General features: G+C 64.1%; 65 protein-coding genes (1 of these 65 cut by a window edge). 36 read left to right on the forward strand and 29 right to left on the reverse strand.

What is annotated here, in order from left to right; genetic code table 11:
* Positions 1–617, reverse strand: partial view of a tRNA (guanosine(37)-N1)-methyltransferase TrmD gene (gene trmD / locus ACXAED_RS09445; protein WP_475049121.1) — the 5' portion only. 187 nt of this gene lie to the left of the window's left edge; 617 of the gene's 804 nt are visible here — the first part of the coding sequence; its start codon is at positions 615–617; its stop codon lies beyond the left edge, outside the window.
* 56 nt (positions 618–673) lie between these two features.
* On the opposite strand from trmD, the gene ACXAED_RS09450 reads away from it, so the two are divergent.
* A complete protein-coding gene (locus tag ACXAED_RS09450; RefSeq protein WP_475049123.1) occupies positions 674–1717 on the forward strand; it encodes a phosphotransferase in 1044 nt (347 codons plus the stop codon).
* 9 nt (positions 1718–1726) lie between these two features.
* Here the strand turns inward: ACXAED_RS09450 and rimM are convergent, their stop codons facing one another.
* The 9 genes from rimM to ACXAED_RS09495 all read right to left on the reverse strand — a co-directional run bounded on the left by rimM (position 1727) and on the right by ACXAED_RS09495 (position 8118).
* Positions 1727–2230 (reverse strand): ribosome maturation factor RimM, encoded by a 504-nt coding sequence (gene rimM / locus ACXAED_RS09455; RefSeq protein WP_475049125.1) that lies wholly within the window; start codon positions 2228–2230, stop codon positions 1727–1729.
* 153 nt (positions 2231–2383) lie between these two features.
* Positions 2384–3022 carry a 5,6-dimethylbenzimidazole synthase gene (bluB, locus tag ACXAED_RS09460; protein ID WP_475049127.1) on the reverse strand — a complete coding sequence of 213 codons (639 nt, stop codon included), beginning with the start codon at positions 3020–3022 and terminating at the stop codon, positions 2384–2386.
* Between the two features lie 4 nt (positions 3023–3026).
* Entirely contained in the window at positions 3027–3395 is a 369-nt protein-coding gene (gene rpsP, locus ACXAED_RS09465; protein WP_039159062.1) for a 30S ribosomal protein S16, read from the reverse strand.
* Between the two features lie 60 nt (positions 3396–3455).
* Complete coding sequence (locus ACXAED_RS09470) at positions 3456–3764, reverse strand: chorismate mutase (protein WP_475049130.1); 309 nt, start codon at positions 3762–3764, stop codon at positions 3456–3458.
* A gap of 114 nt (positions 3765–3878) precedes the next feature.
* A complete protein-coding gene (locus ACXAED_RS09475; RefSeq protein ID WP_475049133.1) occupies positions 3879–4481 on the reverse strand; it encodes a GNAT family N-acetyltransferase in 603 nt (200 codons plus the stop codon).
* Positions 4482–4542: 61 nt separating this feature from the next.
* On the reverse strand, positions 4543–5109 hold the full coding sequence (locus tag ACXAED_RS09480; protein WP_475049134.1) for a GNAT family N-acetyltransferase: 567 nt from the start codon (positions 5107–5109) through the stop codon (positions 4543–4545).
* A 149-nt stretch (positions 5110–5258) separates the two neighbouring features.
* Positions 5259–5867, reverse strand: a complete 609-nt coding sequence (locus ACXAED_RS09485; RefSeq protein WP_475049137.1) for a GNAT family N-acetyltransferase — start codon at positions 5865–5867, stop codon at positions 5259–5261.
* Entirely contained in the window at positions 5864–7384 is a 1521-nt protein-coding gene (gene ffh, locus ACXAED_RS09490; RefSeq protein ID WP_475049138.1) for a signal recognition particle protein, read from the reverse strand. Before ffh ends, ACXAED_RS09485 begins: the two co-directional genes overlap by 4 nt.
* A gap of 209 nt (positions 7385–7593) precedes the next feature.
* Positions 7594–8118, reverse strand: coding sequence for a hypothetical protein (locus ACXAED_RS09495; protein ID WP_475049140.1), 525 nt, complete (start codon positions 8116–8118; stop codon positions 7594–7596).
* A 275-nt stretch (positions 8119–8393) separates the two neighbouring features.
* Here ACXAED_RS09495 and ACXAED_RS09500 point away from each other — a divergent pair, with 275 nt between their 5' ends.
* Both ACXAED_RS09500 and ACXAED_RS09505 read left to right on the forward strand, forming a co-directional pair.
* Positions 8394–10301: an elongation factor G gene (locus ACXAED_RS09500; protein ID WP_475049143.1), complete on the forward strand. Its 1908-nt coding sequence runs from the start codon at positions 8394–8396 to the stop codon at positions 10299–10301.
* A gap of 200 nt (positions 10302–10501) precedes the next feature.
* Positions 10502–11029 carry a prolyl-tRNA synthetase associated domain-containing protein gene (locus ACXAED_RS09505; protein ID WP_475049144.1) on the forward strand — a complete coding sequence of 176 codons (528 nt, stop codon included), beginning with the start codon at positions 10502–10504 and terminating at the stop codon, positions 11027–11029.
* On the opposite strand, the gene ACXAED_RS09510 is transcribed toward ACXAED_RS09505, so the two are convergent.
* Complete coding sequence (locus tag ACXAED_RS09510; RefSeq protein WP_475049146.1) at positions 11026–11778, reverse strand: aspartate/glutamate racemase family protein; 753 nt, start codon at positions 11776–11778, stop codon at positions 11026–11028. The two genes, ACXAED_RS09505 and ACXAED_RS09510, sit on opposite strands and share 4 nt — an antisense overlap.
* Before the next feature lie 124 nt (positions 11779–11902).
* The gene (locus ACXAED_RS09515) at positions 11903–12484 is read right to left on the reverse strand and encodes an FMN-dependent NADH-azoreductase (RefSeq protein ID WP_475049149.1); all 582 of its coding nucleotides are present in this window, start codon (positions 12482–12484) and stop codon (positions 11903–11905) included.
* 119 nt (positions 12485–12603) lie between these two features.
* Between ACXAED_RS09515 and ACXAED_RS09520 the strand changes: the two genes are divergently transcribed.
* The 3 genes from ACXAED_RS09520 to ACXAED_RS09530 all read left to right on the forward strand — a co-directional run bounded on the left by ACXAED_RS09520 (position 12604) and on the right by ACXAED_RS09530 (position 14908).
* Positions 12604–13482 carry a LysR family transcriptional regulator gene (locus ACXAED_RS09520; protein WP_475049151.1) on the forward strand — a complete coding sequence of 293 codons (879 nt, stop codon included), beginning with the start codon at positions 12604–12606 and terminating at the stop codon, positions 13480–13482.
* Positions 13479–14375, forward strand: a complete 897-nt coding sequence (locus ACXAED_RS09525) for a DMT family transporter (RefSeq protein WP_475053078.1) — start codon at positions 13479–13481, stop codon at positions 14373–14375. The genes ACXAED_RS09520 and ACXAED_RS09525 overlap by 4 nt, the downstream gene beginning before the upstream one ends.
* 107 nt (positions 14376–14482) lie before the next feature.
* Positions 14483–14908, forward strand: a complete 426-nt coding sequence (locus ACXAED_RS09530; RefSeq protein WP_475049153.1) for a universal stress protein — start codon at positions 14483–14485, stop codon at positions 14906–14908.
* Here the strand turns inward: ACXAED_RS09530 and ACXAED_RS09535 are convergent.
* Complete coding sequence (locus ACXAED_RS09535; RefSeq protein WP_421056301.1) at positions 14905–15249, reverse strand: ArsR/SmtB family transcription factor; 345 nt, start codon at positions 15247–15249, stop codon at positions 14905–14907. The two genes, ACXAED_RS09530 and ACXAED_RS09535, sit on opposite strands and share 4 nt — an antisense overlap.
* A gap of 86 nt (positions 15250–15335) precedes the next feature.
* Between ACXAED_RS09535 and ACXAED_RS09540 the strand changes: the two genes are divergently transcribed.
* The 6 genes from ACXAED_RS09540 to ACXAED_RS09565 all read left to right on the forward strand — a co-directional run bounded on the left by ACXAED_RS09540 (position 15336) and on the right by ACXAED_RS09565 (position 19144).
* Positions 15336–16232 (forward strand): DMT family transporter, encoded by an 897-nt coding sequence (locus ACXAED_RS09540; RefSeq protein ID WP_475049156.1) that lies wholly within the window; start codon positions 15336–15338, stop codon positions 16230–16232.
* A gap of 204 nt (positions 16233–16436) precedes the next feature.
* On the forward strand, positions 16437–16772 hold the full coding sequence (locus ACXAED_RS09545; RefSeq protein WP_475049159.1) for an AtpZ/AtpI family protein: 336 nt from the start codon (positions 16437–16439) through the stop codon (positions 16770–16772).
* A gap of 40 nt (positions 16773–16812) precedes the next feature.
* Positions 16813–17616 (forward strand): F0F1 ATP synthase subunit A, encoded by an 804-nt coding sequence (locus tag ACXAED_RS09550; protein WP_027235612.1) that lies wholly within the window; start codon positions 16813–16815, stop codon positions 17614–17616.
* A gap of 89 nt (positions 17617–17705) precedes the next feature.
* Entirely contained in the window at positions 17706–17942 is a 237-nt protein-coding gene (locus ACXAED_RS09555; protein ID WP_008553903.1) for a F0F1 ATP synthase subunit C, read from the forward strand.
* Positions 17943–18030: 88 nt separating this feature from the next.
* Positions 18031–18579, forward strand: a complete 549-nt coding sequence (locus ACXAED_RS09560; RefSeq protein ID WP_259958056.1) for a F0F1 ATP synthase subunit B' — start codon at positions 18031–18033, stop codon at positions 18577–18579.
* A 4-nt stretch (positions 18580–18583) separates the two neighbouring features.
* Complete coding sequence (locus ACXAED_RS09565) at positions 18584–19144, forward strand: F0F1 ATP synthase subunit B (protein WP_475049162.1); 561 nt, start codon at positions 18584–18586, stop codon at positions 19142–19144.
* A 196-nt stretch (positions 19145–19340) separates the two neighbouring features.
* Here the strand turns inward: ACXAED_RS09565 and ACXAED_RS09570 are convergent, their stop codons facing one another.
* Positions 19341–19721: a VOC family protein gene (locus ACXAED_RS09570; protein WP_475049165.1), complete on the reverse strand. Its 381-nt coding sequence runs from the start codon at positions 19719–19721 to the stop codon at positions 19341–19343.
* Between the two features lie 39 nt (positions 19722–19760).
* On the opposite strand from ACXAED_RS09570, the gene ACXAED_RS09575 reads away from it, so the two are divergent.
* Positions 19761–20303, forward strand: a complete 543-nt coding sequence (locus ACXAED_RS09575; protein ID WP_475049168.1) for a winged helix-turn-helix transcriptional regulator — start codon at positions 19761–19763, stop codon at positions 20301–20303.
* 70 nt (positions 20304–20373) lie between these two features.
* Here ACXAED_RS09575 and ACXAED_RS09580 read toward each other — a convergent pair whose 3' ends face one another.
* Complete coding sequence (locus tag ACXAED_RS09580) at positions 20374–21144, reverse strand: FadR/GntR family transcriptional regulator (RefSeq protein WP_475049170.1); 771 nt, start codon at positions 21142–21144, stop codon at positions 20374–20376.
* Positions 21145–21302: 158 nt separating this feature from the next.
* Here ACXAED_RS09580 and ACXAED_RS09585 point away from each other — a divergent pair, with 158 nt between their 5' ends.
* From ACXAED_RS09585 to ACXAED_RS09600, 4 genes are all read left to right on the forward strand, one after another.
* The gene (locus ACXAED_RS09585; RefSeq protein ID WP_475049171.1) at positions 21303–22511 is read left to right on the forward strand and encodes an aminotransferase-like domain-containing protein; all 1209 of its coding nucleotides are present in this window, start codon (positions 21303–21305) and stop codon (positions 22509–22511) included.
* A 165-nt stretch (positions 22512–22676) separates the two neighbouring features.
* Positions 22677–26132, forward strand: coding sequence for a chromosome segregation SMC family protein (locus ACXAED_RS09590; RefSeq protein WP_475049173.1), 3456 nt, complete (start codon positions 22677–22679; stop codon positions 26130–26132).
* A 56-nt stretch (positions 26133–26188) separates the two neighbouring features.
* A complete protein-coding gene (locus ACXAED_RS09595) occupies positions 26189–26656 on the forward strand; it encodes a YbjN domain-containing protein (protein ID WP_475049174.1) in 468 nt (155 codons plus the stop codon).
* A gap of 70 nt (positions 26657–26726) precedes the next feature.
* Positions 26727–27071, forward strand: a complete 345-nt coding sequence (locus ACXAED_RS09600; RefSeq protein ID WP_475049176.1) for a hypothetical protein — start codon at positions 26727–26729, stop codon at positions 27069–27071.
* Here ACXAED_RS09600 and ACXAED_RS09605 read toward each other — a convergent pair.
* The 4 genes from ACXAED_RS09605 to ACXAED_RS09620 form a co-directional block, all read right to left on the reverse strand.
* Complete coding sequence (locus ACXAED_RS09605; RefSeq protein ID WP_475049178.1) at positions 27068–28237, reverse strand: lytic murein transglycosylase; 1170 nt, start codon at positions 28235–28237, stop codon at positions 27068–27070. The two genes, ACXAED_RS09600 and ACXAED_RS09605, sit on opposite strands and share 4 nt — an antisense overlap.
* A 45-nt stretch (positions 28238–28282) precedes the next feature.
* Positions 28283–29194, reverse strand: a complete 912-nt coding sequence (gene cbiB, locus ACXAED_RS09610) for an adenosylcobinamide-phosphate synthase CbiB (RefSeq protein ID WP_475049179.1) — start codon at positions 29192–29194, stop codon at positions 28283–28285.
* The gene (gene cobD, locus ACXAED_RS09615; RefSeq protein ID WP_475053081.1) at positions 29191–30153 is read right to left on the reverse strand and encodes a threonine-phosphate decarboxylase CobD; all 963 of its coding nucleotides are present in this window, start codon (positions 30151–30153) and stop codon (positions 29191–29193) included. The genes cbiB and cobD overlap by 4 nt, the downstream gene beginning before the upstream one ends.
* A 149-nt stretch (positions 30154–30302) precedes the next feature.
* Positions 30303–31277 (reverse strand): glutathione S-transferase family protein, encoded by a 975-nt coding sequence (locus ACXAED_RS09620; RefSeq protein ID WP_475049180.1) that lies wholly within the window; start codon positions 31275–31277, stop codon positions 30303–30305.
* A gap of 215 nt (positions 31278–31492) precedes the next feature.
* Between ACXAED_RS09620 and ACXAED_RS09625 the strand changes: the two genes are divergently transcribed.
* The gene (locus tag ACXAED_RS09625) at positions 31493–31861 is read left to right on the forward strand and encodes a hypothetical protein (RefSeq protein ID WP_475049182.1); all 369 of its coding nucleotides are present in this window, start codon (positions 31493–31495) and stop codon (positions 31859–31861) included.
* 9 nt (positions 31862–31870) lie between these two features.
* Here ACXAED_RS09625 and ACXAED_RS09630 read toward each other — a convergent pair whose 3' ends face one another.
* Together ACXAED_RS09630 and ACXAED_RS09635 are read right to left on the reverse strand one after the other, a co-directional pair.
* Positions 31871–32407: a L,D-transpeptidase family protein gene (locus tag ACXAED_RS09630; protein ID WP_475049183.1), complete on the reverse strand. Its 537-nt coding sequence runs from the start codon at positions 32405–32407 to the stop codon at positions 31871–31873.
* Between the two features lie 2 nt (positions 32408–32409).
* A complete protein-coding gene (locus ACXAED_RS09635) occupies positions 32410–33582 on the reverse strand; it encodes a MalY/PatB family protein (protein WP_475049184.1) in 1173 nt (390 codons plus the stop codon).
* A 98-nt stretch (positions 33583–33680) separates the two neighbouring features.
* On the opposite strand from ACXAED_RS09635, the gene def (ACXAED_RS09640) reads away from it, so the two are divergent.
* The 5 genes from def (ACXAED_RS09640) to ACXAED_RS09660 all read left to right on the forward strand — a co-directional run bounded on the left by def (ACXAED_RS09640) (position 33681) and on the right by ACXAED_RS09660 (position 37158).
* On the forward strand, positions 33681–34199 hold the full coding sequence (gene def, locus ACXAED_RS09640; RefSeq protein ID WP_475049186.1) for a peptide deformylase: 519 nt from the start codon (positions 33681–33683) through the stop codon (positions 34197–34199).
* 13 nt (positions 34200–34212) lie between these two features.
* Positions 34213–34710, forward strand: a complete 498-nt coding sequence (def, locus tag ACXAED_RS09645; RefSeq protein ID WP_475049188.1) for a peptide deformylase — start codon at positions 34213–34215, stop codon at positions 34708–34710.
* A gap of 167 nt (positions 34711–34877) precedes the next feature.
* Positions 34878–35783, forward strand: coding sequence for a methionyl-tRNA formyltransferase (gene fmt, locus ACXAED_RS09650; protein ID WP_475049189.1), 906 nt, complete (start codon positions 34878–34880; stop codon positions 35781–35783).
* Between the two features lie 13 nt (positions 35784–35796).
* Positions 35797–36033: a GlsB/YeaQ/YmgE family stress response membrane protein gene (locus ACXAED_RS09655; RefSeq protein ID WP_475049191.1), complete on the forward strand. Its 237-nt coding sequence runs from the start codon at positions 35797–35799 to the stop codon at positions 36031–36033.
* Positions 36034–36165: 132 nt separating this feature from the next.
* On the forward strand, positions 36166–37158 hold the full coding sequence (locus ACXAED_RS09660; RefSeq protein ID WP_475049194.1) for a glycosyltransferase family 2 protein: 993 nt from the start codon (positions 36166–36168) through the stop codon (positions 37156–37158).
* A 6-nt stretch (positions 37159–37164) separates the two neighbouring features.
* Here the strand turns inward: ACXAED_RS09660 and ACXAED_RS09665 are convergent, their stop codons facing one another.
* The 5 genes from ACXAED_RS09665 to ispH all read right to left on the reverse strand — a co-directional run bounded on the left by ACXAED_RS09665 (position 37165) and on the right by ispH (position 40549).
* A complete protein-coding gene (locus ACXAED_RS09665; RefSeq protein ID WP_475049196.1) occupies positions 37165–37788 on the reverse strand; it encodes a trimeric intracellular cation channel family protein in 624 nt (207 codons plus the stop codon).
* Between the two features lie 16 nt (positions 37789–37804).
* Entirely contained in the window at positions 37805–38269 is a 465-nt protein-coding gene (gene rnhA / locus ACXAED_RS09670) for a ribonuclease HI (RefSeq protein ID WP_475049199.1), read from the reverse strand.
* Entirely contained in the window at positions 38262–38861 is a 600-nt protein-coding gene (locus ACXAED_RS09675) for a class I SAM-dependent DNA methyltransferase (protein WP_475049201.1), read from the reverse strand. The genes rnhA and ACXAED_RS09675 overlap by 8 nt, the downstream gene beginning before the upstream one ends.
* 23 nt (positions 38862–38884) lie before the next feature.
* The gene (locus ACXAED_RS09680; protein WP_475049202.1) at positions 38885–39499 is read right to left on the reverse strand and encodes a LysE family translocator; all 615 of its coding nucleotides are present in this window, start codon (positions 39497–39499) and stop codon (positions 38885–38887) included.
* Between the two features lie 99 nt (positions 39500–39598).
* The gene (ispH, locus tag ACXAED_RS09685; protein ID WP_475049204.1) at positions 39599–40549 is read right to left on the reverse strand and encodes a 4-hydroxy-3-methylbut-2-enyl diphosphate reductase; all 951 of its coding nucleotides are present in this window, start codon (positions 40547–40549) and stop codon (positions 39599–39601) included.
* Between the two features lie 154 nt (positions 40550–40703).
* Here ispH and ACXAED_RS09690 point away from each other — a divergent pair, with 154 nt between their 5' ends.
* Entirely contained in the window at positions 40704–41165 is a 462-nt protein-coding gene (locus tag ACXAED_RS09690) for a c-type cytochrome (protein WP_475049205.1), read from the forward strand.
* 65 nt (positions 41166–41230) lie between these two features.
* Here the strand turns inward: ACXAED_RS09690 and ACXAED_RS09695 are convergent, their stop codons facing one another.
* Entirely contained in the window at positions 41231–41800 is a 570-nt protein-coding gene (locus ACXAED_RS09695; protein WP_008555764.1) for a LabA-like NYN domain-containing protein, read from the reverse strand.
* Between the two features lie 136 nt (positions 41801–41936).
* On the opposite strand from ACXAED_RS09695, the gene folK reads away from it, so the two are divergent.
* From folK to rnc, 9 genes are all read left to right on the forward strand, one after another.
* On the forward strand, positions 41937–42506 hold the full coding sequence (folK, locus tag ACXAED_RS09700) for a 2-amino-4-hydroxy-6-hydroxymethyldihydropteridine diphosphokinase (protein ID WP_475049208.1): 570 nt from the start codon (positions 41937–41939) through the stop codon (positions 42504–42506).
* A 93-nt stretch (positions 42507–42599) separates the two neighbouring features.
* Positions 42600–42953: a DNA-directed RNA polymerase subunit omega gene (rpoZ, locus tag ACXAED_RS09705; RefSeq protein ID WP_475049209.1), complete on the forward strand. Its 354-nt coding sequence runs from the start codon at positions 42600–42602 to the stop codon at positions 42951–42953.
* A 35-nt stretch (positions 42954–42988) separates the two neighbouring features.
* Positions 42989–45124, forward strand: a complete 2136-nt coding sequence (locus ACXAED_RS09710; protein WP_475049211.1) for a RelA/SpoT family protein — start codon at positions 42989–42991, stop codon at positions 45122–45124.
* A 42-nt stretch (positions 45125–45166) separates the two neighbouring features.
* Entirely contained in the window at positions 45167–45808 is a 642-nt protein-coding gene (locus tag ACXAED_RS09715; RefSeq protein ID WP_475049212.1) for a DUF2062 domain-containing protein, read from the forward strand.
* Positions 45809–45914: 106 nt separating this feature from the next.
* Complete coding sequence (locus ACXAED_RS09720) at positions 45915–46661, forward strand: pyridoxine 5'-phosphate synthase (protein WP_475049213.1); 747 nt, start codon at positions 45915–45917, stop codon at positions 46659–46661.
* Positions 46662–46668: 7 nt separating this feature from the next.
* Positions 46669–47088, forward strand: coding sequence for an ABZJ_00895 family protein (locus ACXAED_RS09725; protein ID WP_475049214.1), 420 nt, complete (start codon positions 46669–46671; stop codon positions 47086–47088).
* Positions 47085–47516 (forward strand): holo-ACP synthase, encoded by a 432-nt coding sequence (acpS, locus tag ACXAED_RS09730; protein WP_421056268.1) that lies wholly within the window; start codon positions 47085–47087, stop codon positions 47514–47516. The genes ACXAED_RS09725 and acpS overlap by 4 nt, the downstream gene beginning before the upstream one ends.
* A gap of 58 nt (positions 47517–47574) precedes the next feature.
* A complete protein-coding gene (gene lepB / locus ACXAED_RS09735) occupies positions 47575–48411 on the forward strand; it encodes a signal peptidase I (RefSeq protein WP_475049215.1) in 837 nt (278 codons plus the stop codon).
* Positions 48408–49085 carry a ribonuclease III gene (rnc, locus tag ACXAED_RS09740; RefSeq protein ID WP_475049217.1) on the forward strand — a complete coding sequence of 226 codons (678 nt, stop codon included), beginning with the start codon at positions 48408–48410 and terminating at the stop codon, positions 49083–49085. The genes lepB and rnc overlap by 4 nt, the downstream gene beginning before the upstream one ends.
* 4 nt (positions 49086–49089) lie before the next feature.
* Here rnc and ACXAED_RS09745 read toward each other — a convergent pair whose 3' ends face one another.
* Positions 49090–50472, reverse strand: coding sequence for a multicopper oxidase family protein (locus tag ACXAED_RS09745; protein WP_475049218.1), 1383 nt, complete (start codon positions 50470–50472; stop codon positions 49090–49092).
* A 203-nt stretch (positions 50473–50675) separates the two neighbouring features.
* Here ACXAED_RS09745 and era point away from each other — a divergent pair, with 203 nt between their 5' ends.
* From era to recO, 3 genes are all read left to right on the forward strand, one after another.
* The gene (gene era, locus ACXAED_RS09750) at positions 50676–51581 is read left to right on the forward strand and encodes a GTPase Era (protein WP_475049221.1); all 906 of its coding nucleotides are present in this window, start codon (positions 50676–50678) and stop codon (positions 51579–51581) included.
* Positions 51582–51672: 91 nt separating this feature from the next.
* On the forward strand, positions 51673–52002 hold the full coding sequence (locus tag ACXAED_RS09755) for a DUF1491 family protein (RefSeq protein WP_475049222.1): 330 nt from the start codon (positions 51673–51675) through the stop codon (positions 52000–52002).
* Positions 52003–52071: 69 nt separating this feature from the next.
* Positions 52072–52797 carry a DNA repair protein RecO gene (gene recO, locus ACXAED_RS09760; protein WP_475049223.1) on the forward strand — a complete coding sequence of 242 codons (726 nt, stop codon included), beginning with the start codon at positions 52072–52074 and terminating at the stop codon, positions 52795–52797.
* On the opposite strand, the gene ACXAED_RS09765 is transcribed toward recO, so the two are convergent.
* Positions 52781–53173, reverse strand: coding sequence for an META domain-containing protein (locus ACXAED_RS09765; protein WP_475049226.1), 393 nt, complete (start codon positions 53171–53173; stop codon positions 52781–52783). The genes recO and ACXAED_RS09765 overlap by 17 nt on opposite strands.
* Between the last annotated feature and the right edge of the window lie 207 nt (positions 53174–53380).

The following is a 53380-nucleotide window of genomic DNA, read 5'->3' on the forward strand; positions in this document are numbered from 1 at the left end:
CCGGAAGAGAAGCTCTCCTCCTCGGTGGAGGCCTGGTTGCCGAGCACCCCGGGGATCAGCCGCACGGTGGCGTCGATCAACGCCTGCGCCGCCAGTTCGCCGCCGGTCATGACGAAGTCGCCCAAGGAGACTTCCTGGATGCCGTAATGCTCCAGCACCCGTTCATCGACGCCTTCGAAGCGTCCGCACAGCAGGGTGATGCCGTCGCATTGGGCAAAGCCCTGCATCATCTGCTGGTTCATCGGCCGGCCGCGCGGGGTCAGGTAGACCAGCGGCCAGTTGCCCCGGGTATCCGCCATCGTGTGCTCGATCGCCTCGCCCAGGACGTCGGCGCGCAGCACCATGCCCGCGCCGCCGCCCGCTGGGGTGTCATCCACGTTGCGGTGCTTGCCGATCCCGAATTCGCGCAGATCCACGGTTTCCAGCTGCCAAAGGCCTTCCTGCAGCGCCTTGCCGGTCAGGCTTTCGCCCAGCACGCCGGGAAAGGCCGAAGGGAACAGCGTGATGATCTTGGCCTTCCACACCCCTGCCAGATCCGGCGTTGGCGTCATCAGCTCGCGCGGCTTCAGCGTGGGGCGGATCGCCTTGCGGCCATGAGATTTGCTTGGTGCTGTCATAATGGTGCTGTTTAGTGCAGTCAGAATTACACGCAATAAAAAGCTTTGGTGTTTCGATGAATTCAGGACAGCCGCGTCCGGCTGACGGGGACGATCCGTTTGCTGCGATAGACGCGGTACAGGCCCGGACGCAGGCGCTTTGGCCCAGGGCAGCCGCGGCAGCCGGTCTTCCCGAAGCCGGGGCCATCTTTCGCAGGATGCAGGTCAGCAGCGGTGTTGAGCACCGCCGCCGTGTCTTGGAGGTGAGGACCTCCGGCGGCCAGAGCGTTGTCTTGCGCGCCGATTTTGGGACGTCCGATCCGGTTCGGAATACCAGATTTCTGGACCGGCATCAGGCCGCTGCAGACTGTCTGAAGGCTGAAACAGGCGTGGCGGTTCCAGCGCTGCTTTGGCGGGACACGTCAAGCCCTGCCGTTCTGATGGAATTTATTCAGGGGGATACCGCGCACCGTGAATTGGCGCTCACGGAATACGGGTTCGGGGACCGGGGCAGTATTCTGCGGCGGATTGGTCAAGCGGTGGCCGTCTTGCACAAGGTGTCTGGGGCCGGAGACCGGCAATTCTGGCCAAAGCCCTTTCTGACCCGTGTTTCAAGCCAGGCGCAGGCCGTGCGCGACGGGCAGCTGCCGGTGCCGAAACCCAACAAGTTCCTGGGGCTTTGCGCTTACCTGCACCGGGCAGCGCGGCGTGCGCGGGGGCAATCCTTTAGCGCTGCAGTCGAGCATGGCGATCTGCATTTTCGCAATATCCTCATGTCGGAGACCACCGTCTCCTTCATCGACTTTTCAAACCATGACGGCATCTTCCCGCAGCGCGACCTAGCCAATATCTGGCTGGCAAACTGCCCCGACCATCTGGTCGCGGGGGGCCTGTCGCCCGGGTTCGGGATGGTTGCGCAAGCAGATTGGGACGCTTTTCAGGAGGGGTATGGCGCAGATCTGGTAAATGATCCTGTGTTCCGTTTCTTTTATGCCCACCGCCTGCTTAAATGCTGGGTAGGATTGAGCCGCAAGCCGCGGGAGCAGCAGCTGAAAAGTGCGCAGGTTGCGACAAGGATCGTTCAGGTTCTTGAGTTGCTTCTGGCTGATGAAGCCGGCTGAGCAGCCGCCTCAGAACAGCCCCTCGGGCGGGTCAGCAATGATGCGGCCCTGGCTCAGATCAACGGTCGGCACCGCCTCCAGGGTGAAGGGCAGCAGCACTGTGGCCTTCAGTCCCGGACCGTGGATCTCCAGCAGATCGGACGCGCCGTGGTTCTGCACCGATTTCACCGTGCCCAGCAGGGTGCCGCCGGTGTCAAAGACCTCCAGCCCGATCAGATCGGCGTGGTAGAATTCGTCATCCGGCAGCTGCGGCAGCTGATCGCGGCGGGCAAACAGGCGCAGCCCCTTGATTGCGTCAGCGTCTTCCTTAGTTTCCACCCCGCCGATCCGCGCGGCAAAGCCGTTCTTGATTGGGCGTGTGATCATCAGGGAATAGTTTTGGCTGCCGTCCTCATTGCTGAGGGGGGAGTAATCTTCGATCTCTTCCGGAATGGCGCAGAAGCTCTTGAGCCGCACCTCGCCGCGCACGCCGAAGGCGCCGGCCACCGCTCCCACGCAGATCAGTTCGCTCATGGTGTTATTCCTTTGCACAGAACCCTGCGCGCAGCCATTGGCCGCCGGATTGTTCGCAGAGTTCCACTTGGTGGTTGCGTTCAAAGAAGATGCCCGCGGTAAAGGCTACTGCAACAAAAAATACAAGCCGTATCAACCGTCCCATCGGCGGCCTCAGCGGGTTTCAAGCGGCAGATCCGCCATCCGGCTTTCCCAGCCTTGTTCCTCCAGCTCCGGCGTGTCCGAGAGCCGCTCCGGGTAGCCGATGCAGAAATAGCCGATCAGCTGCCAGCCTTGCGGTGCGTTCAGGTCGCGGTTCAGCTGCTCCGGATCGAGCACCGAGACCCAGCCCAGACCCAGCCCTTCGGCGCGCAAGGCAAGCCAGAACAGGGTGATGGCGGTGACCACGGAATAGCGGCGCATCTCCGGCATGGTGGCGGCACCCAGGCCGTGACCCTGGGCGGTTTCGTCGTCGCAATAGATGGCCAGCTGCACCGGCGCGTCACGCATGCCGGAGAGCTTCAGCCCGGCATAGCGTCCGGCGCGCTCGCCGGAATAACCCGACAGCGCCTCGGCATTGGCTTTCTCGAAATTCTTCAGCGCAGCGGCGCGGGCGGTTTCGCTGTCCACCCGCAGGATGCGCCAGGGTTCGCTCAGGCCCACCGACGGGGCGAGCGGAATGGCGGATAGGCAGCGCATCAGCACTGCCTCCTCCACCGGATCTGAACGGAACCGGCGCACGTCGCGCCGGAGCCGCATCAGCAGATCAAGCTGGCTGCGGAACTCTTCGGGAAAAGCGCCCCGCAGCTCCACGGAATTATTCCGCGTCTGCAGCTGCTTCGGCGGCTTCAGCAGCCTTTGCAGCTTTCTCTTCTGCACGCTCCTGGGCTTTCTTGCCCGGGGTACCTTTTTTCGGGTTGCTGCGCTCGGCCTTCTCGCGGACGCCGGCTGCTTCCAGCATGCGGGCGATACGGTCGGTCGGCTGGGCGCCCTGGTCGAGCCAGTACTGCACGCGCTCCATGTCCATTTTCACGCGCTCTTCCGAATCTTTCGGCAGCAGCGGGTTGTAGGTGCCCAGCTTCTCGATGAAGCGGCCGTCGCGCGGCATGCGGCTGTCAGCAGCCACGATGCGGTAGAAGGGACGCTTTTTAGAGCCGCCGCGGGCCAAACGGATTTTCATTGCCATGGGTACATCTCCTTTGATGGCGTTGTCCGGGGTATGCCCCGGTTGTTCCTGTTGTCTTTGTTATTCTTGGTGTTTCTTGTGGTGGCGGATAACTTCATCAATGATGAAGTTCAAAAATGCCTTGGCGAATTCAGGGTCCAGATCGGCCTGTTTTGCCAAGTCTTCGAGCCGTGCGATCTGCGCCGCTTCGCGGGCCGGATCGGACGCGGGAAGGTCGTGTTCGGCCTTGAGCCGGCCCACCGCCTGGGTGTGCTTGAACCGCTCGCCCAAGGTATAGACGAGGATCGCATCCAGGCGGTCGATGCTTTCGCGGTGGCCCTTCAGCAGCTGAGCTGCGCGGGCAACGGGATCTTGGATATCTGTCGTCATCAGGGTCTCCGCAATGCAGCAGGCCGGGGGGCCGCCAAGGGGGTGCCGCGCGTGCAGCGGGTGTGCACCACCTGTGCACCGCCGCAGTGCAGCGACATGGTATCCGCGCGCTGATCAGTCAATGGCCCAGCCCTCCGGTTTGAAGAGCGGGTCGGCATAATGGGCGATTTCCATGTCGATGCCATGCGCGGTCTGGCTGTCCTTCAGGGCGTCCGGGGCGGGGTGGCGGTAGACCGCGTCGTTGCCGTCGATGGTGGCGGCCTCGTGGTCCTTCTTGGCGCCGAGCCGTTCCGCGAGCCGGATCGAGTCGAGATTCTTGGGGTCGATATAGCTGACCGCAGTCTCCCAGCCCAGATTTGAATAAAAATGGCGGCGTGCGGCGTGCGCAGCCTCCAGCGCATAGCCCTTGCCGGCCGCACCGGGCCAGATGATCCAGGCGATCTCGCGCTCGGGCCAGCCTGCGGGCTGCCAGCCGCCGGCCATGCCATAGGTCTCGCCGCTGTTCTTGTCGTGGATCATCCACATGCCAAAGCCGCGCACCTGCCAATGGCCGATCTCGGCGGCATAGAGCATCCAGGCCTCGTAAGGGTTCAGCGGCCCACCCATGAAGCGGGAGCGGTAGGAGCTGAAAGTGGCCTTGAAGTCCGGGTAGTCCTGCGGCTCGGGGCCGCGCAGGATCAGGCGGCGGGTTTCGATCACCGGGATGTCAAACGGCATCAGCGCGCTCCTTCCACGGGAAGGGCGCGGCCGGGCCGGGATATGGTCCGGAGCAGGCGCATCAGTGCAGCATACCCCGTGCAGCCTGCGGGCCGGACACGCGGGGCGGCGGCATATGGCGCCAGGCGCGGATGTTGGGCGCGGGCTGCAGGCGGAAGGAGACCGGTTTTTCCGGGCGGGCGCCGACACGGCGGGCCAGCGCGATGGAGGCGTCGTTTTCCTCCGGCACGTAGGAGACGATCGTGTCCCAGCCGGCCTCGGAGAACAGCCAGTCGAGCACGGCCTGCGCCGCTTCGCTCGCATAGCCCTTGCCGCGGCCCGGTTCCATCAGGTGCCAGGACAGTTCCGGTTCCGGCCAGCCTTTGGGGAACCAGGGGCCGACGAGGCCGACGGTCATCCCGGTGCTGCGTTCGACCACGGCAAACAGGCCGTAGCCGTGCAGGTGCCAATGGCCGATGATGGTGGCAATCGACCACCACAGCGAGTCGGGATCGTTTGCCGCATCAATGAAGCGCGGCGCCCCCGCGTCGAGGAAGGCGGTATTGGCGTCAAACTCCGGATCGGCCGGAGAAATCAGCATCAGCCGTTTGGAAACAAGCCGCGGATACGGCTTCTGCGCATCAGTCATCTTATACCCCTCTGCCCGGGCGGCGGGCCGCCCGGCAAAATTTTCACCCATCCGGCGAAAGAGTATCGGGGAGACTGCGTAATATTCTGTTAAACGGACCGCCGTTGCCGCCGCCGCGCCAGCCTGGTTCCTGCAAATTTGATGGAAGCTCATGCGTATGCCTCCATCCCGCCGTCGCCATTTTGCCGCAGATGGCGGTAGACCAGAACCTTTGTTTCAAAGGCGGCCTCGGCATCGGTGTCACGCTGCGCGCCGGATCGTTCGGCGGCTTTTGCGGACCGAAGGTTGTCCGGGTCGACGTAGCTCACCAGTGAGGGCAGCTCCAATGCGGTCAGCGCAAAGTCCCGCACGGCTGCAATGGCCTCGGCAGCCAGGCCCTGGCCCTCGAAACCGGCGGTGAGAAGGTAGCCGAGCTCGTGTTCGCGGTCGCCGTATTCCATTCCGGCAGAGAAGAAACCAGCGACAACGCCCGATGTCCGCTGCTCAGCCGTCCACATGCCGGCTCCGCGCAGCTGCCACCCTGCAGCATACTGGGTGAAATCCAGCCAGGCGCTTTGCCGGCTGAAGGGGCCGTTCATATAGCGGGCGCGGTCCGACATCAGGATGGCAGCATAATCCGGGAAGTCCTCCAGCCGGGGCGCCCGGAGCACCAAGCGCGCAGTTTCCAGCTGCGGCACGTGGCTGCTCAGCTGCTGCGCAAGTGCAGCAGCCGCGCCGGAGGCTGCGGCCTCCCAGGGATATGCTGCCCTGGTGGTCACTTCTTCTTGCCGAAGCCGCTGAGGCCTGCGGGCAGGCCCATGCCGCCACCCAGACCGGGGAGGCCGCCGGGCAGGCCGCCTTTGCCGCCCATCGCCTTGGCCGCCGCTTCCAGCGCCTTGGGGTCCATCTGGCTGGGGTCCATGCCGCCCATGTCCGGCATGCCGCCCTTGCCGAACATGCCCTTCATAGCCTGTTTCAGCATCTTGCCTTTGCCCATCTTGCCCATCTTCTTCATCACATCGGCCATCTGCCGGTGCATCTTCAGAAGCTTGTTAAGGTCAGACACTTCCATGCCGGAACCGGCCGCGATGCGTTTCTTGCGGCTGGCCTGCAGCAGAGCGGGGTTGGCGCGCTCCTTCTTGGTCATTGACTGGATCATAGCGATCTGGCGCTTCAGCACCTTATCGTCCATGCCGGCGTCCTGCACCTGCTTGGCCATTTTGCCCATGCCGGGCATCATCTGCATCATGCCCTCCATGCCGCCCATCTGGAGCATCTGTTCAAGCTGCATCTTCAGGTCGTTCATGTTGAACTGACCCTTCATCATGCGCTTCATCATCTTCTCGGCCTGTTCGGCCTCGATGGTTTCTTGGGCCTTCTCGACCAGCGCCACGATGTCGCCCATGCCGAGGATGCGGCCGGCGATCCGGTCTGCCTCGAAGGTTTCCAGCGCGTCCATCTTCTCGCCCAGGCCGACAAAGCGGATCGGCTTGCCGGTGACGGCGCGCATGGACAGGGCGGCGCCGCCGCGGCCGTCGCCGTCCATCCGGGTGAGGACCACGCCGGAGATGCCGATCTTGGCGTCGAATTCCTCGGCCACCTCGACGGCGACCTGGCCGGTCAGGCCGTCGACGACCAGAAGGGTCTCGCGCGGGGAGACAACATTGCGGACGTCCTCGACCTCCTGCATCAGGGTCTCATCGATGTGCAGGCGGCCGGCGGTGTCGAGCATGTAGACGTCGTAGCCGCCGAGCGTTGCCTGCTGCTTGGCGCGTTTGGCGATGTCGACGGGTTTCTGGCCGGGCACGATCGGCAGGGTGTCGACGCCGATCTGCGCGCCGAGCACCGCCAGCTGGTCCATCGCCGCCGGGCGGTAGACGTCGAGCGAGGCCATCAGGACCTTCTTGCCCTCTTTCTCCTTCAGCCGCTTGGCCAGCTTGCCGGTGGTGGTGGTCTTGCCGGAGCCCTGCAGGCCGACCATCAGTACGGGGGCGGGCGGGTTGTCGACCTTGAGCTTGCCGGGATCCTCGTCGCCGCGCAGCACATCGACCAGCGCGTCGTGCACGATCTTGACGACCTGCTGGCCCGGGGTCACCGATTTGGTGACGGCCTGGCCGGTGGCCTGCTCCTGCACCTTCTTGACGAAGTCGCGGGCAACTGGCAGCGAGACGTCGGCCTCCAGCAACGCCACGCGGACCTCGCGCAGGGCGGATTTGACGTCCTCTTCGCTGAGGGCGCCCTGCTTGGTGAGCCGGTCAAAGACGCCGGAAAGGCGTTCGGATAGATTTTCAAACATGCCTGCGGCCTCCTGATGCCGGTTTCAACTGTGGCGCCCCCGTATGTAGGGGACAAGCGATCCATGCGCAAATGCCCGCCGGTCCTCGTGTCCGTCATGAGGGCAAACCAAACGGGTTTGCCCCCACGGGCGTAACACGCTGGTGGGGGGCGATCCCTGGCACGGGCAGGGACCGGAAGACTCAGATCTCCCGGATGTATGGGCAGGCGTTACGCGGATTGGCCGCCGGAGTCAACCTTTGCAGGGCCGGCGGCAGGCAACCAGGCATTGATGGCCTCCGCCAGCCGATGCGGGCCGCGGCCGTTGGTGTAGGCCTCGGTCACCGGGTGGCGTCCGGCGCTCATGCCGCTGTCCAGCACCAGAACGGGGCGGTAGAGCGTGCGGCTGCGGCCCACGCTGCGGCTGGTGGTGCTTTCCACCTCGGCGTGGGAGAGGTCGGCGAGGCGGTGCTCCACCTGGCTGTGGCCGAACACCGACTGGCGGCGGATCATGATGCGGCCGCCGGGGCGGTCGAGGATCACCTGCACCCGGCGCACGAACAGGCAGAAGGCGGCAAACCCCATGCCGCCGCCCAGAGCGGCAAAGCCCAGTCCGAACCAGAGGTTTTCACCGCCGGTGGCGGCGCCTAGGCCCGCGCCAACGAAAGCCAGGATAAACAGGGCAAGCGCAATGCCGATGAACCACGGCGTGTCTGCCAGGATCAGCTGTCCGGGCGTGTTGCGGGTGATTTTCATGGCTTCAGCTTACCCTTGGGGAGGCTGCGGTTCAGGGGAAACTCGCGGCTTGGCCGTCAGATATGAGCGGCAAGCAGCGCAGCTGCGCCTTCTGCGCGCTTGACTCGGAGGGGGTGGCTTGGCCAACATCGGGAGGTTGGCCCACAGCCGCACTCACAGGCAGGGCCTGCCCGGAGGGGCATCGAGGCAGATCTTCAGAACAGGCATGATGCGCGAACCTTAGCGTCCGCGGCCGTTGGCGGGCAGCCGCATCAGCTATGGGAGGATCTGAGAACATGCGCGTTTTCACTATTCTGGGACCGTCGCAGTCCGGCAAATCAACGCTTGCAACGGCGCTGGCCAATCTGGACAGCGCCGCCGGTAAACGGCAGGAGGCTGCAGGCGTCGCCGCTTTGCAGCCTTTTTCATTTATGGGCGAGGACTGGGCCGCGATCGACATCGCGGGCGGGGCCGACAATCTGGCGCAGGCGGGCCCGGCACTGGCCGCCAGCGACGCTGCCGTCATCTGCGTGCCGGCTGACGCCGGCGCTGCGGTGCTGAGCGCGCCGTACCTGCGCAAGGTGGAAGAGGCGGGGATCCCCGCCTTTATTTTTGTCAACCGCATGGACCAGGCAACGGACCGTGTGGCGGAAATCGTGGCCGCGCTGCAGGCCTATTGCAGCCACAACATCATCCTGCGGCAGGTGCCGATCCGTGAGGATGGGCAGGTTGTGGGTGCTGTGGATCTGATTTCGGAACGCGCCTGGCAGTACCAGGAGGGCAAGCCCTCGGCGCTGATTGAGCTGCCGGTGGCGATGTATGCGCGCGAGCAGGAGGCGCGGACCGAGCTGCTGGAAGCGCTGGCGGATTTCGACGACACGCTGCTGGAGGAGCTGATCGAGGATCAGAAGGTGATGGCGGAGGAGGTTTACGACGTTGCCACCAAGGTGCTGCAGCATAACGATCTGATCCCGGCGCTGATGGGCTCGGCCGAGCACAAGAACGGCATCCTGCGGCTGATGAAGTCGCTGCGCCATGAGGCGCCGGATGTGGGCGCGGCGCTGGAGCGGCTGTCGCAGGATGGCAAGGTGGTTGCGGTCGGCTGCATGGCGGATCTCGTCAAGCATCTGGGCAAGACGGTGATGGTGCGGGCGCTGGACGGCAGTGTCGGCAACGGCGTGCCGGTGGGCGGCGCAACATTGGGATCGCTGACCGGTGTCGGCTCGGCGGCCGTCACCCGCCTGACGCCCGGGGATATGGGGCAGGCGGTGAAGTCGGACCATTTGAACCTGGGCTATGCCTATGGCCCGGACGGGACGGCGCCGCTGCCGGACTGGGCGCAGCCGCGGCCCTCGACCTTCCGGCGGGTGATCACCCCGGTGCATGAGAAGGACGATGCGCGGCTGTCGGGCGCGCTGGAGCGGCTGGCGGAGATCGACCCGGCGCTGGTGGTCGGGCAGGAGGAGGCCAGCGGCCATGTGCTGCTGAACCTGCAGGGGCCGCTGCACATGCGCCGCATCAAGCAGGCGTTGAAGGACGAGTTCGGGGTCGAAGTGGAGGAAGGGCCGGTGCCGCCGGCGCTGCGCGAGACCATCAGGAAATCCGTGCAGGTGCATCACCGCCACCGCAAGCAGTCCGGCGGCGCAGGCCAGTTTGCCGACGTGGTGATCGAGGTGAAGCCGCTGCCCCGCGGCAGCGGGTTTGTGTTCGAGGAAACGGTGAAGGGCGGCGCGGTGCCCAAGAACTATATCCCCTCGGTCGAGGCCGGTGCGCGCGAGGCGCTGGCGCAGGGGCTGAACGGCCACCCGGTGGTGGATGTCTGCGTGACGCTGAAAGATGGCAAGCATCACTCGGTGGACAGCTCCGACTATGCCTTCCGCACCGCCGGCAAGAACGCGGTGAAGGAGGCGCTGGCGGAGGCGGGCGCGGTGCTGCTGCAGCCGATTATGCGGGTGCATATCCATGTGCCGTCGGTGTTCACCGGCGGGCTGGTGCCGGTGGTGAGCGGCATGAAGGGCCAGATCCTGGGCTTTGAGGCCGAGGATGGCGTCGCGGGCTGGGATGTGTTCGAGACGCTGCTGCCGATGTCGGCGCAGGATGAGCTGTGCAACACGCTGGCCAGCGCCACCCGCGGCACCGGCTGGTTCAGCACCGATTTCGACCACTACGAGGAGGCGCGCCGGGCGGACTTTGCCGAGGCGTGAACCGGCGGGGCGGTGGGCGGAATCGCCCACCCTACGGCTGGTTTTGCGGGGTGGGCAATTTGCCCGCCGCCTGGCGCAGCGCCTTGCCCACCATCTGAATTGGCGCAAAACGGGGCGCAGGGGGCGGAACAGCTCTTGCGCCCCGCGGCCGTTTTTTGTGATCTGCGCAGCAACCCGACACGGACTTGCGGAGAAAGATCATGGATGCGTCATCGGCCTATCAGGACAGCCTGCCCATCTCCTCGGATGCGCTGCTGAAGCAGCTGGACGACTGGGGCATCGCCTACCGGCTGCACACCCATGTGCCGCTGCGCACGGTGGAGGATGCCAAGTCGGTCGAGGGGGAGTTCATGGTGCCGGGCGAAAACGCCCTGCGGCTGAAGAACCTGTACCTGCGGGACAAGAAGAAGCGGAACTATCTGGTGACGCTGCAGCAGGACCGGGAAATCGACCTGAAAAGCCTGGGCGCGGAGATCGGCGTGGGCAACCTGTCGTTCGGCTCAGCCGACCGGCTGCTGGAGAACCTCGGCATCCGCCCCGGCGCGGTCAGCCCGCTGGCGATGATCACCGGCGCGGGGAAGGGCGTCACCTTCTATATGGATGCGCAGGCGCAGGAGGCGGATGTGATTTACATGCATCCGCTGGTCAATGACCGCACGGTGGCGATGACGCGCGATGATGTGATGGCGTTCTTTGAAAAGACCGGCGTTGCGGTGAACTGGGTCTAACCGGCCTTTTCGTCCTCCAGCGCCAGATCCAGCGCCGCGGCGGCGTGGGCGGCGGAGGGGTTCACGAACAGGAAGCCGCCGGCCTCGAAGCTGACGTCGTCGGTATGATCGGGGAAGGCCAGCGGAAGCTCGGTGCAGGCCAGCAGGATGGCGGTGCCGGGCTGGGCGTGTTGCGTGCAGAAGCGCAGCAAGCGGTCCTGCGCAGTGGCTGAAGCGCCGCCGTAGAAATCCTCGTCGATCATCGCTTGCATTTCGGCGATCTCCGCCGCCGGGAGAGTGTCATTGGCGCTGACGCCGTGTTCGGCAAGGACATTGGCATAGTTGCGGGCCTGCATGGTGACGGCAGTGCCCAGCACCAGCGCCTGCGCGGCGCCGGTTTCGGCGGTGGCCTTGGCGGTGGCGCCGAAGATGCTGATGATTGGCATCATTACACCCTCTTGTATCGCATGCAGCCGGGCGTGCGGGGTGTTGGAGGCGATCAGGGCGAAGTCGCAGCCTGCGCGCTCCAGCGTCAGCATGGCCTCACGGAAGACGGCGTCGAAGGCGGCCCAGCTGGCCTCATCCCCCGGGCGGCCTCGCAGCGCGCGGGTCTGGGCCTGCACCACGGATTCGATGGTGATCGGCGGTGCCGGCAGCGGAGAACCTGCGCCGCGGTCTGCAAAGAACCTTCCGGCACCTTCGCAGATGGCGCGGTAGTAGTCGATGGTGGAGGCCCAGCCGACGCCGCCGAGAATGCCGATCTTCTTCATCAAATTGCCCGCCCTTGAAATGCCGATACGGGCAGACTGGCACGGCAGCATAGGCCTGCCAAACGCAAAAAACGCCGCCAGCTCTCCGCGGGGAGGGCTGGCGGCGTTGCCGGGATGCCGGGGATCAGGCAGCCAGGGCTTCGATCTGGCCTTTGGCCTTTGCCAGTGCACCGTCGGCGTCGATCGACATCGCGTCGGCGGCCACAATCTCAACATCGTTGATGCCGATGAAGCCCAGCACGTGGCGCAGGTAGGTGGTGGCAAAGTCGATGTCGGACCCGGCCTGGGTGCCGCCCGAAGCCATGACGATGACGGCGCGCTTGCCTTCCAGCAGGCCGATGGGGCCGTTTTCAGTGTATTGGAAGGTGAGGCCAACTCGGGCCACCAGATCGATCCAGGCTTTCAGGGTGGAGGGCACCGAGAAGTTGTAGACCGGCGAGCCGATGACGATGGTGTCGGCCTGCTTCAGCTCCTCGACCAGCGAGTCGGAGAGGGCGAGCAGCTGTTTCTGCTCGTCGCTGCGCTGGTCTGCCGGGGTAAAGTTGGCGCCCACCCAGGCGCCGTCCAGCAGCGGCAGCGGCGCGGCCAGGTCGCGGCGGATCACCTGCTCAGCGCCGAGGCGGCTGACGATCTGGGCCGAGAGGTCGCGGGTGACGGAGCCCTCGATGCGGGCGGAGGAGTCGATGTGGAGAACGGTGCGGGTCATTTTCATGTTCCTGTGCTTGTTGCTGACAGGAATTTGGGGTATTGCAAATTCGAACGCAACGACGATCAAATAACACCATTTGTGCACTGGCGCGCAGTTTGGCTGACAGGGAGACTGGCATGGAAAACTGGGATGAGGTCCGCACCGCATATCAAGTGGCCCGCATGGGCACGGTCAGCGGCGCGGCCGAAGTGCTGGGGGTGCATCATGCCACGGTGATCCGCCACATTGACGCGATCGAGGCGCGGCTGGGGGTGAAGCTGTTCCAGCGCCACGCCCGCGGGTATACGCCGACCGAGGCCGGGCAGGACCTGTTGCGGGTGGCGCAGGCCACGGATGACCAATTCAGCCAGCTGGTCGGGCGGCTGAAGGGGCAGGGCGATGATGTCTCCGGTGAGCTGGTGGTGACCTCGCTGGCGTCCTTTGCGCCGATGATGGTGCCGGCGCTCAAGGAATTTCAGGACATGCATCCGGGGCTGATCATCCGCTATCTGACCGGCGACCGGCTGTTCCGGCTGGAATATGGCGAGGCGCATGTGGCGGTCCGCGCGGGCAATGCGCCGGATCAGCCGGACAACGTGGTGCAGCCCTTCATGCAGCAGCAGATCGGGCTGTATGCCGCCAAGTCCTATGCCGAAAAATACGGACTGCTGAAGGGGGTGGAGGATATCCCCAATCACCGCTTTGTCGGCCAGGACGACGAGAGCAGCCGGGCACCGTTTTCGCGCTGGCTGCGGGCCAATGCGCCGGCTGAGGCGATTGCCTTTCGCTGCACGGATGGCTTTACCCTGAAGTCCGCGGTGCGCAGTGGTGCGGGGATCGGTTTCATGGCGGCCTGGGAGGCGCGGCAGGAACCGGATCTGGTGGAGATGATGGCACCGCAGGAAGAATGGGCAGGCACTCTGTGGCTGGTCACCCATGTGGACCTGCACCGGACCACCAAGGTGCAGGCCTTCCTGAAGTTTCTGAAGGAGCAGGTCAAGGATTGGCAGCTGTGAGCGAGGCGCTGCGCGGGCATCTGGCGATGCTGATGTTCTCGGCGCTGGTGGCGGGGTCGTTTTCGCTGGGCGTCATGGTGGCGAATGAAATCGCGCCGGCGGCACTGAACGCGGCACGGTTTGGCATTGCGGCAGTGGTCATTGGTGCAGCGGCGATGGCCACCACCGGACTGCGGCGCGCCCATTTCCGCGCGCCGTGGCGGTTTGCGGTGCTGGGCGGGCTGTTTGGCGGTTATTTCGTGCTGATGTTCTACGGGCTGCAGACGGCGGCGCCGGTCAGCGCGGCGGCGGTGTTCACGCTGGTGCCGGTGATGAGTGCGCTGTTCGGCTGGCTGCTGCTGCGCCAGATCACCACCCCCTGGATGGCCGTGGCGCTGGCGCTGGGCGCGGCCGGGGCGGTCTGGGTGATCGTGCGCGGCGATCTGGGCGCGCTGGCGGCGTTCGAGATCGGCCAGGGCGAGATCATCTATTTCTGGGGCTGTGTGCTGCATGCCATCTACACGCCGATGGTGCGCAAGCTGAACCGGGGCGAGCCGGCCGTGGTCTTTACCTTTGGAATGCTGCTGGCGGGCGGCGCGCTGCTGGCCGCCTTTGGCTGGCAGGACATCCTGGCCACCGACTGGATGCAGCTGCCCGGCATCGTGTGGATCGGTCTGTTCTACCTAGCGGTCTGTGCCAGCTCCGCCACCTTTGTGCTGCTGCAATACGCGACGCTGCGGCTGCCGTCGGCCAAGGTGATGGCCTATACCTACCTCACTCCCAGCTGGGTGATCCTGTGGGAGATCGCGCTGGGCCGCGGCACCCCGCCGGGCATGGTGCTGATCGGGGTGGCGATGTCGGTGGTGGCGCTGGTGATGCTGCTGGAGGGCGCGCGGGAGCAGCAGCCCGCGTGACCGCTGCGGCACCGGCCAGCGGCGCTTGATGGAGGTCAAGGCGTCTGCGGCTGGCCCGGCTACCATGACAGACACAGGAAACGCGCTCAGGAAACGAGGAGCGTGACATGTTCAAACACATCCTGGTCCCGGTGGACCTGCGGCTGCCCGATCCGGTGTCCAAGGCGCTGGACCTGGCGATGGAATTGGCCCGGATCGAAGGTGCGCGCCTGACCCTGGTCAATGTGTACGGCGGCACTCCCGAGGAGACTTACTCCCACGGCGCGGCTCAGGAAGTCATGACCTCGCTGGCCAGAAAGATCGAGAGCAAGATTGCCGGGAAGGCCGGCGGGGTCAAAGTGGAGGGCATCACGGTCCACTCCAACGACGTCGCGGCAGAGGTGGACGGCATCCTGGCCCGCACGGTGGACGAGACCGGCGCCGATTTGGTGATTGCCGGCAGCCATGCGCCGCGGCTTCTGGATTACATCACCACCTCCCATGCCGGGTATCTGGTGCGCCATTCCAAAGCGTCGGTGTTTGTCGTGCGCTAACTTTCGGGCTGGGTGTCTTCGGCGTTCAGCTCGGCTTCGAGGAAGCGCTCGAAGGCATCCAGGTTCACCGGCTCGAACTGGCCGAAGCCCTGCATCCAGACCGACGCCGCGCGCATGGCGTCGGGCTGAAGCTTGCACCATTTGACCCGGCCGCGCTTTTCCTGGGCGATCAGGCCCGCGCGGGTGAGGATCGTCAGGTGCTTGGAAATCGCCGCCAGCGACATCTCGAACGGTTCCGCCACATCGGTGACGGCCATGTCATCCTCCAGCAGCATGGTGAGGATCGCCCGGCGGGTCGGGTCGGCCAGGGCTGCAAAGACAATGTCGAGAGGATCGCTCATGCCTTCACTCCTATCCACAGCCCGGGGATTTGACAATCGGTCCTGAGCCGTCATGGTAGCGCCTTTCAGGCGCGGAGATTGATGGCATGGCATTGAAGTACTGGCTGGTGATTTTCATCCTCGGCATCGGCTGGGGCATGTCGTTCATGTTCAATGCGATCCTTTTGCGTGAGCTGGGGCCGCTGTCCGTCTCGATGGGGCGGGTGGGGTTCGGCGCGCTGGGCTGCTGGATCTATGTGCTGGCGGCGAGGAAGCCTGTGCCCTCGGCGCCGGGGCGCTGGCTGGCTTTGTTCGGCTTTGGCGTGCTCAGCTATGCCGGGCCTTTTGCATTCTATGCGCTGGGCCAGCAGCATATCGCCAGCGGCGTGGCCGGGATCGTCAATGCCACCACCCCGGCGATGGCCGTTGTCGTCTCGCATTTCTGGCCCGGCGGCGAGCGGGCGACGGTGGTGAAGTCGCTGGGGGTGCTGTGCGGCTTCCTCGGCATCGTGCTGCTGTCGCTGCCGCTGTTGCAGGGCGGCCAGTCGTCGGAGGCCTGGGCGGTGCTGATCACCCTGTGCGCGCCGTTGTGCTATGCCTTCTCGGTCAACATCGCGCGCAGCTTCAAGGATATGGAGCCGGTGGTGCTGGTTGCGATTGCGCTGACCGGTGCCACAGCCGCGATTGCGCCGCTGGCGATCTGGAGCGAAGGGCTGCCGCATGTCACGCGGATGGAGACCTGGGCCTCGCTGTTTGTGATCGGCTTTGTGCTGACCTCGGCGGCCTTCATCGCGTTTTACTGGGTGCTGCCCAAAGTGGGGCCGACCAACATCACCCTGCCGACACTGATCGCGCCGGTCTCGGCCCTGTTCCTGGGCACCTACATCCTGAAGGAGCAACTGCTGGCGGAACACCTGTGGGGCATGGCGGCAATCCTGCTGGGGCTGTTGCTGATCGACGGACGGATCGTGCGAATGCGGCTGCCGCGGCGGCCTGTCCGCTAAAATCAACCTTTCGGTTGAATATGGAATCCTGGGCGGTTTGGCGCTAACGGTGGCTGCGGCACGGCGGCGCGGCTTGTGTTGTTGCGGATTTGCTTGTTTGTTTTCAACAGCTTAAACCGAATTTGAATCTTCAATCCTTGTAATTGACTCCTTAGCCCCTTGGCCTTAGCACCCTTCACAGAAATTCGCGTGAGGATGGCGCCCGTGACCGACGACGACCAAAAGCAGCGCATGGCGCAGCTGGAGGAGAAGCTGGCGGCGGCGCGTAAGGCCCAGGAGCCCAAGCCGCGCGCGGATGAGCACTATTCGATGGCGAACCTCGCCTGGCGGATGGTGATCGAATTGGTGGCCGGTCTCGCGATCGGCTTTGGCATCGGATACGGGCTCGACCAGCTGTTTGGCACGCTCCCGATCTTCATGGTGCTGTTCATACTGCTGGGGCTTGCGGCCGGGGTGAAGACGATGCTTCGCAGCGCGCAGGAGATCCAGGACAAGAAACTGGCCGATGAGGCCGAAAAAAATGCGCAAGACCGGGACTGATCCGACGGGATCGGCTGCCGGCGACAGGAGAAGCGGACCGATGGGCAAAATTTTCTTTTTCGCAGTTCTGGCACTGGTCGTAGTGTCGGGCCTGATTTTCGCTCCGGCGGAATCAAAGCTGGCGATCCACCCGATGGACCAGTTCATCGTGAAGCCGCTGTTCGGCGGTGACCACGTCTCCTGGTACACCCCGACCAACGTGACCCTGTGGATGGGCCTGGCGGTTCTGGCCGTGTTCGCGCTGCTGGTGCTGGGTTCCTCGCGCCGCGCCATCGTGCCGGGCCGCACCCAGTCGGTGGCGGAACTGGCCTATGGCTTCATCTACAAGATGGTTGAAGACGTGGCCGGCAAGGACGGCGTCAAGTTCTTCCCCTACATCATGACCCTGTTCATGTTCATCGTGATGGCCAACTTCCTGGGCCTGATCCCGATGTCCTTCACCACCACCTCGCACATCGCGGTGACCGCGATCCTGGCGGCGCTGGTGTTCTTCACCGTGACCATCGTCGGCTTCGTCAAGAACGGCGCCGGTTTCCTGGGCCTGTTCTGGGTGTCGAGCGCGCCGCTGGCGCTCCGCCCGATCCTGGCCATCATTGAGCTGATTTCCTACTTCGTGCGCCCTGTCAGCCACTCCATCCGTCTTGCCGGTAACGTGATGGCTGGCCACGCGGTTCTGAAGGTGTTCGCAGGTTTCGCTGGCGCCCTGGGCCTGTTCAGCTTCCTGCCGATCTTCGCGATCACCGCAGTTTACGCCCTCGAAGTTCTGGTGGCCTTCATCCAGGCCTACGTGTTCACCATCCTGACCTGCGTGTACCTGAAGGACGCACTGCACCCGAGCCACTAAGGCCAGGATCTGAAAGCTAAGCGGGCAGGCGCCCTGACGGGGCCTGCCCACCTAAGAAATCACCACATTCCATCGTAAGGAGAGAAATCATGGAAGGCGATATCGCACAACTCGGTCAGTTCGTCGGCGCAGGCCTGGCAGCAATCGGTTCCGGCGCAGCCGCAATCGGTGTGGGCCACGTGGCTGGCAACTTCCTGGCAGGCGCTCTGCGCAACCCGTCGGCAGCTGCCGGCCAGACCGCAACCCTGTTCATCGGCATCGCGTTTGCAGAAGCACTGGGCATCTTCTCGTTCCTGGTCGCTCTGCTGCTGATGTTCGCCGTCTAAGACCTTAGGAACCTATTTCCTTACGGCCGGGCAGTGCGGCTTGATCCTGCACTGCCCGGTGTAACGGCAAGTTCCCAAGGAGGACGACATGGCATCTAATACGCAAGACGCAGCACACGGCGCGGCAGACGCAGCGCACGGGTCTGCTCCGGGCATGCCTCAGCTGGACTTCTCGACCTTCGGGAACCAGATCTTCTGGCTCGCGGTTGCCCTGGTCGTGATCTACCTCATTCTGTCGCGCGTCGCGCTGCCCCGCATCGCTGCGGTGCTGGCCGAGCGTCAGGGGACCATCACCAACGACCTCGCCGCGGCTGAAGACCTGAAAGCCAAGGCTGTCGAGGCCGAAAACGCATATAACAAGGCTCTGGCGGATGCCCGCGCAGAAGCTCAGCGCATCGCTGCTGAGACCCGCGCAGAAATCCAGGCCGGGCTGGACGAGGCCATCGCCAAAGCAGACGAGCAGATCGCTGCCAAGGCTGCCGAGTCCGAAAAGGCGATCGCCGAAATCAAGGCCGGCGCGCTGGAAAGCGTCAAGGCTGTTGCCACCGAGACCGCAGAGGCGCTGGTGACCGCGCTGGGCGGATCGGCAGACAAAGACGCAATTGCTTCGGCAGTTGCACAGCGGACGAAAGGATAAGGACATGCGCAATATTCTCGCTCTTGCCCTGACCTTTGGCGCGGCCGGCCCGGCGCTGGCTGCAGAAGGCCCGTTCCTGTCGCTGGGCAACACCGATTTCGTTGTTCTGCTGGCTTTCCTTCTGTTCGTCGGCATCCTGCTGCTGGCCAAGGTGCCGGGTCTGCTGGGCAACCAGCTGGACAACCGTGCCGAGGCCATCCAGAAGGAACTGGACGAAGCCCGCGCGCTGCGTGAAGAGGCCCAGACGATTCTGGCGTCTTATGAGCGCAAGCAGCAGGAAGTTCAGACCCAGGCCGATCAGATCGTGGCTGCCGCCCGTGACGAGGCTGCCCGTGCAGCGGAAGTTGCCAAGGCGGATCTGGAAACCTCCATCGCCCGCCGTCTGGCGGCTGCCGAGGAGCAGATCGCTTCGGCAGAAGCTTCGGCTGTGAAGGAAGTTCGCGACCAGGCAATCTCGATTGCTGTTGCCGCAGCGGATGAGGTGATCTCCAAGCAGATGACCGCGGCCGAGGCCAACAAGCTGATCGACGCCGCCATCGCGGATGTGGACGCCAAGCTGCACTAAGCTCTGGCCGATACAGACAAGGTAAAAGAACCCGGTCCGAGTGGCCGGGTTTTTTGTTTTTGGCAGGGGTGTTCTGAGCCAGTTTTAACCGATGCTGTGAAGGTCTTAACCGGCAGCTATGGGAAAACGATTTAAGTGGGAAAAACACTTTCCGACTGAAGCACACGCGTTCCAGAGACGATAAGCAACCCAAGCATTATCCAGCTCCTCCGGTCAAATCCTCAGCAAGCATCAGGGCGTTGCCGTCGGGGTCGTAGAATGTTGCGGTCTTGACCATGCCTTCGACGACATCCGTTTCGCCATCAAATCTGACCTTGGCCTGTTCCAGTTTTTGCCGGGCAGAGTCCAAATCAGAGATCCCGAAGACTGGTACGCAATTGCCGGGCACGGGCTTGGTGTGTTCGCCAAGGCCAATGGCGACACCGGGCGTGTTTGTCTGAAGCTCGGACCAGCCTGCATCATCAGCATGGTAGAGCAGTTCAAATCCTAACATGGCGTCGTACCACTTTGCGCTCGCATGGCGATCCTTGACTGACATTGCGATGGTGATGGTGTGGTCTACGGAAACAAGTGGCATGGGCTTTCCCTATGAATAAAAATATACTAACTATATTTTATGGACATTGTAATGCTTGTCAACATCACTTCAAGGGCTTGGGCAATGCCCATACTGTCGAGTTTGCATTCAGGTGTCGTAGGGCGGCAAGCTCCGCTACTGGCTGCGACCGGTGCAAGCAGGACCGCGTTTGGGCAAAGTATGGACCATTTGATCGGACTGGGCCTGGTTGAACGAAACCCTGGTTACGGTCATCCGCTGCGCCCGGAATTCCGGCTCACACAGTTGGGGGGGGCGGCCGCGGCCATCGCCAATAGGATCCACGGCATTTCTGCAGAGGAAGATAAGCCCCTGCTGCGCCGGTCGTGGACTGTGCCGGTTCTGACTTCGCTCCACACACCGAGCCATTTCAGCGACATCAAGCGAAACCTGCCTTCGATAACAGATCGGGCGTTGTCGCAGTCATTGAAATCAATGGAAGCAAGGAATTGGGTGTGCCGCCGCGTTGATGGAGCCGTCCGCCCGCCCAAGTCTATCTATAGTGCGGTGAACACGGGCGGTCTGATAAGTCAGGTCACTGCAGCTGAAATCAACTTCCCGTAGCAGGACCGGCCGTTCGAAAAAAACGACGGAAGTCTGGTATGTCCGGCATATCGGTCATTAAACTTCATCGTCACCCCTTGCCTGTCTCATGCTCCAGCCGCTGCTTTGCAACTTCGGCGTTGCGCTCGGCGCGCTGGTGGTCGGTGAGGGCCTGTTTGACATAGTCCAGATGCGCCTCAACCGCGGTGCGGGCGGCCTGCGGGTCGCGGGCCTGCAGGGCGGCGTTGATGGCGCGGTGCTGTTCCAAGAGCGCTTCATAGGTGGTGTGCTGCTGGAACATGATGCGGCGATTGTAGAAGACGCCCTCGCGCAGGAGGTCGAACATCGAACGCATCATGTGCAGCATGATCACGTTGTGGCTGGCGTCCATGATGGCGGAGTGGAACTGCGCGTCGAGCTTGGCGGCTTCCTCGGAGGTGGCTGGATTACCGGCCGCCTCCATCTTTTCGAAGATCGCCTGGATCACCTGCAGGTCGTAGTCGGACCCAAAGCGGGCGGCGCGTTCCGCGGCCAGCCCTTCCATGTCGCGGCGGAAGGAGAGGTAGTCGAACACTGCCTCGTCATGGGTGGCGAAGAGCTGGATCAGGGCCGGCGAGAAGGCGGAGCCAAGAACGTCTGCGACAAACACTCCGGAGCCGGCCTTGGACGCCAGCAGGCCGCGCGCCTGCAGCTCGCCGATGGCATCGCGCAAGGACGGGCGGGAGACGCCCAGCCGCTCGGCCAGCTCGCGTTCGGCGGGAAGGCGTTCGCCAGGCGAAAGAATGCCGCGCAGGATCAGCTGCTCGATCTGCTTGACGACGGAGGCGGAGAGTTTCTCGGGCTGGACTTTCTGAAACGGCATCTTTGCGCTCTGCTGAATTGGTCAAAACATATGACCACGCGCGAGAGGCAGCTGCAAGGGCGGGCAGGGATCACGAAGGCTGTAACAGTAGGTCAGCTTTGTTGACTTTGTTTTGCACTCTCCTACCGTGACCCTAGATCATACGCGAGGAGACAGGCATGCAGCTGAACCAGATCTTTGCCACCCGGAATGCTCGGATGAAGGCGTCGGAAATCCGCGAACTGCTGAAGCTGCTGGATCAGCCGGACATCATCTCCTTTGCCGGCGGCATCCCGGACCCGGCGCTGTTCCCGGCGGAGGAGTTTGCAGAGGCCTACCAGGCGGCGCTGACGCCGGAGCGGCAGGCTTTGGCGCTGCAGTATTCGGTGAGCGAGGGCTACCTTCCGCTGCGTGAGTGGATCGTGCGGGAGATGGCGAAGATCGGGATTGCCTGCGAGGCGGAAAATGTGCTGATCACCTCCGGCTCTCAGCAGGCCCTAGACTACCTTGGCAAGCTGTTCCTGTCGCCTGGCGACACTGCGCTGGTGGGCTGGCCGACGTACCTGGGGGCGCTTGCGGCGTTCAACGCTTATGAGCCGCGCTATGACCGGCTGTCACTGAAAGGCAACCGCACGGCGGAGAGCTATGCCGAGGGCGCGGCGGAGGCGGGCAGTGCGGTGAAATTTGCCTATCTGTCGCCGGACTTCGCCAACCCGACCGGTGAGACGCTGGACCGCGCCGGTCGGCTGCGGTTGCTGGAACTGGCGGACACGCTGGACTGCGCCATCATCGAAGACGCCGCCTATCAGTCGCTGCGCTATGACGGGGAGCCGGTGCCGCCGGTGCTGGCGCTGGAGCTGGAGCAGAAGGGCTCGATCGAGGACTGCCGGACGGTCTACTGCGGCACCTTCAGCAAGACGCTGGCACCCGGGCTGCGGATCGGCTGGGCGGTGGCGGCCAAGCCTGTGATCTCGCAGATGGTGCTGCTGAAACAGGCGGCAGACCTGCATACGTCGACCATCAACCAGATGGCCGTTCATGGTGTTGCCGAAGCCTGTTTTGACGCGCATGTGGAGCAGCTGCGCGCGGTCTATCAGCGCCGCCGGGATGTGATGCTGGCGGCCCTGGAGGAACACATGCCGGAGGGGGTGGACTGGACCCGGCCCGAGGGCGGCATGTTTGTTTGGGTGACGCTGCCGGAGGGGATGAACGGGGCGGACCTGCTGGCGCGGTCGCTGGAGTCGGAGAAAGTGGCCTTTGTCCCCGGGCAGGCGTTTTTTGCCGATGGCAGCGGTCAGAACACGATCCGGCTGAGCTTCTCCAATTCCAACCATACGGCTATCGAGGAAGGGATTGCCCGGCTGGGGCGGCTGTTGCGGTCTGTATGAGGCCGGGCAGCCTGCTGCTGGGCAAAACACCGCCGGAACCTGCGGGTTATCCACAAGATATGGTGTGGTTTGAACAGAATTCGCCCCGATTTGGGGGTGCGGAGCGTTGACTCAACAGGTAGGAACCGCTGAACTTTCTCGATACGGAATCACGAAGGGGCAGCTTTGCGGTTTTCCAAGCTCAGGCTGAACGGCTTCAAAAGCTTTGTTGATCCTACCGAACTGGTCATAGCCGATGGGCTGACAGGGGTTGTGGGTCCAAACGGTTGCGGCAAATCCAATCTTCTGGAGGCATTGCGCTGGGTGATGGGCGAGACCCGCGCCAAGGCGATGCGCGGCGGGGGCATGGAGGATGTGATCTTTGCAGGCACGTCCTCGCGGCCCGCGCGCAACTTTGCCGAGGTGAGCCTGCAGATCGACAACTCGGAACGGCTGGCGCCCTCCGGGTTCAATGACAGCGACATCCTGGAAATCGTGCGCCGGATCACCCGCGATGTGGGCAGCGCCTATAAATCCAACGGCAAGGACGTGCGGGCGCGCGACGTGCAGATGCTGTTTGCCGATGCCTCGACGGGTGCGCATTCGCCGGCGCTGGTGCGGCAGGGGCAGATTGCCGAGCTGATCAACGCCAAGCCCAAGGCGCGGCGGCGGATCCTGGAAGAGGCGGCGGGGATTTCCGGTCTCTATCAGCGGCGCCACGAGGCGGAGCTGAAGCTGAAGAACACCGAGGCGAACCTGCTGCGCGTCGATGACGTGATCGAGCAGCTGGCGGCGCAGCTGTCGCAGCTGGCCAAGCAGGCGCGGCAGGCGCAGCGTTACCGCGAGATTGGTGAGAAGCTGCGGCTGGCGGAAGGCATGCTGCTGTACCGGCGCTGGCGCGAGGCGGATGAATCGCGGCTGACTGCCGAGGATGAGCTGCGGGTGCGTGTCGAGCAGGCGTCCAAGGCCGAGGCGCTGGTGCGCGCGGCGGCGGCGCAGCGTGGCACGTTCGAGGAAAAGCTGCCGCCCCTGCGCGAGGAGGAGGCGATTGCTGCGGCGATCCTGCAGCGGCTGGTGGTGCAGCGGGATTCGCTGAGCGATCAGGAGGCGCAGGCGCGCCAAGCCATTGAGCGGCTTAGCAGCCGGATTGTCCAGCTGGGCAATGATATCGAGCGCGAGTCCGGTCTGAACAACGACGCGGGCCAAACCATCGAGCGGCTGGAATGGGAGCAGCGCGAGCTGTCAAAGGCCGGCGAGGGGCACGATGGCCGTCTGGCGGAGGCGGCGGAGCTGGCGCGCGATGCGGGCTCGATTTTGCAGGCGCGCGAGGACCATCTGGCGCAGGTGACTGAAGATGTCGCCCGTCTGGCGGCCCGGCACCAGTCGGCGCGCCGCGCCGTCGAGGATTGCCAGCGGGCGCTTGGCCGCTCTGAGGCCGAGGCGGAAAAGGCCCGTGCCGCGCAGGGCGAGGCGCGCGAGGCTCTGGAGCTGGCCTCGGAGAAGTTCGAAGCAGCCGTGACCGCCGAGGAAGAGGCCCGCGAGGCCTCTGAAGTGGCGGAGGAGGCATTGGCTGCCGCGGACGAGCTGCGCACGGAGACCCAAAGCCTTGAAGCAGAGGCGCGCTCGCAGCGGTCAGAGGCCGAGGGGGAGCTGGGCGCTTTGCGCGCCGAGGTGACTGCGCTGGCCAAGCTGGTGGAGCGCGACACCGCGGAGGGCGGCCAGATCCTGGACGAGCTGACCGTGGCGCCGGGTTATGAAAAAGCCTTGGGCGCGGCGCTGGCCGATGATCTGCGGGCGCCGCTGGCGGAGGCGGACGGGCCGACCGGCTGGGTGTCCCTGCCGGGCTATGACCACGACGCGGCGCTGCCGGAGGGCGTGCAGCCGCTGGCGCTGTTTGTCTCCGGGCCGGAGGCGCTCTCGCGCCGGGTGGCGCAGATCGGGCTGGTGGACGGAGATGCAGCCGCCGGATTGCAAGCGCAGCTCAAGCCGGGGCAACGGCTGGTGACGGTTGAGGGCGACCTGTGGCGCTGGGACGGCTACCGGGCCTGGGCCGAGGATGCGCCGAGCGCTGCCGCGCTGCGGCTGGAGCAGCTTAACAAGCTGGAGGCGCTGAAGCAGGACATGGAGCGCGTCAGCGCCAAGGCCGACGGTGCCCGCGACGCGCATGAGATGCTGCTGCGCAAGCTGGAAGAGGTGACGCAAGCCGACCAGAACGCCCGCCAGGCGCGCCGGGTTGCAGATCAGCGGGTGGCCGATGCGGCCCGCGCGCTGAGCCGGGCCGAGGCGGACCGTAATCTTGCGGAGGCCAAGCTCGAGACACTGGGCATTGCGGTCTCCCGCCACGAAGAAGACGCGCTGAATGCGGGCCTCCAGCTGAAAGAGGCGGAGAATGCCTTGGGCGAGCTGGGCGATCTGGATCAGGCGCGCGGGGCCGTTGAGGAAATCAAGCAGTCGGTCGAGGCGGCGCGGATCACCATGCTGACCCACCGCTCCAGCCATGACGAGCTGCGCCGCGAGGGCGAAGCGCGCACCAAGCGGGCGCAAGAGGTGACCAAGGAGCTGTCGGGCTGGCGCCACCGGCTGGACAGCGCCAAGCAGCGGATCGAGGAACTGGCGGAGCGCCGCGAGGCCTCGCAGGAGGAGCTGGAAGAGGCCAATGCGGTTCCGGCGGAGATCGCGGAAAAGCGGGAAGAGCTGAACGAGGCGATTTCTGAAGCGGAAGCGCGCAAGTCTACCGCCACCGAGGCGCTGATCGCCGCGGAAGCCGAGTTGCGCGAAGCGGTCCACAAGGAGCGTGAGTGCGAACGGCTGGCCTCTGAGGCGCGCGAGGCGCGGGCACGGTCCGAGGCGCGCAGTGACGCGGCCAAGGACGCGGTCACGCAGGCCGCGGGCCGGATCATCGAGGCACAGCAGATCACGCCGCAGGCGCTGCTGGAGAAACTGGGCGTGTCACCGGACGAAATGCCGCCTTCGGAAAGCCTGGAAGCGGATGTCGACCGTTACAAGCGCCAGCGCGACGCCTTGGGCGCGGTGAACCTGCGTGCCGAGGAGGACGCCCGCGGGGTGCAGAACGAGCACGATACGCTGGTAGCGGAGAAGCTGGACCTGGAAGGCGCGGTGAAGACCCTGCGCGACGGGATTGCCAGTTTGAACCGCGAGGGCCGCGAACGGCTGCTGACCGCGTTCGAGCAGGTGAACAACAGCTTTGCCATGCTGTTCACCCATCTGTTCGGCGGCGGCGAGGCCAATCTGGTGATGGTCGAAAGCGACGACCCGCTGGATGCGGGGCTGGAGATCATGTGCCAGCCGCCGGGCAAGAAGCTGTCGACCCTGTCGCTGCTTTCGGGCGGCGAGCAGACGCTGACCGCGATGGCGCTGATCTTTGCGGTATTCCTGTCGAACCCGGCGCCGATCTGTGTGCTGGACGAGGTCGACGCGCCGCTGGACGATGCCAACGTCACCCGTTTCTGCGACTTGCTGGACGAGATGTGCCGCCAGACCGACACACGGTTCCTGATCATCACCCACCACGCGGTGACAATGGCGCGGATGGACCGGCTTTTCGGCGTCACCATGCAGGAAAAAGGCGTCAGCCAGCTGGTTTCCGTTGACCTGAAGAAGGCAGAGGCGATGGTGGCCTGAGCAGGCCGGCGCCGTGGGGACAGGCGAAGGCGTGCAAAGTTTATTGGGAGATGCAAATGAATATGCTCAAGGCAATTGCCGCCTCTGCGGTTCTGATGCTGCCGGTTGCGGCGGCGGCCCAGAACGTGGTGGCCAAGACCGGGGAAAGCGTTGCCGGTTTTTTTAAGGATGAAGGCGCCAAGGTAGAGCTGACCACCGACAGCGTCGGCGATCCGAACGTCAAGGTCGAGTATTACGGAAACGATTTTTCTGTCTATTACTACGGCTGCGACAACAACGTCGACTGCGACGCCATCCAGTTTTTCTCAGGTTACCAGACCGAAGGCAGCGTGCGCCTGGCCAAGATCAACGAGTGGAACACCGAGAACCGCTTTGCCCGCGGCTACATCTCCGAGGAAGGCTCGGCGCGGATCGAGATGGACCTGTTTCTTGGCGACGACGGCATGAGCCCGGACGATTTTGCGCAAGCGGTGAGCCTGTGGACCCGGGCGATGCAGGATTTCGAGACCTTTATCGACTGGTAAGTGCCGCTGTCACCGCATCGTGACGGCCGGTTGAAAATACAAGCGTTAGGGTGGGGGCATGAATTGGATCATGCCCCTTATTGTTTGCCTGGCGGCTGGCACAGCTCAGGCCGCGGACTGGGAGCTGCGCCCGGGCGATGCCCCGTTCGCACGCACTGAACTGGAGGCGCTGGCCGGGCAGTCCTTCCGCTTCTATGACGGCGGCGAGTTGCTTTTTGGCCGCGATGGCGCCTATTCCTACACCTATTCGCTGGAGAACGGCGGCGGCACTGCCTGGGGCAGCTACCGGATTGCCGAGGATGGCAGCATTTGCGTGAATTTCGCCAATGGGTTTGCCCGCTGCGATCTGTACGTCCGCAACGGCAGCCGGGTGATCCTGATCACCGAGAAAGGTGAGCGGTTCCCGGTGCGTTAGAGTCCCTTCAGCAGCGCAGGGGTGGGCCATGCGTCGGCGGGGAGGCCGAGGCGTTTCTGCTCTTTCTGAACGGCAAGCCGGGTGCGGGCGCCGAGGATGCCGTCGATATCACCGACATTGTGGCCGCGTGCCTGCAGTTTCTGTTGCAGCTGCTTCATTTGGGTGCCGGTCAAGCCGCTTTCGGGCTTGCCGGCGTGGTAGACCTCTGCGCCCTCCAGCCGGTTGGCGAAATAGGCGGCGGTCAGCACGTAGGTGAAGCTCTGGTTCCACTCGAAGTAGACATCGAAGTTGGGGTAGGCGAGGAAAGTCGGCCCTTTGTGGCCCTGCGGCAGCAGAAGGGAGGCGCGCATGGAGGGATCGGGCAGGCTGCCTTCGCGGGCTGAAACGCCCAGTTCACGCCATTGCGCCACGGTTTTCTTGCGGGCGGTTCCGGTCAGCGACAGGTCCAGCCCGTCGGGGATGGTGACTTCCTGCAGCCAGGGCTGCCCCGGCTGCCAGCCCAGGTGCGACAGCATCCGGGCGCCGGACATCAGCGCATCGGCGGCAGATGTTTTCAGGCTGACCTTGCCGTCGCCATCAGCATCGACGCCGTGCTCCAGAATATCGCTGGGCAGCATCTGCACCATGCCGATTTCACCCGCCCAGGCACCAGTTGTACGCTTTGGGTCGAAATTGCCTTGCCGGTACATCTCCAGCGCCGAAAAGACCTGCGGCCGGAACAGCTCCGGGCGGCGGCAGTCATGGGCCAGCGTCACCAGCGCGTCGCGCGTGTTGAAATCGCCCTGATAGCCGCCATAGTCGGTCTCGAACGCCCAGAAGGCCAGCAGTACGCCGCGGCTGATGCCGTAGGTGCTTTCGATCCGCTGGAAGGTGCTGTCGTGCTTTTGCGACATCTTCAGACCGCGCCGCAGGCGGTCTTGCGAGATCAGGCGGCGCGAAAAATCTGTGAAGGGCTTCTGGAATACTCCCTGTGCCCGGTCGGCCTCGAGCACCCGGCGGTCCTGTCGGGTGCCGTCGAAGAAGGCATTAACCGTGCTCATGCCGTAGCCGGCCTGGACCGCCTCGTCTTTCAAAAGATTGACGAAATTCTGAAAGCCGCCGCCGCATTGGGCTGCGGCCGCCGCTGGCAGCAGGCCCACCGCGAGGGCAAAGGGCAATAGGCGCATGGCTTCGGCGCTCCTTGTCTTTCCGCTCCCACGTGACCCTATTTGCTAGAGAATCAAGGTAATGGCAATGGTCAGAGCCAAGGCAATTGCCCAAGTTTGCCAGAGAAGGGTAACCGAGCGGGTGATGGTTTCGGCGCTGGCGCTTTTGGCACCTTCGGCGTGGACCCAGGGAAAGTCGCGCATCTGGCCGTCGTAGGAGCGCGGGCCGGCCAGGGCAGTGTCCAGCGACCGCGCCATGGCAGCCTCAGGCCAGCCGGCGTTGGGGGAACGGTGCTTGCGGGCGTCGGCGGCGATGGCGCTCCAGTGGCGCAACTGGCCGCCGGCCAGGGCGATCAGCAGGCCGGTCAGACGCGCCGGGATCAGGTTCAGCAGGTCGTCCAGCCGGGCGGAAGCCCAGCCAAAGTCTTTGTACCGGTCATTGCGGTAGCCGATCATGCTGTCGGCGGTGTTGATCATCTTGTAGATAATCAACCCCGGCAGTCCAGCGATCAGGAACCAGAAGGCGGGCGCGATGACACCGTCGGACAGGTTTTCCGACCCGCTTTCGATGGCGGAGCGCGCAACTTGCGGCGCGGACATGGAGCCCGTGTCGCGGCTGACGATCATCGCCACCGCCTCGCGGCCTTCCGCCAAGCTGCTGCGCAGCCCCTTGGCGACCGCGGTGACATGTTCGGTCAGCGACCGCTGGGCGATCAGGACGGCGGCAACCAGAATTTCCACCAGCGCCCCGGGCAGCGCCAGCAGTTTGCCCGCGAAATAGCCGCACAGGACCAGCGCCAGCGCCGCCAGCACACCCTGAGCGCGGCGGTTGCTGCCGGTGTTGAGCTTGCGGTCCAGAAATCCGACCGCCTTGCCCATCAGAACTGCTGGGTGGGTAAAACGGGACCACAACCATTTCGGCTCGCCAAAGCCAGCGTCCAGCAGCAGGGCAAGGGCCAGCATCGCAGCGGTGCTCATAGCGCCGCCTCCAGCCGGTCCCAGCCGTCCGAAGGCGGCAGGCCCAGGCGCAGAAAGGTTCGGGAGTAGGGGAAAATGCGGCTCCAGATATGGGCGCTGGCCAGCTGGCGCTGCCAGGCGGCAGCATCCTCCACGTTGTAGAGCCGGAACAGATCGGTGCCACCAGCCAGGCTGGCGCCCTTGGCCAGCACCAGCTCATCCAGCCGCGCGGCATCCTGTCTGAGACGGGTTCGGGTGGCATCGGCCCACGGGCGGTCCTGCAAGGCCATCGCCCCGGTGCGCAACGCGGGGCCGGAGACGGCCCAAGGGCCCTGCCAGGTGGCAAGATTGGCAATCAGCTTGGGGTCGCCGATGGCAAACCCCAGCCGCAGCCCTGCAAGGCCCCAGAATTTGCCAAAGCTTTTCAGGACGACAACGCCGGGGCGGGCGGCCATGCGGATCAGGCTCTGATCCGGGCAGACGTCGCAGAAGCTTTCGTCGATGATGGTAAGCGGCGAGGAGAGCTGCTCTTCGTTCCACAGCCGGCCATCGGGATTGTTCGGATTCACAACCACGCGGGCCTCGGCGGGGCCGTCAACGCGGATCCTCCAGCCGCGGGCTTCAAAGGAGGCGGCGTGTTCGTTGTAGGTGGGCTTGGAGATCTGCACCCAGCGCGGTGCGGCCAGGGCGGGCAGGGCGGCAATCAGCGCCGAAGCACCCGGCGCGGCCAGAACGGCGGCCTCCTCCGGAATGTTCCAGAAAGCTCGCGCTGCGTTCTCAAGCTCCGCCAGGGCATCGGCATCCGGCAGCGCCCCCCAGTCGCCTGCGGTGAACTCCGGCAGCGGGTAGGGGTGCGGATTAATGCCCGTGGACAGGTCCATCCAGCCGTTGCGGCTGCCGCCAAATTCGGCCATCGCCGCGCTGAGGTTGCCGCCGTGGTCCCGGGGCGGGGTTGCGTTTTCATGCAGGCGTTCGGGCATCACGGGCGTCACCGGTGGATATTCCTCTCCAGGCTGATCGTTTGCCATATGAGATTACCCGTTTCTTAAAGCAACAATTTCAGTGCGGGAACTCCCTATTTGATGCAGGAAAGGCGGATCTGACGCCAGGTGGCGTCAGGTCGCGGGGGTCAGCCGCGGCGGTGCGGTTCCATCCAGTCGATCCTGGGATTGACCGGGATGATCCGGTGCGGGTTGATGGTGTCGTGGCTGTAGTAATAGTGGCGCACGATGTGGTGCATTCCGACAGTCTCTGCCACGCCGGGCCATTGGTACAGCTCGCGGGTATAGGCCCAGAGGTTCGGGTAGTCCGCCAGCCGCTTGCGGTTACACTTGAAATGCACGTGGTAGACCGGGTCAAAGCGCAGCAGGGTGGTGAACAGCCGCCAGTCGGCCTCGGTGATGCGGTCGCCTAGCAGGTAGCGGTGCTGCGACAGCAGGTCTTCCAGCCAATCCAGGCTTTCGAACAGCTGCTCCACTGCGGCGTCATAGGCCTCTTGCGAGGTGGCAAAGCCGCTTTTATAGACGCCGTTGTTGACGGTGCTGTAGACACGGGCGTTCACCGCCTCAATCGGCTCGCGCAGCTCTTCCGGCCAATAGTCATCGGTGTTGCCGGTGAGCCCATCGAAGGCCGAATTGAACATCCGGATGATCTCGGAGCTTTCGTTGGAGACGATGGTATTTCGCGTCTTGTCCCACAGAACCGGTACCGTCACCCGGCCGGTGTAGCCGGAATCGGCGCGGGTGTAGACTTGGTGCAGATGGGAGCTGCCGAACAGCGAATTGCCGGTGGCGCCGTGTTCATCGGCCTCGAAGGTCCAGCCTTCGCCCAGCATGTCGGGATGCACGACAGAGACGGAGATGTGGTCGTCCAGCTCTTTCAGCTTGCGGAAGATCAAGGTGCGGTGGGCCCAGGGGCAGGCCAGCGACACGTAAAGGTGATAGCGCCCGCTTTCCGCCGGAAAGCCGCCTTCGCCCGAGGGGCCTGCACTGCCGTCTGCGGTGATCCAGTTGCGGAACTGCGATTCGCTGCGTCTGAAGGCGCCGCCGGTAGAATCGGTGTCATACCATTGGTCGTGCCATTTCCCGTCGATCAAAAGGCCCATCGTGTCTGCTCCTGCTGCTGTGCGGTTCAAACATAGGCATGGCGGGGCCATGCGCCTATGCAGCGCAGCGCGCAAGGCCTCTGCGCCACTGCACAAGCGCAACAAAATTGCGCCGCCGTGAAATTTCCGAAAGTGTTCACTTGATTTTATCTATTTGTGACGCACCGTTGATAGGACGGACCCGTGACAAACCAAGCGATTGGAAGGCTGCTGCTATGAATACCTACGTTCCCAAAGCTGTGCAGGAAGCGCTGGACACCGCCCGCCTGCAGGGGATGCGGAAGAAGAGCCGGCTGCGGGTGATGGCGGATAATGAGCTGTATCCGGTGCTGCGGATCTGGAAGACGGGGTTCTCGGTTGAGGCGGATACCGCGCCGATGCTGCGCGGGCTGGTGGACATTTACGAAGGGGCCCGCCACCTGTCGCAATGCCTGATTGTTGCCAGCGAGGAAGAGGGCGGCGAGATGCGGTATGAGTTCAAGCGTTCGACGCTTGCCTCCGACACGGCGCCGCTGGATTTCTACAAGTCGCCGGACGGTCCCGCCGGGCTGATCCCCTTTGACCAATCACAGGGCAAGATCTAAGGCGGCAGATCAGGGCCGGATTTCCACTTCGGTTCCGGTCTGTGCCAGGCGCCAGAGCGTTTCCATCTGTTCATTGCTGACGGCGATGCAGCCGGCGGTCCAGTCGCCGGGCAGGGTGATCAGGCTGCCCACCGAATTCGGCTGCCCGTGAATGAAGATATCGCCGCCGGGGCTGACCCCTGCGGCGCGCGCGCGGGCGCGGTCCTCGGGCTGCGGGTAGTTGATCCCCAAGGACAGGTGATAGGCACTGTTAGGGTTGCGCCGGTCGATCACAAAGGTGCCCTCAGGGGTTTTGCCGTCGCCTTCCTGGAACTTGTCGCCCGCCGGTTCGAACCCCAGCGCGATGGGGTATTCCAGTACCGTCTCACCGCCGCTGCTGGCGGTCAGGCGGCGGGCGGATTTCTCGATCAGGATACGGTCGATACGGTCGATCCGGTCCACGGCGGTGGCCTGCGGCGGCACCGGGCGTGGAGCGAAGGCCTGCCAAGCGGCCCAGGCGGCGCCGGTCAGGACAACCAGCGCCAGGAGGCGCAGCAGGCGCTTCATGGTTACTGCAGGTCCGAGAAGGCCTTGGTCAGGCGGCGGCAGGCTTCCTCCACCCGGGCGCGCTGGGTGGCCAGGTTGAAGCGTTCCATGAACTCGCCGCCGGTGCCGAAGCCGTCACCGGGCGAGGTGGCGATTTTGGCGTCTTCGCGCAGGCGCTTGATGAATTCCGCGCGGCTCATGCCCGTTCCGGAGAAGTCGACCCAGGCCAGATAGGTCGACTGCAGCGGCAGCGACTTCAGCCCCGGCAGCGCGTTGACCGCATCGTCGAACAGTTTGCGGTTGCCCTCCAGATGGCCGATCTGGGCATCAACCCATTCGGCGCCTTCGGGAGAGTAGGCCGCGGTGATCATTGCGACACCAAGCGCGCTCGGGTCGTAATCCAGCGTGTTCAGCCGCTGGCGCATAGCGGCGCGCAAGTCCGGGTCTGGGATGATCATGTTGCCGGTGCGCTGGCCTGCAATGTTGAAGGTTTTGGAGGGCGCCGTCAGGGTAACGGTCCAGGCGCGCGCCTCAGGCGCTGCCACATCCATCGGCACGAAGGTACTGCCCGGATAGACCAGATCGTGGTGGATTTCGTCAGAGACCAGGATCAGATCATTGCGCTTGGCAAATTCCGCCACCGCGCGCAGTTCCTCCGGTGTCCAGACCCGGCCCGAGGGGTTCTGAGGCGAGCACCACAGCAGCAGTTTTTCACTCCCGTTCAGGCGCGACTGGGCATCATCAAGATCCAGATTGTAGGTATCGCCGTCCCGCGCCAGCGGGCATTCGGTGACCTTGCGCCCGGCCTTGTTCACCTTGTGGGCAAACTCATGGTAGACGGGCGAAAAAATCACAACGCCGTCGCCGGGCTGGCTCCAGACATCCAGGCTCAGGGCGATGGCGTTGCCCAGACCTTGGGTGGTCAGCACCCAATCGGTTTCGATGTCCCAGCTATGACGGGTTTTCATCCACCATTGCACCGCCTGCAGATACTCCGGGTGCTGCCAGGAATAGCCGAAAACCCCGTGCTCTGCGGCCTTCTTGACAGCTTCGATGACACAGGGCGCAGTCTGATAATCAGAGTCCGCCGTCCACATAGCCAGGCCGTCCTGCGGGGAGACACCGAAGAGCTGCTCCATCTTGTCCCATTTCGAGCTGTGGGTGCCGCGGCGGTCGATGATCGTGTCAAAATCCATGTGGTGAACTCCCCTGTGGTTGGAAGCGAAGCTAATCGCTGCAGCGGCGGGCGCAAGGGGGCGTTGCGATGGGGCCGCGGATCGCATACATGAACTTCATGAAACGACAGATCCTGATCCATCCCGATCCCCGCCTGAAAAAGGTCTGCGCGGCTGTGCCGGACCTCAGCGACGAGTTGCGCGTGCTGGCGGATGACATGCTGGAAACCATGTATGCAGCCCCCGGCATCGGCCTGGCGGCGCCGCAGATCGGCATTATGCAGCGGCTGATCGTGCTGGATTGCGTCAAGGAAGAGGATGGCGACCCGCGCCCGCTGGTGATGTTCAACCCGAAAATCATCTCCGCTTCGGACGAAACCAGCGTCTATGAGGAAGGCTGTCTGTCGATCCCGGACCAGTATGCCGAGGTGACCCGCCCCAAGGTGGTAGAGGTCGAGTGGATGGACCGCAACGGCAATGCGCAGCGGGAAACCTTTGACGGGCTGTGGGCGACTTGCGTGCAGCATGAGATCGACCATCTGAACGGTAAGCTGTTCATTGATTACCTGAAACCGCTGAAGCGCCAGATGATCACCCGCAAGATGCAGAAGCTGAAGCGCGAACGCGCCCGCGCCTGAGGGATTTCCAGACATGACCGTCCGCACCTGCCTGCCCTGGCCTGACAAGCGCCTGCGCACTAAGGCTGAAGAGGTGACAGAGATCACCGATGAGATCCGCGAAATCTGGAATGACATGGTCGACACCATGGAGGCGATGCCGGGCGTGGGCCTAGCCGCCAATCAGATCGGCGTGATGCTGCGGCTGGCGGTGGTGGATGGCTCCACCGAGCGCGGTAAGGCGGTGAAGCTGGCGAACCCGCAGATCCTGCATGCCTCGGTCGAGCTGCGCGAGCACGACGAAGCCAGTCCCAATCTGCCCGGAGTTTCGGCCAAGATCAAACGCCCGAGGGCCGTGACGGTCCGGTTCCTCAACGAGCAAGGGATGGTGGACCGCAAGGATTTTGTGGGAATTGAGGCAACCTCGGTCCAGCATCAGATCGACCATCTGAACGGTAAAATGTACTTTGACCGGCTGAGCAAGGTGAAGCGCGACATGCTGATCCGCAAGGCGAAGAAGCTGACCGGCTGAGGCTGAACACTGAACTCCCGGGCCGCCTGCGGCCCGGTTCGCGCCCGGCCCCGCCCCCAGGGCGGACGCGAAACGCCCACCCCGGGACCGGGCGCGAACCTGCGTTGTTTCAGGCAAGCCCGTCTGCGAGTGCGGCAAGGCAACCGGGGTGCAGACGGGGGACGCCGATGCGCATCATCTTCATGGGAACGCCTGACTTCTCGGTACCGGTGCTGGACGCGCTGGTCGAGGCAGGGCACGAAATTGCTGCTGTTTACTGCCAGCCGCCCCGGCCTGCGGGCCGCGGCAGGAAGGACCGTCCAACCCCGGTCCACGCCCGCGCCGCGGCCTTGGGGCTTGAGGTGCGCCACCCAGTCTCACTGAAAGGCGCGAAAGAGCAGGCGGAATTTGCAGCGCTGAACGCTGATATTGCGGTGGTCGTGGCCTATGGGCTGATCCTGCCGCAGGCCATTCTGGATGCTCCGGAACATGGCTGCCTGAACATCCACGCGAGCCTGTTGCCGCGCTGGCGCGGGGCTGCGCCCATCCACCGGGCGATCATGGCGGGCGACGCGGAAACCGGCATCTGCATCATGCAGATGGAGGCGGGGCTCGATACCGGCCCGGTGCTGCTGCGCGAGGCCACTGCGATCGGTGCAGAGGAAACCACCGCCCAGCTGCATGACCGGCTGTCGAAAATGGGCTCCGGGCTGATCGTTGAGGCCTTGAACCGCCTGCCGGAGCTGACGCCAGAAGCGCAGCCGGAGGAGGGCGTCACCTATGCTGAGAAAATAGACAAGGGCGAGGCGCAGATCGACTGGTCCAGTCCGGCGGCAGAGGTCGACCGCAAGATCCGCGGCTTATCGCCTTTCCCCGGCGCCTGGTGCGAGATCGAAGGCCAGCGCGTCAAGCTCTTGGCCTCCCGCCTGGCAGAGGGGCAGGGCGCGCCGGGCGAGGTGCTGGATGACGCCCTGACGGTTGCCTGCGGCGCAGGGGCTGTACAGCTGTTGCGCTTGCAACGGGCAGGCAAAAGCGCGCAGGATCCGGATGTATTCCTGCGCGGCTTCCCGGTTCAAAGGGGCAGCCGCCTGTAACCGGAGGCGCGGCATGCCCATAATTGCCCTGATCATCATCGGCGCTGCGGCGGGCTTTCTGGCGACCCGGCTGATGCGGTTGGAAACCGATATTATTACAACGGTCTGCATCGGTATGGCCGGCGCGCTGGTGGGCGGGCTGGTGCTGCGGGGATTGCTTGCCGTGATGGGGTTCATGGCCGGGTTCGTTGGCGCGGTTCTGGGCGCCCTGGTGCTGATTTGGCTCTGGCAGCGCTACTTTGGCAGATAACCCAGGCTGAGGCCCGCGGGACACAGCCGGAGGGAGAATGCACAATTCCTGCTGCACATAGCTGTCCGATGGGTAAGGTGCCCTAACCGCCGCAAGAAAAGCGGCGGAAACAGAGGCGGAGAGCAATTGAAGATGACACAGGACAGCGGCCGGCCCGGTGCGCCGAATGTGGTGGTTGTGACCACCATGAAGGATGAAGGCGCGTATATCCTGGACTGGATCAGCCACTACAAGTCCATCGGTGTCAGCGATTTCGTTATTTTCACCAACGACTGCTCGGATCCCACCGACCATATTCTGCGCTGCCTGCACCGGATGGGAGTGGTGGAGCATCGCTTTAGCCGGGTGATGCGGCGGGGGCCGCACAAAAGCGCGCTGATGTGGGCGGAGTATGAACCCAAGGTAGCCCAGGCCGACTGGGTGCTGGTGGTGGATGTCGACGAGTATTTGCAGATCAATACCGCCGAAGGCACGCTGCCGGGGCTTCTGGCAGAGCGTCCGGACGCAGACGCGGTCTCGTTTGTATGGCGGATCTTCGGAAATGCGGGCATAGGGACTGCGGACCATCCCGCTGTGCCGCAGGCCTTTGTCCGGGCCGAGCCGGAGGAAGGGCGTGCGGATGAGCACCGGTTCTTCAAGACGGCCTTCCGCAACAATGGGAAATTCGACCGGATGGGCGTCCACCGCCCCTTCCTGGCAGTTGCGCCGGAGGAGGTGAACTGGCAGCTGGCCGATGGCACCCGCCTGCCCGAGAATGAGCTGGATGGCGCCCTGTACGTGCGTGGCAGTTACGGATATTCAGCCGCGCAGCTCAACCATTACGCACTGCGCTCCCGCGACGGGTTCCTGAACAAGAAAGCCCGCGGCCGGGCTAATCACTTCACGTCGGCCATTGAGCCGGGCTACTGGCACAAGTTCGACAGGAACGAGGCGGAGGACCGGCGGCTGGCTGACAATTTCGCTGCCGCGCTGGAGATCAAGGAAGATCTGCTGCGGGACGCCAGTTTGCGGGAATACCACGAGATGGCGCAGATCTGGCACCGCCGCCGCGGCCGCAAGGCCCGGATCAGCGAGGAGGGGCAGGCGTTTCTGAAAGCTGTGGAAGGCAGCCGCAGAAACACCTGATCCGGTTCAACTGCGGGGCGGGCGGCTCTTATAGACGGGCAGGTGCCAGCCGAACAAGATGGAGCCTGCGCGCAAGGTCCAGCAGACGCCGGCACAGGCAAGCAGGGCAAACCGCAGATCCAGCCCCGCGGAGATTGCCAGCACGGCGGTGATTGCGCCCGCCATGGCGCAAGTGATGTACAGTTCGCCCTGTTTCAGGACCAGCGGGACCTCGTTACAGACCACGTCGCGCATCAGCCCGCCCAGCGAACCGGTGGCCATGCCCATCAGCACCACGATCACCGGCCCCTTACCCAGTGCAATCGCCGCGCCGGTGCCTGCGGGCACGGCGACCGCCAGGGCAAAACTGTCCAGCCAGATCACCCAGCGCATCCGGCTTTCCACCAGATGCGCGGTAAAGAAAACCGCCACCGCGGCGCCCGCTGCCAGCAGGATGTAGTTGGGGTCACCGACCCAGAACACCGGATCACGGTTCAGCAGCAGATCCCGGACCGTGCCGCCGCCGACCGCCGTCAGGCAGGCGACGAAGGCAAAGCCGACAATGTCGAGCTGCGCCCGGCTGGCAACCAGGGCCCCGGTCAGGGCGAAGACCAGCACCGAGGCGTAGTCGAGCAGGGTCAGAAAGCTCATACGCCAGCCCTGCGCATCAGGCGCTTTTCTTCTTCTTGAAGGGGGCCATGCCGGCGCGGGCCAGCTCATCCGCGCGCTCGTTCTCGGGGTGGCCTGCGTGGCCCTTGACCCATTCCCAGGTCACTTTGTGGCGGCGCTGCGCTTCGTCCAGCCGCTGCCACAGCTCGACATTCTTGACCGGCTTCTTGCTGGAGGTCTTCCAGCCGTTCTTCTTCCAGCCAAAGATCCAGCCGGTGACGCCGTTCTTCACATAGGCCGAGTCGGTGACGACGGTGATGGTGGACGGCCGCGCCAGGCTCTCCAGCGCGTTGATCGCGGCCAGCAGCTCCATCCGGTTGTTGGTTGTCTCGGCCTCTCCGCCGCTGAGTTCTTTTTCTTTGACGATGGTGTCACCGTCCATGGCGCGCAGCAGGACGCCCCAGCCGCCGGGGCCGGGATTTCCAGAGCAGGCGCCGTCGGTATAAGCAAATAATTCAGGCATGCGCGGTCAGTACTACGAAGTCCGCGTCGGTGCCAGCCAGTCCTTTGCCTGTGCCGCGGCGGCTGCCGAGCACGGTGAAGCCGGCGGCTTCAAGTTTTTCGCGAAGTACATCCTCGCTGTAGTAGGCATAGAACCTGCCCAGTTCATCGCGGCCTTCACTCTCGCCCAGTTTCATCGCCAGGCACAACGTGCCGCCGGAGGTCAGAGCCCGGCGGATGGCGGACAGATGAATCGCAATCTCGGCGCGCGGCACATGCAGCAGGCTGAAATAGGCCCAGACGCCGTCAAACACCGCTTCGGCGTCCAGGGCATGAAACCCTGCGACGGTGACCTCGATCCCATAGGCGCTGCGGGCGGCCTCTGCCATCTCCTGCGAAGCATCCAGCGCAGCCACGCGGTAGCCCGCGTCCCTGAAGCGCGCCGCCCAATGGCCGGGGCCGCAGCCGAGGTCCAGAACTGTGCCGCCTTCCGGAAGCCGGGTGGTGAAGGCCTGGAAGTCGGCCTCCTCCCCTGTGTCCGGGCTGCCGGCAAAGCGTTCCGCGTATTCCGCGGCGTGCTCGTCATAGACGCTGATGGTTCTGTCATCGCTCATCTGGTCATCTCCAGGCCGCGTAGTCAGGCGCGCTCCACGGCCAGCCGGGCGGCAAGGCCTGCAAAGACGGCGGCAAAGCCGCGGCTCATCCACTTCAGCACCCGTTCGCTGTTCAGAAGATAGGCGCGGGTTTGGGCGGCGAACAACCCGTAGAGCATAAAGATGGCAAAGGTCATTGCCATGAAAACCAGGCCCAGAACCGACATCTCCAAAGTGGCGCTGGCGGGATTTCCGCTGAGGAAGGGCGGCAGCAAAGCCAGAAAGAACACCGACAGCTTGGGGTTCAAGATGTTGATCAGCGCCCCGCGCCAGGCGATTTTCCAGCCGGGCTGGGTGGTGCGTTTGGAATCCACGGCCAAAACACCGCCGCTGCGCAGCGCCTGCCAGGCGAGATACAGAAGATAGGCGACGCCCGCCGCCTTGACGATCTGAAACAGCACGGCGGAGCTGTGCAGGACGGCGGCCAGCCCCAGGGTGGCGGCTGCGAGGTGCGGAACGATACCGAAGGTGCAGCCGACCGCCGCCCAAATGGACGCGCGCCAGCCTTGGCCGAGGCCCAGGGCCAGTGTGTAGATGACCCCTGTGCCGGGGGCGAGGACGACAACAAATGCAGTGATCAGAAAGTGCAGCGTAATCATGAATGCAGCTCCAGAAGAAATACCCGGGGATTAATGCGTAACATGATTAGCCCGCGGCGGGTGTGTTTTCTGTAACCTGGATTGCACCCGGCGGGGAGATTATGCGGGCTGCCGCAAAACGCGGGGCACCTTGAACTCCACGGTTTCGACAGCCGTTTCCACCACCTCGACGGTCACGTCATAGCGGGCGCGGAAGGCGTCGATCACCTCGTTGACCAACAGTTCCGGAGCGGAGGCACCGGCGGTGATGGCGACGGAGCGGATGCCCTCCAGCGCGCGCCAGTCGATGTTATCGGCACGCTGCACAAGCTGGGCGTAATCGCAGCCGTTCTTGGCGCCGACCTCGACCAGGCGGCGGGAGTTGGAGGAGTTGGGCGCACCGACCACCAGGAGAGCGTCGGCCTTGGGGGCCACCGATTTCACCGCCTCCTGGCGGTTGGTGGTGGCGTAACAGATGTCTTCCTTGTGCGGGCCGATGATGTTGGGAAAGCGTTGTTCCAGCGCCGCGACGATTCCCTTGGTGTCATCGACAGACAGGGTGGTCTGGGTGACATAGGCGAGGCGGTCCGGATCGCGGACCTCTACCGTGGCCACGTCCGCTGCGGTTTCCACCAGCAGCACTTCGCCCTCGGGCAGCTGGCCCATGGTGCCGATGGTTTCCGGGTGGCCCTTGTGGCCGATCATGATCATCTGCAGGCCGTTTTCCGCGTGGCGCTGCGCCTCGATGTGCACCTTGGAGACCAGCGGGCAGGTGGCATCGACGTAGATCATTTCACGCGCTTCGGCCGCGGCGGGCACCGATTTAGGCACGCCGTGCGCGGAGAAGATCACCGGCCGGTCATCGGGGCATTCGTCCAGTTCCTCGACAAACACCGCGCCCTTTTCACGCAAGGAGTTGACCACGAACTTGTTGTGCACGATCTCGTGGCGGACATAGACCGGCGCACCCCATTTGCCGATTGCCATTTCGACAATCTTGATGGCGCGGTCCACTCCGGCGCAGAAGCCGCGCGGTGCGGCGAGGTAGAGGGTCAGGGTTGGCTTGGTCATGGGCGTCTCCTTGCGGGCCAGAGGTAAGCGGTTCAGGCGGCAAGGTCCAGTGCCCGGGCGGCATCACAGGTATGTGATTGGAGGTTCCTGCGGGGGAAGGCGGCAAAAGCCCGCCTTGGACAGCAAAAGGCATAGCAACAGGCATGAGGGCAGCATGAAGCAGGTGATTGCCTTTACCGCTGCGGCCGGGGTGGCAGCGGCTGCGTATTACTGGCTGGCGGAGGCCGAAACGCGGGCAGTCGGGATCCTGCCCTATCTGGATCCGGAGGCGGTGGCCGCTGGGCAGGTGATTTATCTGGACCACTGTGCCAGCTGCCACGGAGGAGACTTGCAGGGTGAGCCCAATTGGCATCAACGGGACAGCGAAGGCTATCTGCCTGCACCGCCGCAGGACGAAAGCGGCCACACTTGGCATCACCCGGACGCGCAACTGCTGGAGATCACCAGGCACGGCGTCGCCCAGCTGATCGGCAATGGCTACCGCAGCCGCATGGGCGGCTACGCCGGTGTGCTGACTGAGGAGGAGATGCTGGCGGTGCTGGCCTATATCAAGAGCCGCTGGCCCGAAGAGATAATCGCCCGTCACAACCAGATAAACAGCCAGGCGGTCGATTGATTTGGTCCGGAGCAGGCGCCGCCCCATCTGGCGCCTTGCTCCGGATATGAAGCGGTTGCTTCTGCTTAGCCGTGCGCGACGGTTGCCGAGCGCTGGTCGCTCTGCTCGCGCGGCGGGCGGCCGATCACGTCGCGCAGCTCTTCCAGTTCGATGAAGTTGTCGGCCTGGCGGCGCAGATCGTCAGAGATCATCGGCGGCTGGCTGCGGATGGTCGAGACCACCGAAACACGCACGCCCTGGCGCTGCAGGCTGGCAATCAGCGGGCGGAAATCCCCATCACCCGAGAACAGCACGATATGGTCCACCCGCGGTGCCAGCTCCATGGCATCAACGGTAAGCTCAATGTCCATGTTGCCTTTAACTTTGCGGCGGCCCAGGCTGTCCGTGTATTCCTTGGCCGGTTTGGTGACCATGGTGAAGCCGTTGTAATGCAGCCAGTCAACCAGCGGCCGGATCGGAGAATATTCGTCATTCTCCAGCAGGGCGGTGTAATAAAAGGCGCGCAGCAGCTTGCCGCGGCGCATGAATTCCTGCCGCAGAAGCTTGTAGTCGATGTCGAACCCGAGCGCCTTGGCCGCGGCGTACAGGTTAGACCCGTCTATGAACAGCGCGAGCCGTTCGTCTTTGTAAAACATTAAATGTTCCTTCCGGTATATCCGCCTCGGCCGGGTGTCCGTGAGTGAGTGCTTGAAATCGGCGAAACGGGTGGACTTAATGTAAGTTATTTGTCATCTGCCGCAAGTATACTGCCATTCTGAAATAGGGTCAAAAATGGCCGCAAACCGGAACCTGTCGCTGATCGCGCTTGGCGGAAACCTGCCAGTTGACGCTAATGCGCCGCAAGTCACGTTGTCAAAGGCCATTGCCGCCCTGCAGGCGGAGGATTTGAGGCTGCGCAGCGTCTCGCGCTTCTTTCGCACGCCCTGTTTTCCGGCCGGAGCCGGCCCGGATTATGTGAACGCCGCGGTTGCGGTGGAGACCGCCCTGTCCGCGGACGCTCTGCTGGCGCGGCTCCATGAGGTTGAGGCGCGGTTTGCCCGGGTGCGGGAGCAGCGCTGGGGAATGCGCACGCTGGATTTGGATCTGCTGGATCATGGCGGCGCAGTTCTGCCGGACGCCGCGGGGTACGCCCGCTGGCACGGGCTGCCGCTGGAGCGGCAGATGCAAGAGGCGCCGGGGCAGCTGATCCTGCCGCATCCGCGCATACAGGACCGGGCCTTTGTGCTGGTGCCGCTTATGGATATCGCGCCGCGCTGGCGGCATCCGGTGCTGCAGAAAACAGTGGCTGAGATGCTGGCGGACCTGAAGCCGGAAGAGGCGGCGGAAGTTGTCCCCCTGTAACCCGTGCGATGCGTCGTTTTCCGCCCTTGTCAAGAGAAAGATTTGGGCGTAAATGTCTGCCTTCTGGACCAGGAATGAATTGGAGAGTCGCTGATGGCCCGCGTGACGGTTGAAGATTGCGTAGACAAGGTGCCCAACCGCTTTGAGCTGGTAATGCTTGCAGCGCATCGTGCCCGCGAGATCTCGGCTGGTGCCCCGCTCACCGTTGAGCGTGACAACGACAAGAACCCGGTCGTGTCCCTGCGCGAGATTGCCGAAGAGACCCAGAGCGCCGACGAGCTGCGCGAGCGTCTGATCGAGAGCAACCAGACCCAGATCGAAGTTGACGAGCCGGAAGAGGATTCCATGGCTCTGCTGATGGGCGCGGATGGCGACAAGCCCGCCGAAGACGACATGTCGGAAGAGAAACTGCTGCGCGCACTGATGGAGGCCCAAGGCCAGGGCTGAGGCGCGCGTCTGGAATTTGAGGCTGCGGACCGGACATGATTTCCCCTGACGACCTGATTGCTCTGGTCCGCAACTACAATCCCAAGACCAATGCGGAACGGATCGCCGAGGCCTATGCCTTTGGTGAACGGATGCATGAGGGGCAGTACCGCCACTCGGGCGAGCCCTATTTCACGCATCCGGTGGCCGTCGCCGCGATCCTGACTGAACAGCGCCTAGATGATGCCACCATCATCACCGCGCTGCTGCATGACACTATCGAAGACACCAAAGCCTCGTACGAGGAAGTCGCCCGCCGCTTCGGCGGCGAGGTGGCGATGCTGGTCGATGGTGTCACCAAGCTGACCAACCTGCAGCTCAGCAGCCGCGAGACCAAGCAGGCGGAAAACTTCCGCAAGCTCTTCATGGCGATGTCCAAGGATCTGCGGGTGATCCTGGTCAAGCTCGCCGACCGTCTCCACAATATGCGCACGATCAAGGCGATGCGCCCGGAAAAGCAGGCCCAGAAGGCGCGCGAGACCATGGATATCTATGCGCCGCTGGCTGGCCGTATGGGTATGCAGTGGATGCGCGAGGAGCTGGAGGATCTGGCGTTCCGGGTGCTGAATGCCGAGGGGCGCCAGTCGATCATCCGCCGCTTTGTGACCTTGCAGCGGGAGACTGGTGACGTCATCCACCGGATTACCGGCGACATGCGGCTGGAGCTGGAAAAGGCCGGGATCGAGGCCGAGGTCTTTGGCCGCGCCAAGAAGCCCTATTCGATCTGGCGCAAGATGCAGGCCAAGGATCAGGGCTTTTCACGGCTCTCCGACATTTATGGATTCCGAGTGATCACCGGGTCCGAGGAGGATGCCTACCGAGCGCTGGGCGCCATTCACCAGCGCTGGCGAGCGGTGCCGGGTCGGTTCAAGGATTACATCAGCCAGCCGAAGTCGAACGGCTACCGCTCGATCCACACCACCGTTTCGGGCCGCGACGGGAAGCGGGTGGAGGTGCAGATCCGCACCCGCCAGATGCATGACGTGGCAGAGACAGGCGTGGCAGCGCATTGGTCGTACCGTGATGGCGTGCGTTCGGAAAACCCCTTTGCCGTTGACCCGGCCAAGTGGATTGCCTCGCTGACGGAGCAGTTTGACGCCGAGGACGATCACGACGAATTCCTCGAAGCCGTGAAGCTCGAGATGTATTCGGACCAGGTGTTCTGTTTCACCCCCAAGGGCGACGTGATCAAGCTGCCTAAGGGCGCGACGCCGATCGACTTCGCCTACGCCATCCACACCCGGATTGGCCATGCCTGCGTGGGGGCCAAAGTGGACGGTATCCGGGTGCCGCTGTGGACCAGGCTGCGCAATGGCCAGTCGGTGGATGTGATCACCGCCGAGGGCCAGACCCCGCAGGTGAGCTGGCTGGAAATCGCCACCACCGGCAAGGCCCGCACAGCCATTCGCCGGGCGCTGCGCGAGGCGGACCGGGCGCGGTTTGTAAAACTGGGGCATGAGCTGGCCCGCTCGGCGTTTGAGCATGTCGGCAAGAAGGCGACTGACAAGGCGCTGGAAACCGCGGCCCGCGCGCTGCGGGCCAGCGGCGTGAACGAGCTGCTGGCAAGGCTGGGCGCGGCCGAGATCACCGCGCACGACGTGGTGCAGTCGGTCTATCCGGAACTCACCACCTCCGGAGATGGCGATGAGATTTCCCCGCGCCGGGCAGTTATCGGTCTGGAGCCGGGTCAAAGCTTTGAGCGCGCGCCCTGCTGCCAGCCGCTGCCGGGTGAGCGCATCATCGGTATCACCTACCGCGGCCGCGGCGTGGTGGTTCATGCCGCCGATTGCGACAAGCTGGGCGAGTTCGAGGACCAGCCGGAACGCTGGATGGACGTGCAGTGGCACAGCGGCACCCACCCGGCCGCCTATGGCACCACGCTGGAGCTGACAATCGGCAATGATGCCGGGGTGCTGGGACGCATTTGCACATTGATCGGCGAGAAAAAGGCCAATATTTCGGACCTTGAATTTGTTGACAGGAAACCAGACTTTTACCGGCTTATGATCAATGTGGAGCTGCGGGATGTGGAGCAGCTGCACTCGCTGATGCTGACGCTTGAAGCAGAAAGCGATGTTGCCGCGGTGGCGCGGTTCCGGAACAAGCCGGAAGAGCGCCATTTTCCGGGATAAGCCGCTGAAACTCTGAGCCGGAACTGGGAAGGACGGACAGCTTTGGTATTCAGGCGCCGGGACAGACGTTCGCCCATCCGGGCGCTGGCGGATTTTGTCTGGCCGCGCGGCGGCTGGGGCCGGGCCTTCCTGTACGTGAAACACCGGGTGCGGCGGCTGCCCGATTCGCCCGAACGCATTGCCCGCGGTATCTGGGCCGGGGTGTTCACCACCTTCACACCGTTCTATGGGCTGCATTTCCTGGTGGCGGCGATCATCGCCCGGCTGATGAACGGCAATATCCTGGCTTCGCTCAGCGCCACCTTCTTTGGCAATCCGCTGACTTATGTCCCGATCGGGGTGGCCAGCCTGCAGACCGGCCATTGGCTGCTGGGCACCGAGTTCGACGAGGAAGTCGACAAATCCCTAGTGGGCAAGTTCCTGGCTGCCGGCGGCGACCTGAAGGACAACCTGTTTGCGCTGTTCATGGACAAGCCTGCCGACTGGCAGGGGCTGCACCTGTTCTACAACGAAGTGTTTTACCCTTACATGATCGGCGGCATCATCCCGGGCATCATCTCCGCCACGGTGTGCTACATGCTCAGCCTGCCGGTGATCCGCGTCTACCAGCAGCGCCGCCGGGCCAAGATCAAGGCCAAGTTCGAGGCAATCAAGCAGCGCGCCGAGGTCAGCACCGGCTCCTGAGGCGCGCTGCCGGATTGTACCATTATCGCTTGCAGGCTTGCTCTTGCCCGCCGTCTGTCTAGTCTTTGATGTAACGCTTTGACTTCAGACGGATGAGAGACCTCTCATGACACAGAACCAACTGCGCCTGGGCGTGAATATCGATCACGTGGCTACGGTGCGCAATGCCCGCGGCGGCGCCTATCCGGACCCGGTCCGCGCCGCGAAGCTGGCGGAGGAGGCAGGTGCCGATGGCATCACCGCCCACCTGCGCGAAGACCGCCGCCATATCACCGATGCGGATATCGACGCGCTGATGGAGGCGCTGACCGTGCCGCTGAATTTCGAGATGGCGGCGACGGAGGAAATGCAGAAGATCGCCCTGCGCCACAAACCGCACGCGGTCTGCATCGTGCCGGAAAAACGCGAGGAGCGCACCACCGAGGGCGGGCTGGAAGTGGCCCGCGAGGAAAACCGCCTGGCGCATTACATTGCGCCCCTGCGCGAAGCGGGCTGCCGGGTGTCGATCTTCACCGCCGCAGACCGGAAGCAGATCGAGGCCGCCCACCGGATCGGTGCCGAGGTGATCGAGCTGCACACCGGCGCCTATTGCGACTTCCACGCCGAGGGCAAGCTTGCAGAGCGCGACCGCGAGCTGGAGGCGTTGCGGGACATGTCCGCCTATGCCCATTCGCTGGGTCTGGAGGTGCACGCGGGTCATGGCCTTACCTATGAAACGGTGCAGCCGGTTGCGGCTTTCCCGGAGGTGAAGGAGCTCAACATCGGCCACTTCCTGATCGGCGAAGCCATCTTTCGCGGGCTGACCCCGGCGGTGCAGGAAATGCGCCGCCTGATGGATGAAGCGCGAGGGTAAGGGAGCGATGCAGGTTAATCTGATCCGCTACGGGCTGTTGTGGATGGCTGCCTCTGTCGGAATGCTGCTGCTGGGTCTGCTGCTGGCGCAGTTCGGGGTCGGGATGCCGGCCGGGCTCGCAACCGTGCTGCCGCCGATGTTTGCTTCGGTGCTGGAGGGGATGCGCATTGCGCAGGCAACCCGGGAACCGCTTGCGGGGAAGGCGGCCTGGGCCAACGCGGCGGCGATGACCGGGGTGGTGGCAGTGCTGACGATTGTGCAATTGCCGCTCTACTGGAACAACCCGGTGATGGTCGAGGCGCGGCAAACGGTTCCGGTCCTGTATTTGGCAGGCGTTTGTGTTCTGCTGCTGGCGGTCATCCTGATGGTCAACCGCCTGTTTCTGGGCCATGGCATAAAGCTGGGTTTGAAACGGCTGCAAGAATGATCCTGGGTGTCGGAACCGATCTTGCCAATATCGAACGCATCCAGCGCACGCTGGACCGGTTCGGCGACAGGTTCCGCAACCGGGTGTTCACGGAAGTGGAACAGCGCAAGGCCGAACGCCGCCGCGACGTGGCCGGCACCTATGCCAAGCGCTGGGCCGCCAAGGAGGCCTGCTCCAAGGCGCTGGGCACCGGCCTGCGCATGGGCATCGCCTGGAAGGACATGGCGGTCTCCAACCTGCGCACCGGCCAGCCGGTGATGCATGTGACCGGCTGGGCCGCCGACCGGCTGCGCGAGATGACCCCGCCCGGCCACGAGGCGGTGATTCACGTGACATTGACCGACGACCACCCCTGGGCGCAGGCCTTTGTGGTGATCGAGGCGCGCCCGGCCGCCAGCGACCCGGCGGAATCACCTTCGGGAACTTGACTTGGCCCCCGCAGGCCCGCATGTAGCCCCGGACCCTGTTTCCAAACCGGAGAGCCTGATGACGGCCAAAGCAAAGACCGGCAGTTCGATACTTGAGACGATCAAGACCATCGTCTACGCGCTGCTGATCGCCGGTGTCTTCCGCACCCTGTTTTTCCAGCCCTTCTGGATTCCGTCCGGATCAATGAAGGAAACCCTGCTGATCGGGGATTTCCTGTTCGTGAACAAGATGGCCTATGGCTATTCCTATGCCTCCTGCCCCAGCGTGCGTATTGGGGCGGTCGGGCTGAACATCGACGCCAAGGACATCTGCGGCTTTCTGGACGGCGACAATACGCGCCTGATGGGCGGCGAGCCGGAACGCGGTGATGTGGTGGTGTTCCGCCACCCGGTCAACGGCAACGACTTCATCAAGCGGCTGGTCGGCCTGCCGGGCGACAAGATCCAGATGAAGAACGGCGTGCTGTTCATCAATGGCGAGCCGGTCAAGCTGGAGGATGCAGGCCAGTTCGAAGAAGTGATGGAACGCCAGGGGCCGCAGGGCTCGTTCCCGCGCTGTGAAAACGCGCCGGTGGGCCAGGGCGCGATCTGCAAAAAATCGCGCAAGCTGGAGACCCTGCCGGGCGGCAATGAGCACATCGTGCTCAATATCACCAATCAGGGTATGGATCACACCGGCGTCTACCAGGTGCCGGAAGGCCACTATTTTTTCATGGGCGACAACCGGGACAACTCCTCCGACAGCCGCCTGCCGCAATCTGCCGGCGGGGTTGGCTTTGTGCCCTATGAAAACCTGATCGGCCGCGCCGACCGGATAATGTTCTCGTCCGCCGGGCGGTCCATGCTCTATTTCTGGACCTGGCGCAGCGACCGTTTCTTCAAGGGGATCGAGTGAAACTGTCAAAAGAATTGCGCGCGTTTGAGGAGCGGATCGGGCACAAGTTTGCCCGCCCCGACTTGTTGCAGCGCGCCGTGACCCACGCGTCCGTGTCCTCGCCCAACCGCAAGGACAACCAGCGGCTTGAGTTCCTGGGCGACCGGGTGCTGGGCCTGGTGATGGCGACCGCGCTGCTGGAGCACGACAAGACCGCCACCGAAGGCCAGCTGGCGCCGCGCTTCAACGCGCTGGTGCGCAAGGAAGCCTGCGCCGATGTCGCCAAGGAGATTGACCTTGGCGCAGTGCTGAAGCTGGGCCGTTCCGAGATGATGTCGGGCGGGCGGCGCAAGCAGGCTTTGCTGGGCGATGCAATGGAGGCGGTGATCGCCGCTGTCTACAAGGATGCGGGCTTTGACGCCGCGGCCGAGATGATCTTGCGCCTGTGGGGCAGCCGTATCCATCAGGTGGAAACCGACGCGCGCGACGCCAAGACTTCGCTGCAGGAATGGGCCCAGGCGCGCGGGCAGAAGGTGCCCATTTACGTGGAGGTTTCCCGCAGCGGCCCGGACCACGCGCCGGTCTTCACCATCGCCGCGCGCTTGCAGGATGGCACCGAGGCACAGGCCACCGCAGGCTCCAAACGGCAGGCGGAGCAGGCCGCCGCCAAGGCGCTGCTGGAACAGCTCGGTTAGGCGTTCAGATCACGCGGATATAACCCGCGAGGCCGGTCTTCTGGTGTTCGATCACATGGCAGTGAAAGGCCCAGTCGCCCGGATTGTCGGCGACCAGGGCGATCTCTGCCACCTCGTCTTTCAGTAGCAGCAAGGTGTCCGTCACCAGCGGCGGCAGCTGGCGCAGGTTGGAACTGATCGGAATGAACGCCAGCCCGTGCAGGTGAATCGGGTGCAGGTTCGGAGATTCGTTTCTCAGCCGCAGCACATAGCTCTTGTCCCTCTCCAGCACGGCCAGCGGCCCGGTTCCCTTGGCGGCATCCCCAGCCCAGGGCGTGCGGTTGATCGACCAGAAGCTGTAACCCATTGAGCCGCAAAAGCCGTCATTTGGCGGTCCGCCTTCCGGCGTCCAGCCAAAGACGAAATCATGCACTTCTGCCTCTGCCAGATCCGGCCGGGAAACCGGATTAACGGGCAGTGGCTTCAGTTCCCGCAGGTCACGCGACAGGTTTGCGCCAACTGAGCGCAGCTGCGCCATGATGCGGGCGGGCCGGCCCGGCAGCTCTGCCAGCAAGTCTACTGTCTGCCCCTCTCCTGCGGGCATCCGCACAGCGAAATCCACCCGCTGTCCGGGAGCGACCAGCAGCGGGTCCTTGGCAGAAGGCAAGGGCAGCTCCACCTCCACCGGATGCCCGTCCCAGGCAACGATCCGCGCCTGATCCGTGCTGAGATGCAGCTTGTAAATCCGCGTGGTGTCCGTGTTGACGACCCGCAGCCGCACCAGCCCGCCCGCCGGATGGTCATAGACCGGCGCCTGCAGCCAGTTCGCGGTCAGTACATTGCCATGTGTTCCGCCCCGCGCCGCCCCGCGCGCGGTGTAGTAGGGCAGGAAGGCGCCGTCCTCATCCAACCGGAAATCCCGCAGATTGATAACCTGATCGCCGTTAAACCCGGGATCCTCCGCCTCTTTGATCACCATGACCCCGGTCAGCCCATGCGCCATCTGCGCCATGGTCATGCAATGCGGGTGATACCAATAGGTGCCGGCATCCGGCGGGGTGAAAGCGTACTCAAAGCTCTCCCCGCCCGCGATCGGCATCTGGGTCAGATAGGGCACCCCGTCCATCGCATTGGCAATCCGCAGCCCGTGCCAATGCATTGCGGTGTAGTCGTTGGTGCCATTCTTCACCTGCAGCCGCATGGGTTCGCCTTGGGTGCCAAACAGGACCGGCGGCGGCGCATGCGGTGACAGGCTCACCAGCCCCTGGGTCGGCGTCTCACGGAAAGCAAAGCTGGCAGGTTGGATGGTCAGCTGTTGCGCAGCTGGCGCACCCGCGAGGCTCCATCCCCCCGCGCCAAGCGCTCCGGCAGATGCGGCAGTTCCAAGCAGAAAATCACGGCGGTTCATCAGGCAGGCCTCCTGTCATGCAATCAAAGAAAGGCCTGGCTGGCGGATCGGCTTGGCGCTGCGGTTCTCCCATGCTCTCTGCCACAGGTCTTTGACATAGGGCAAGCTTGTGCGACCGTGGCTGAGACCCCGTTTCAAAACGCCTCTGGCCCCTGTGGGTAAAATCCTGTAGAGGCACTGATCTGCAAACAGGACCAGTACAGATGACCACACGCGCCGGATTCGTTGCCCTGATCGGAGAGCCCAACGCGGGCAAATCCACCCTTCTGAACCGCATGGTGGGGGCCAAGGTCTCGATCGTGACCCACAAGGTGCAGACCACCCGCGCCCGTATCCGCGGTGTGGCGATGGAGGGCGACGCGCAGCTGGTGTTTGTCGACACCCCCGGCCTGTTCAAGCCGCGCCGCCGCCTGGACCGTGCAATGGTTGCCGCCGCCTGGGGCGGCGCAGCGGATGCCGACGTGGTCGTTCTGATGGTCGAGGCCCACCGTGGCATCACCGAAGGCGTTGAAGCCATCCTTGAAGGCCTGTCGGAAATCGGCGAAGGCCGCACCGTGGCGCTGGCGATCAACAAGATCGACAAGGTGCCGGCCGAAAAACTGCTGGGCCTCGCCCAGGAGTTGAACAGCCGCTACGCCTTTGCCGAAACCTTCATGATCTCGGCAGAGCGCGGCCATGGCGTCGACGACCTGCGCCAGTGGCTGGCGGGCAAGCTGCCGGAAAGCCCCTGGCTCTACCCCGAAGACCAGATCGCCGACCTTCCGATGCGGATGATCGCGGCGGAAATGACCCGCGAAAAGCTGACCCTGCGCCTGCACCAGGAACTGCCCTATCAGCTGACCGTCGAAACCGAGAAATGGGAAGAGCGCAAGGACGGCTCCGCCCGCGTTGACCAGATCATCTATGTGGTGCGTGACGGCCACAAGGGCATCGTGCTGGGCAAGCGCGGCGAGACCATCAAGGCCGTCTCCCAGGCCGCCCGCGCCGAGCTGGAAGAGTTCCTGGGCCGTAAGGTGCATCTGTTCCTGCAGGTGAAGGTGCGCCCGAACTGGCTGGAAGAGGCCGAGCGCTACTCGGAAATGGGCCTTGACTTCAAAGACGGCAATTGAAGCGCAGGTCCTTGTTCTTCCTCTTGCCTGAAATATCCCCGCCGGAGGCTCCCGTACTCTCCCTGCGCGCTCAGGCCGGAGAGGGCGCGGCATGACCCGCCTAACGGCCCGTTTCTGGGTTGATGCATACTTGGCCCGTTTGCGGTTTCAGGACATCCCGGCCTTCATCACCTCGCACGGCGACGACACCGCTGGCGCGGTGCTGGTCAAGCTAAATACGCTGGACGGTCAGGCCCGCGCCTTTCACCGGACCTTTGACCTGATGACCGGCGACCGCATATGGGATGAGCTGGCTGCCGGGCCCGAAAACGACGTTGACGGCTCCATCCGCCGCCAGCGGGATTTCGACCCGGATCTCTGGGTGATCGAGGTCGAAGACCGCTCCGGCCGCCATCTGCTGGACGAACCGGGGCTGGAGTGACCCTGCCGCTTGCAGGCTGGGCTGCAATGCGTTCTGCTGGGGCAGACCGGATGACAGGGAGGCCCGCCTTTGGAGTGGCGTGATCACGGCATATTGCTATCGATGCGCCGCCACGGCGAAAGTTCGGCAATCATAGACGTCTTCACCGAGAAGCACGGCCGCCACGCGGGCGTGGTGCGCGGCGGAGCCAGCCGCAGGATGGCTCCGGTCCTGCAGCCCGGCGCGCAGCTGGACGTGACCTGGCGGGCGCGGCTGGAGGACCATTTGGGCAGTTATCACGCCGAACCCCTGCGCAGCCGGGCGGCGGCGGCTCTGTCCGGGCGGCTGGCGCTGGCAGGGCTGAATGCGGTCACGGCGCTGCTGGCCTTCTGCCTGCCGGAGCGGGAGCCGCATCCGGACCTTTATGTGCGCAGCGAAAGACTGCTGGATCTGCTGGAGCACGAGGACCTCTGGCCGCTCGCTTATCTTCAGTGGGAACTGGCACTGCTGGAGGAGACGGGTTTTGGCTTGGACCTGTCCGCTTGTGCGGTGACCGGCAGGCTGGCCGGGCTGGCATTTGTCTCGCCAAAGACGGGCCGGGCTGTTTCACGTGAAGGCGCCGGGGAGTGGGCGGACCGGCTCCTGCCGTTGCCGCCGGTGTTGCTGGGCCAGGGCGATGCAGGGGATACCGAAATCCTCCAGGCCCTGCGGACCACCGGCTATTTCATGGAAACACACCTGGCGCCATCCCTGGGCAGCCACCCGTTGCCGGAGGCGCGCGGGCGTCTGATGGATCTGCTCAGCCGCCGGCTGTGAACAGCATCTCGCGCCCCTGGCCGCTGGTGAGGATCAGCACGTCCCCGGAAACTTCCGCCAGCGTCATTTCCTGCAACGCCTGCAGGAAAGCGGCTTCGGCTTTCAGGCCGGGGCAGGCCGCCCGTGTTACGGCAAGGGCCTCGACCGAGAACCAAGGATAAGGCGCGGTTTGTTTACCCGTGAAGCTGTTGCAGGGTGCCTGACCCTCAATGGTTCCGGGCTCCGGGAAGTGCAGGCTGGCGGCGGCGGTATAGGCCGTGCCATCAATGCTTTGCAAACGCCATAACTTATCCGCGGCCCCGTAAGCCGACAGGGTTTCGTCCCCTGTGCAGGCCGAAAAGAGCAGCAAGGCTGGAAGCACGGAGAGACGCAGCATGAGCATTCCCGGTAGAGTAACTTCCGTACTGTGCGGGTCAGCCCGGGGATCTGCAACGCTTTCGGCGCTGTCAGCGGGAATTCACTTACGGGAGCTCTCCCGCCCGTCGCGGCGGCATTGAAAATGCCTTGCTCCCGTTGGGCCGGGCGCCGCGCGCTGCGCGGCGGGTGCCGATCCGAGAATAAAGCACACTGCTGCGCCGTGCGC

This window comes from Leisingera sp. ABM4_103, from assembly GCF_056158685.1.

Coding starts and splice junctions, on each gene's coding strand:
- ACXAED_RS09450 (WP_475049123.1), top strand. CDS start 674: ATGAATTCAGGACAGCCGCGTCCGGCTGACGGGGACGATCCGTTTGCT.
- rimM (WP_475049125.1), bottom strand. CDS start 2,230: ATGAGCGAACTGATCTGCGTGGGAGCGGTGGCCGGCGCCTTCGGCGTG.
- rpsP (WP_039159062.1), bottom strand. CDS start 3,395: ATGGCAATGAAAATCCGTTTGGCCCGCGGCGGCTCTAAAAAGCGTCCC.
- ACXAED_RS09470 (WP_475049130.1), bottom strand. CDS start 3,764: ATGACGACAGATATCCAAGATCCCGTTGCCCGCGCAGCTCAGCTGCTG.
- ACXAED_RS09475 (WP_475049133.1), bottom strand. CDS start 4,481: ATGCCGTTTGACATCCCGGTGATCGAAACCCGCCGCCTGATCCTGCGC.
- ACXAED_RS09480 (WP_475049134.1), bottom strand. CDS start 5,109: ATGACTGATGCGCAGAAGCCGTATCCGCGGCTTGTTTCCAAACGGCTG.
- ffh (WP_475049138.1), bottom strand. CDS start 7,384: ATGTTTGAAAATCTATCCGAACGCCTTTCCGGCGTCTTTGACCGGCTC.
- ACXAED_RS09495 (WP_475049140.1), bottom strand. CDS start 8,118: ATGAAAATCACCCGCAACACGCCCGGACAGCTGATCCTGGCAGACACG.
- ACXAED_RS09500 (WP_475049143.1), top strand. CDS start 8,394: ATGCGCGTTTTCACTATTCTGGGACCGTCGCAGTCCGGCAAATCAACG.
- ACXAED_RS09505 (WP_475049144.1), top strand. CDS start 10,502: ATGGATGCGTCATCGGCCTATCAGGACAGCCTGCCCATCTCCTCGGAT.
- ACXAED_RS09510 (WP_475049146.1), bottom strand. CDS start 11,778: ATGAAGAAGATCGGCATTCTCGGCGGCGTCGGCTGGGCCTCCACCATC.
- ACXAED_RS09515 (WP_475049149.1), bottom strand. CDS start 12,484: ATGACCCGCACCGTTCTCCACATCGACTCCTCCGCCCGCATCGAGGGC.
- ACXAED_RS09520 (WP_475049151.1), top strand. CDS start 12,604: ATGGAAAACTGGGATGAGGTCCGCACCGCATATCAAGTGGCCCGCATG.
- ACXAED_RS09530 (WP_475049153.1), top strand. CDS start 14,483: ATGTTCAAACACATCCTGGTCCCGGTGGACCTGCGGCTGCCCGATCCG.
- ACXAED_RS09535 (WP_421056301.1), bottom strand. CDS start 15,249: ATGAGCGATCCTCTCGACATTGTCTTTGCAGCCCTGGCCGACCCGACC.
- ACXAED_RS09540 (WP_475049156.1), top strand. CDS start 15,336: ATGGCATTGAAGTACTGGCTGGTGATTTTCATCCTCGGCATCGGCTGG.
- ACXAED_RS09550 (WP_027235612.1), top strand. CDS start 16,813: ATGGGCAAAATTTTCTTTTTCGCAGTTCTGGCACTGGTCGTAGTGTCG.
- ACXAED_RS09555 (WP_008553903.1), top strand. CDS start 17,706: ATGGAAGGCGATATCGCACAACTCGGTCAGTTCGTCGGCGCAGGCCTG.
- ACXAED_RS09560 (WP_259958056.1), top strand. CDS start 18,031: ATGGCATCTAATACGCAAGACGCAGCACACGGCGCGGCAGACGCAGCG.
- ACXAED_RS09565 (WP_475049162.1), top strand. CDS start 18,584: ATGCGCAATATTCTCGCTCTTGCCCTGACCTTTGGCGCGGCCGGCCCG.
- ACXAED_RS09570 (WP_475049165.1), bottom strand. CDS start 19,721: ATGCCACTTGTTTCCGTAGACCACACCATCACCATCGCAATGTCAGTC.
- ACXAED_RS09575 (WP_475049168.1), top strand. CDS start 19,761: ATGGACATTGTAATGCTTGTCAACATCACTTCAAGGGCTTGGGCAATG.
- ACXAED_RS09580 (WP_475049170.1), bottom strand. CDS start 21,144: ATGCCGTTTCAGAAAGTCCAGCCCGAGAAACTCTCCGCCTCCGTCGTC.
- ACXAED_RS09585 (WP_475049171.1), top strand. CDS start 21,303: ATGCAGCTGAACCAGATCTTTGCCACCCGGAATGCTCGGATGAAGGCG.
- ACXAED_RS09595 (WP_475049174.1), top strand. CDS start 26,189: ATGAATATGCTCAAGGCAATTGCCGCCTCTGCGGTTCTGATGCTGCCG.
- ACXAED_RS09600 (WP_475049176.1), top strand. CDS start 26,727: ATGCCCCTTATTGTTTGCCTGGCGGCTGGCACAGCTCAGGCCGCGGAC.
- ACXAED_RS09605 (WP_475049178.1), bottom strand. CDS start 28,237: ATGCGCCTATTGCCCTTTGCCCTCGCGGTGGGCCTGCTGCCAGCGGCG.
- cbiB (WP_475049179.1), bottom strand. CDS start 29,194: ATGAGCACCGCTGCGATGCTGGCCCTTGCCCTGCTGCTGGACGCTGGC.
- cobD (WP_475053081.1), bottom strand. CDS start 30,153: ATGCCCGAACGCCTGCATGAAAACGCAACCCCGCCCCGGGACCACGGC.
- ACXAED_RS09620 (WP_475049180.1), bottom strand. CDS start 31,277: ATGGGCCTTTTGATCGACGGGAAATGGCACGACCAATGGTATGACACC.
- ACXAED_RS09625 (WP_475049182.1), top strand. CDS start 31,493: ATGAATACCTACGTTCCCAAAGCTGTGCAGGAAGCGCTGGACACCGCC.
- ACXAED_RS09630 (WP_475049183.1), bottom strand. CDS start 32,407: ATGAAGCGCCTGCTGCGCCTCCTGGCGCTGGTTGTCCTGACCGGCGCC.
- ACXAED_RS09635 (WP_475049184.1), bottom strand. CDS start 33,582: ATGGATTTTGACACGATCATCGACCGCCGCGGCACCCACAGCTCGAAA.
- def (WP_475049186.1), top strand. CDS start 33,681: ATGAAACGACAGATCCTGATCCATCCCGATCCCCGCCTGAAAAAGGTC.
- def (WP_475049188.1), top strand. CDS start 34,213: ATGACCGTCCGCACCTGCCTGCCCTGGCCTGACAAGCGCCTGCGCACT.
- fmt (WP_475049189.1), top strand. CDS start 34,878: ATGCGCATCATCTTCATGGGAACGCCTGACTTCTCGGTACCGGTGCTG.
- ACXAED_RS09655 (WP_475049191.1), top strand. CDS start 35,797: ATGCCCATAATTGCCCTGATCATCATCGGCGCTGCGGCGGGCTTTCTG.
- ACXAED_RS09660 (WP_475049194.1), top strand. CDS start 36,166: ATGACACAGGACAGCGGCCGGCCCGGTGCGCCGAATGTGGTGGTTGTG.
- ACXAED_RS09665 (WP_475049196.1), bottom strand. CDS start 37,788: ATGAGCTTTCTGACCCTGCTCGACTACGCCTCGGTGCTGGTCTTCGCC.
- rnhA (WP_475049199.1), bottom strand. CDS start 38,269: ATGCCTGAATTATTTGCTTATACCGACGGCGCCTGCTCTGGAAATCCC.
- ACXAED_RS09675 (WP_475049201.1), bottom strand. CDS start 38,861: ATGAGCGATGACAGAACCATCAGCGTCTATGACGAGCACGCCGCGGAA.
- ACXAED_RS09680 (WP_475049202.1), bottom strand. CDS start 39,499: ATGATTACGCTGCACTTTCTGATCACTGCATTTGTTGTCGTCCTCGCC.
- ispH (WP_475049204.1), bottom strand. CDS start 40,549: ATGACCAAGCCAACCCTGACCCTCTACCTCGCCGCACCGCGCGGCTTC.
- ACXAED_RS09690 (WP_475049205.1), top strand. CDS start 40,704: ATGAAGCAGGTGATTGCCTTTACCGCTGCGGCCGGGGTGGCAGCGGCT.
- ACXAED_RS09695 (WP_008555764.1), bottom strand. CDS start 41,800: ATGTTTTACAAAGACGAACGGCTCGCGCTGTTCATAGACGGGTCTAAC.
- folK (WP_475049208.1), top strand. CDS start 41,937: ATGGCCGCAAACCGGAACCTGTCGCTGATCGCGCTTGGCGGAAACCTG.
- rpoZ (WP_475049209.1), top strand. CDS start 42,600: ATGGCCCGCGTGACGGTTGAAGATTGCGTAGACAAGGTGCCCAACCGC.
- ACXAED_RS09710 (WP_475049211.1), top strand. CDS start 42,989: ATGATTTCCCCTGACGACCTGATTGCTCTGGTCCGCAACTACAATCCC.
- ACXAED_RS09720 (WP_475049213.1), top strand. CDS start 45,915: ATGACACAGAACCAACTGCGCCTGGGCGTGAATATCGATCACGTGGCT.
- ACXAED_RS09725 (WP_475049214.1), top strand. CDS start 46,669: ATGCAGGTTAATCTGATCCGCTACGGGCTGTTGTGGATGGCTGCCTCT.
- acpS (WP_421056268.1), top strand. CDS start 47,085: ATGATCCTGGGTGTCGGAACCGATCTTGCCAATATCGAACGCATCCAG.
- lepB (WP_475049215.1), top strand. CDS start 47,575: ATGACGGCCAAAGCAAAGACCGGCAGTTCGATACTTGAGACGATCAAG.
- ACXAED_RS09745 (WP_475049218.1), bottom strand. CDS start 50,472: ATGAACCGCCGTGATTTTCTGCTTGGAACTGCCGCATCTGCCGGAGCG.
- era (WP_475049221.1), top strand. CDS start 50,676: ATGACCACACGCGCCGGATTCGTTGCCCTGATCGGAGAGCCCAACGCG.
- ACXAED_RS09755 (WP_475049222.1), top strand. CDS start 51,673: ATGACCCGCCTAACGGCCCGTTTCTGGGTTGATGCATACTTGGCCCGT.
- ACXAED_RS09765 (WP_475049226.1), bottom strand. CDS start 53,173: ATGCTGCGTCTCTCCGTGCTTCCAGCCTTGCTGCTCTTTTCGGCCTGC.